The organism is Paenibacillus sp. NPDC058177 (assembly GCF_042883835.1).
GTDB classification, from domain to species: Bacteria; Bacillota; Bacilli; order Paenibacillales; family Paenibacillaceae; genus Paenibacillus_AQ; species Paenibacillus_AQ agri.
In genome coordinates this window covers 680,481-730,817 of sequence record NZ_JBHVVB010000003.1, presented here as the reverse complement: position 1 = coordinate 730,817, position 50,337 = coordinate 680,481, and the positions used below count along the sequence as shown (strand labels likewise).

Below are 50,337 nucleotides of genomic sequence, written 5' to 3'. Positions count from 1 at the left end.
CACGGTGCACTGGGATATCTTTCTCCCGCTCGCTTTGCACAGCAATTTACTAAAAAATCCGTTGCGTGACTGTCCACTTTCTTGACAGAGGTCCACCAAAGACGTTATGAGTAGAAATCCGGTGTGAATTCCACGGTTTGGGCGGAAATAGCGTCCCCTCAGTCCGTTACATGTTCCACATGCTGTTTAATGTGCAAATAACGACGATAGGGTCCGTTAGCCCCCATGCAGGAGTTTCAACCTTGAACCCGGGAGTGTGTCAGGACAACTAAAGAACAACTGTGATTTTCAGCGATTCCTGCTTCACGGCATAGAGAAAGTGACGCATTCGGTCGGAGGGCTTTCGCTTGCGTATAACGTGTTGAAGCAAGTTGTAGTGGACCAACAACGAAGAGCAGTGATTCTCCAATAACGGGAGAATTGCTGCTCTTCTTACTTTTTTTAGTGAAAGAAGGGAGCTGAGTCCGGTTCGTTAGAAAAACGACTTTTGGGACAGCCTCTATTGCCGTTACATACAGCCTGGAGAACCTAGCCTAAGCAGGCTAGGTTTTTGGTGGTGATAAGAAGGGATTTTTTTATCAAAATGGAATTTAATTAAAAAGTTTATTTGCGGTCACATGCTTACTCCTTTGGAACAGGTGATGCCTGATGATGCGGGAAGAGAAATTTTGCTTGTGAGATGTTTCCTTTGGTTAGGTTAGGGATTAAAACTGTCGATTAGAAAGGTTGGTTTTGAATGCCGTTAACGACTGAGGATCAATTAATTGGCGAAATCGATGACTGGCTGAAAAAGTATTTGTCGACTGAAATTCTATCCGCCGGGCGTGTAAGGCGCGGGCTAATGAACGAGAAGTGGATCATCGAGACATGCAAAGGGTGGCTGTTCGTCAAAAGCTATCATCCCGGGCGGTTTAAGATCCATGATCCGGAGTTTCGCGGCAAGATTGAAAATGCGCTGCAGCTGCAGCTTCTTTTTTATCAATCTGGAGGACTGTGTCCTGAGCCACTAATGCTGGAAGGGCGCTGCATGCACATTCTGCCGTGCGGAAGGTACATAACCGTCATGACGCGTTGTCCGGGCACTATGGTGCCTGCTGGCATAATCGGTGAGCGTAAAATGTATTCACTCGGAAGAGCTGCTGCGGATATGCATGCTTTCTGGGATTCCGCGGCGACATTAGGGTTCGAAGTGGCAGTGCCGCCGGAGGAGCCGATTTGGCGGTTGTCTCGCGAGGAGATCGAGCGCACCTGGGAGGTAAGTTGGGATGCTGCTCGTAACTCGTCTGATCGTGTCCGGAACGCAATGCAATTACAGAAAGCAATTCTTGATTCACTTGGAGATGAAGACTTTGCGCCACTGACTGCGGGCTGGGCACACCTTGATCTGTGGGCAGACAACCTGCTTTTCGAAGGAGACGCTCTGGCAGCCATCGTTGATTTCGACCGAGCACGCTATTCGTTTCCTGAGATGGACCTCGGGCGGGCTATCCTGTCCGGTACGCTCAGCGGGCGCGGGTTCCATAAGGATGCGGTGATCGCTTTCGCTGAAGGCTACCGCAAGGTGCGGCCGTTGCCACCGGGCTCGCTTTTAAGGGCAATCAAGTATGTCTGGTGTATCGAATCGTTCTGGTGGATTCAGCCGTCGCTCGAATCGTCCAGCGTAGTTCCTGTCCGTTTTGCCGAAGAAATGATCTATACTGCGGAGCATTGGGAGCAGCTCGACGCTCTACTTGGAGGGATATGAGAATTGAATTTCAAAAAAGTGAGCGATTTTAATCGAGGCATCCTCTTTGAAATATTGACAGATGCGTATTCATTTGTTTGCAGATACAAACAAAGCAGTAATGCTGATTGGCGAGATTTTGAAAGGCAAGGGGAAGAGCCAAGATATCGCGGGTGCTGCCGGTGAACACATAGATTATGTATATTACACTACGAGCGAGTGATCTTTAAGGATGATCTAATGGTATAGAGAAAGGGTGAGCTATAACCAATAGAGGAGGTAAGCTTTTGTATAACCATCTAGAACTAATGAGTATACAAGCAGATGTACTTTATCTGCATAATCAGGCTGGACGGATGACAACGATTAATGAGCCAATGAATCAGCCTGCTCCGAGATTTTTTTGGGGACAGACTATTGCGGGCCGTATTGTGCGATTCCGCAGTGATGTACCTGACCATTTAGTCCATGACATTCTACAGCTTATAGACCAGGGCGATTCAACTGTCCAGCTTGCCAAGGTTATTCGTGCGCTTGAGAAAGATAAAGAAATCAGGAGCTTATGGCTAGGTCCGGCTTTTACATTCCAAAAAAACGGAAAAGGAGCATACAGCTGCTACCTTGGTTACGGAAGACCGTTATATAGTACCTCATGGGATAATTATGCTTCGTTGTCTATTGCCAAGCGTCTTGATCTTCATCTTTACGGAACGGATATTTCAATCTATTGAGGAGAGTGTAGAACATGGAGATGAAAAGTGAAAAAGGAGATGTGCTGGCAATCTTAAATATTGACACCTTTCAAGAGGAGCATGATCTGGATAGCGTTATTCGGTCATTAGAACCTGGCATGGGTAAGGGAATCTATCTAGCTAAGGAGAAGAAGATCACGCAGCAAACAAATTACGAAGCGTTAAAATGGCTTAAAGGTCTGGATGAATTAAAGGCAAAAATGCCTTTATGGGAACCTGTATTTCCTGCCGATGCTGAGGTTATGGATATTCATGTCTACTATGGATTTGATAATTTGACCCAAGAAGAGATTGATGAAATGTCCGCTGAGAGTGAAGCGACTGGTAAAAATGCTGTACGTGACCTAAAGCCTAACGACACGCTGGTAGGTTTGAGCATGATTTTTCGTAAGGGAGAAACAAGATTTGAATTTCGGATTTTTGGAACTACAAAAAGCAGGGTTCATGTATCCGATATAGAGCAACACACGATCGATAACTTAATGATTCGTGCAAATGAAGCTGTTTATATTGGGGATAGTGACAAGCAGCAATTGATTTGGGCGGAATTAGGTCCGAAACTGGGGAAGGCGCTGCAGTATGAAATATTGGCGGAACATAGCAGTCGTGAATTTCTAATATCTATAGCTGAATCTCTTCAGGGATAGTGACGGGTTTGAAAGAGTTCGATGAATTAGAATTAGTTGACGGGAAGTGTTGTGAATATTATAATTTAGCTTTTTTATAATAAACACTTTTTAATTATGGGAGGGGTATTTATGAGTAAGATTGGATTAATTGGTGACTTCGACGCAGAAGTTGTGGCTCATATCGCTATACCTCAAGCTATTCAATTGGCTTCGCAAGATCTTGGTTGTCAGATAGAGATCGAATGGATCCCAACTACTTCATTAGAGCAGGGTTACGAACAAAAACTAGCAACATTTCAAGCACTTTGGACAGTTCCAGCTAGTCCTTATAAGAGTATGCAAGGAGCGTTAAATGGTATCCGATTTGCAAGAGAACATAATATACCATTTCTAGGGACATGCGGCGGTTTTCAGCATATGATTATTGAGTTTGCCAGGAATGTTCTGGAGATTTCAGAGGCGGATCATGCTGAGGAGAATCCTAACTCTTCATTCATCCTGGTTGCTCCTCTAACTTGTTTCGTAAGCGAGCAAACGCATACTTTTAAACTTACACCTGGCTTAAAAGTAGCTGAAATTTATGGTGAGCATGAGATTGTTGAGCAGTATGGAGTTTGTAATTATGGCTTAAACCCTGAGTTTGCTCCTCTGTTAGAGAAAGCAGGTATGCGGATTGCAGGAGTTGATACAGATGGAGAAGTTCGTGTTATGGAACTAATGGATCATCCTTTCTTTATTGGGACGCTATTTCAGCCTGAACGCTCAGCATTAAAAAATATGGTTCACCCGCTAATTAGGGCATTTCTTCAAAAAGCTATACAATAACATGGTTTTTTATAACATTTATTGGTATGATTTTTCCTAAGCAGTCCCGTTAGATGAGAATAGTTGAGAAGAGGACAGGTGAGATGAGATGAGTAGAGTAGAGGTTAAATTAGATTTAAGTCGGATTGTTTTTATTGGAAGAACATTTGATGAGTACATGTTGATGTTTGGTTTGTCTGAAGAGGAGTTAAAAGGACGGAAAATTCTTGATTGCCCGGCGGGTGCATGTTCGTTCACTGCAATTGCCAACCAACTAGGGGCAGATGTTACTGCCACTGATATTGCTTATGATCATCCTTTTGAACAGCTTGCTGAAAAAGGGGCTGAAGATATTGAGCATGCTATGCTTAACATGGAACAGGCACAGGGGAATTACAAATGGGATTATTTTAAGTCTGTAGAAGGTTTAAGCGCCCACAGAGTACAAGCGTTAACTGATTGTGCCAATGATATGAAAGAATTCCCTAATCGTTATGTTCCTGCTGTTTTACCTGTATTGCCTTTTGGCGATAAGGAATTTGATTTAACGCTATCTGCCCATTTCTTATTTATGTACGCTGATCGGTTGAACTATGACTTCCACTTGCAAGCTATACAGGAGTTAATGCGTGTTACCAAGGAAGAGATACGCATATTCCCTTTGGTGGACCTAACCTGCAATCGATATGAGCATCTGGATAAGATAATTGATTTTATACAAAGCCAAGGTTACATTGCAGAAGAAATTAAAGTTGGTTATGAGTTTCAAAAGGGTGCTGACAGTATGTTAAGGATTAAGAAAGTTTAATACGATTTTAAAATAATGAAACCACTCCAATATTAGCAGGAGTGGTTTTGTTATTTATAGAGTGATGTTTCATACGGTATTATCATTTTCCCAGCGTATTAGGGTTAGAGAAGCTAAAGGAATTCCCTAGCATACGCTCGACGATTCGATTGAATGCTAATTTTTTTTGGTCTAATGTATTTTCCTGCCACGAGAAAATCCCTGTATCAAACATAATGTTAACTCCAACGAGTATGAATTCAGCGGTTTCCTGCAGGTCTTGAATTTGAAAAATCTCTTCGGATACCCCTTGCTCCAGAATTTGTATCACATAAGGGACGCTTTCCTGGACGATTTGTACGAGGACTTTCTGGTGAATCGATGCATTATATTCGTGGTGAAGAAATTCGATAATGCTCTCATCATCATAGGATTGTCTCCACAAGATGGCATAGAGTTTGGCCTCAGCACTCATTTCTTCGGTGTCAGCTAGCGCTTTGATCTTGGTGATTTTTTCATCGACCAAGCGCTCCACTATGGCGATCATAATATCTTTTTTAGTTTTGAAATGATAAAAAAACGTACCTTGAGCGATGCCCATTTTTTTTACAATATCGCTTACAGCAGTTTGATCGTAACCCTTCTCTCTAAAGAGTTCCAATGAGGTCTCTATGATTTCATGGCGCCGTATCTCTGGTTTTTTGTTGACTCTTTTCAAGGTATTTATCCTCCCTTTTGTATTTTTTATTTTATTGACTATTAGTCAGTTAGTCAATATAATGAGCTGGACATCATAAAACTGACTACTAGTCAGTTAAGACGAAAGGGAGAAAGTTATTATGAATCTACGCCTTATTTTATATCTTGTTGGCTTCAGTGCCTTTACAGGATCCTTAGGACAAAACTTATATACACCTCTGTTGTCCGACATGCAAAATGAGCTGAATACAACAAGTTATTTAATGAGTTTGACGGTCTCATTATTTTTGATTGCCTTAGCTGTTATGCAGATCGTGTTCGGACCACTGGCGGACACTAAAGGAAGAAGAAAAGTGCTTATACCCGCGCTTGTCTTATATTGTGTGGCATCTTTAGGCTGCGCATTTTCTCATTCCATTGGTTTATTCCTGGTGTTTCGCGTCTTGCAGGGTATAGGTTCAGCAGCAGTTCCTGTTATAGGGGCAGCCGTAATTGGGGACTTGTTCCGTGGAAAAGAGTTGGCAAAGGGAATGGCAACTTATCAGCTTATGCTTTTACTTGCGCCCGCTATAGGGCCACTTCTGGGTGGAGTGATTGGAGAGAAGTTCGGATACCAAGGTGTGTTTATCTTTTTAACACTCATCATACTGCTGCTTCTGTTCGCTAACATGAAGTTCCTGCCCGAGACCAAGTCACAGACAGGATCTGCGCAAGGCTTTAGTCTAAAGTCACTAACAATTATTTTTCGCAATCATCTTGGTGCTGTCGTCGTATTGTATGGATTCATCCAGTTTGTCATTTATTTGGTATACATCGTGTTCGTGCCCCAAATCCTAAGTACGTTTTACAACATGTCTTCAGGAAAAGTTGGTACTGTACTCCTCCTGATGTCTGTCTGTACGATTGTGAGTATTAGAATGGGTAGTTGGATGCGTAATGTTATGGGAAGTGGAAAAGGTTTATTATATGCCTTTCTCTTTCAATCGTTTAGTGTCGTTCTGTTTGCATTAACCGCCCAGCTATCGCTACCGTTCTTGATTGTGGACGTCTGTCTATTCGGCTTTACGATGGGATTGACTACGTCCATGCCAACGACTATTCTGGCGGAACAATTTCCAGAGGAACGTGCTACTGTCATCGGCGTGTTTAACTTGGTCCGGTATATAGGCAGTGCGCTTGGCCCGATGGTTGGCTCATTGCTTTATGTTGAGAGTGACTTGAAGCCTTTGTTCTTAACCTGTGGCGTAATCTACGTGGTTACTGTCTTGGTTGGGGGCTGGTGGATGCGTATGAAGGGACTGAAGGTTGTTACAACTTGAGGAGTTGGAGCAAGAATAGGGGAGCTTTGATGTACAACTCAAATCAAGTATGCAAAAATCACCAGTGATATGATCAAAACGAAAGGAGGGAGGACTTCCATGTACGAATGGAATGAAATGGTCCAGCTAATGGTAGACTGGGTGGAGAGCAATATTACGGAGAGCGCATCTCTTATTCAGATGTCCGAACAGCTAGGCTATTCACCCTATTATTGTTCTAGACAGTTCAATCAATTAACCGGGATGACTTTACGGGATTACATCTGGACTCGAAGGATCAGCCGTGCCGCCCTGGAGCTCCGCGATAGTGATCAGCGGGTTTTAGACGTTGCCGTAAAGTATGGATTCTCATCACAAGAAGCGTTTACACGAGCATTCAACAAGGCTTTTCGGCTCACCCCTGCAGCATACCAAAAAGCTCCCCGGCCTATTCCGTTGGCTATTCGTCAGGAGGTATTCTCACCTTATCATTATTTGATCAAGGAGCGGGATAAGATGAGTAAAGTACATTTGCAACCAGCGGAGATCAAAGTCGAGTTCATTCCAACGCACAAATTTATCGGGATCTGGGACATTTCCGTAACAAACTATGGAGACTTCTGGGGAAACGGACACTCTTGTGATGAGGTTAGCGGTACGTTGGAGAGTATGTCTAATCATACCCTACCGGGACAACTTGGTCAGACGGCAGGATGGTTTTACCAGAATGGGCAGAAGGGGTACTTGTATGGAATCCCCGTTTCACTGGAGTATGATGGGCCTATTCCGGAAGGGATGGAATGCAGGGAGATCCCAGAATCGGAATATTTGGCCTTTTTCCACCCTACTTTCGACTATCTAAAAGATAATAGCGCTGTTATGAGTACAGTTGAAGAAGTAGCATGGAACTTCGACCCCAAAGGTATGGGATACGTATGGGATGAAGGAACCAAGCAGGACTACCAACGGCATTTCCCAGAGGGATATGGTTATGCGGTGTTGCGGCCAGTAAAAAAGATATAGCTGTTTAAGGAATGATTTGAGCATAGATAATACTTGTAATAGCGAAAAGGCCATCCCTCAAGGATGGCCTAAAAACTTACCGCCTATTGTTTAACCTTGTTGTCGTTTTCTCATATACAATGATTTGCTGAATCCGATGAACGGAAGGAATGTGAAAATAAAGCACACCATAAATAGCATCAGTCCTGTCCGAATAAAAGCGTCCCATTCAATCTGATTTGCTACAATAATGCAGACTATCATTAAACTCATAAATACCAAGGACCACTTGCCATATTGCTGTCTTTTCCTGCTAAGAAGCTCTATTTCGGAATCCGAATCGCTGAATATGGGAGATGAGCCTGCTTCTGCCCTGAAAATCTGATAGCCGTTCTCGGCTACAATGGGTATCCATCCGCTGGCTTCGTAAAAAGTCATCATTTCAGGATTAATGCGCTCTTCCAAGTTCAGAGAATAATCAAAGTCATGCCGCGCTCCTTTTTCGAAGCGGTAGAAAAAGCCCCTCATCCCGGTAACATGCCAACCTTTTTGACTCATTTCTTTAAGCAAATTCATATCGCTCTCAGGTGTCATTGCCAATCCACCGCTCATACGATATTTAGCCATTTATTTACCCTCCTTAGCGAGATGTTTTTTTGCAATTTCCACCAAACGTATTCTTTTATTGAAATTTTCAAGGAGTATTATTTTACCTTCGTCTGTGATTTGATATGAAATTTTTAAATCTTCTTCATTTGCTTCTGCAATCCAACCGGCATTCTTTAATTTTCTAAGTGTTGTATACATCGTTGCTGGGCCGATTTCGACATCGCCCTCAGTCATATCTTGGATGACTTGCATAATTCTATAGCCATGTATCGGCTCAAGTGTTGCTAATAAAATCAGAAAGATACTGTCTGTAAGCTCACCAGACTCATAGGGGCTTGTTCTAGCCACCGTACCACCTCCTATATCAATGATGGATATACCTGAATTATATCCATCATTGATATATCCGTCAAGTGAATAATGGATAGGAAGATCAGATGTTTTATGGCGGGGATATCGTAACTTAACACATTGTTTTAATTGCGGAGCATTGCCATGATTATCATGGAAGTAATCATTCAGGGATGGAAGGAACCTCTCAAAAGCATTAGGCATAAGCTGAGTTATATCGATGTTGAGAGGATGTTTTAGCATGTATCCTTATTACCCGCAGGTTCCTCAATTTCCCTATCCCAATTGCCATTTAATGCTTCCAAGCTTTTATAACTCCCCATATCCTGCAAACGGATGGTTTGGGCAATATGATGCCCGTGAAACATTTGAAAGTCACCGGTTGCCACCGGAGCAAAAACTGACCTTTGTGCTTGTACATGGTTCTTGGGCCGACGCGCACTTCTGGGACGGTATAGCAGCCGAGCTGCGCAAGAGAGGGCATACCGTCTACACGCCAGAGTACGCAGGACACGGTAAAGACCCAAACAAGGCGGTAACGCATGACATGATTACGAAGTCTGTTGTCGACTATGTAACAAGGCTGAACCTGCATGACATCATTCTCGTCGGGCATAGCTTCGGAGGAAGCGTTATTCAGAAAGTTGCGGAACAGATACCGGACCGCCTCAAGCGGCTTGTCTTCTGGGACGCATTTGTATTAAAAGACGGGGAGTCTGTTGCCGACGAGTTGCCACCGCAAACGAGGCAAGGGTTCGAGCAGCTCAGAGGCGCATCGCATGACGATACAATTATGCTTCCGTTTTCGCTTTTCCGGGCTCTATTCGTTAATACAGCGACTTTGGAGCAAGCCAAGTGGATATACGCAGGCGTTGCTCCAGAGCCGGCAAAACCACTCTTTGAGAAGCTGGATCTTAAGGCGTTCTATGCTCTGCCTACGCCCAAAAGCTATTTGTTTTTTTACCAAGACAACGTTTTTACAGGAGCAGAGGGCTTCGGCTGGTATCCGCATATGGCTTCGCGGCTCGGCATGTTCCGCCTGATTGTTGGTGACGGTGACCACATGACAGATGCATTCGTAAGGCCGTCCATGGTAGCGCAGAAGCTGTACGAGGCGGGCCGGGACTGATTAACTGAGCAAATTTGCACACCTGGCTCAAGTAACTCATGATCAGCAATAATATACTATATGTCACTCATTATAAGATGTAGGATGTGAGAACCGCTTGAAAGGAGCCTTCTCATGGACACTACATCTTTTTTGATTTACTGTATGATAGCCACGTTTACACCAGGACCTACGAATATCGTCATCTTGTCTACTGTTAATCATTACGGGGCAAACCAAGCTTTAAAATATTCGTATGGGGCCACGGTTGGTTTTGGTTTATTACTTGTTATTTCCGCTGTTCTGAATAATTTGTTACTAACGATTCTACCGAAAGTATTAATGATTATGCAGGTCATCGGGAGCCTTTATATGCTCTATCTGGCTTATCTAATTTGCAAAAAGGATTCGTCAAATCCATCTGAAAACCAAGCAGCCACCTTTTGGTCTGGCTTCATGATGCAGTTTTTAAATCCCAAATTAGTATTATTCACATTGACTGTAATTCCAACATTTGTCCTGCCCTATTACAGTGGAGCCCCTGCTATAATGCTAAGTGTCATTGTGATAACATTGATCGGCTTTTTAGCTTTTATAACATGGGTGCTGTTCGGCACGATCTTTAAAGAGTTCTTACAGAAGCACAATAAGATTGTTAGTGTTATGATGGCCATTTTATTAGTTTATGCTGGCATCATGATCTGGGTTTAGATAAGTTCATGTAGAGGTGCTATAATGGAGAAATTTCTCTATAAAAAATCGGCAGGTATTACCGCATTGTCGGCAAGTATGACGGAATTCAAGTATAAGAAGCACGCTCACAAGGAGTATGCAATAGGCGTAACTTTGCGCGGCATTCAACATTATCACATAGATGGCAGCTTGCAATTATCTCATCAAAATGGTGTGATGTTCTTCAATCCAGAACAGGTACATGACGGTATGGCACATGATAAGTCAGGTCTAGATTATGTAATGTTATATATTGATACGCAAATGCTTCTAGAGGGTATAGGAAAAAAGGATATTGTACGCTTTTCAACACCTATTGTGTACGACGATAGACTTGGACAACGAGTTGTAAGCCTGTCACAAGCAATATTAGGTGAAAAAGATGAGGCGTTATGCTGTGAGTTGTTCCTATCTCTGACGGATAGTCTTGTACAGATCAATCTTTCTTTGGAGGACAAGAAGGATAGCGCGATCATAAGAAAAGCAAAGGATATGATTTATGGAAACCTGGAGCATGTCCTCAAGCTTGATGAGATCTGTACAGAGCTTAATTTATCAAAATATCAATTTATCCGTATATTTAAGGCTCACACTGGAATTTCACCCTACCAGTACTTCCTTAATTGCAAAGTCGAACGGGCAAAGCAGTTAATCGAAAAAAATAGAGATATCTATTCAGCGGTAGCTGCATGCGGTTTCTTTGATCTGACCCACTTAAATAAACACTTTAAAAGTGTATATGGAACAACCGCCCTTGAATATATCTCACATTTTTAGTCGATAGATCCATTAAGCCTGAAAAATTTGAATAATTAACCTAATCGTAAGGATGATTCACATATGAAAATATTACTAGTCGAAGATGATAAGACGATCGCCTCAGGTCTCGAATATTCGCTGCAGCAAGATCAGTATTCAACGGTTCTATGCCATGATATCGCTTCAGCCAAAAAGGTACTCGAAGAAGATATCGATCAGTTCGCTTTGTGCCTGTTCGATTTACAGCTTCCGGACGGAAGCGGCTATGAATTGTGCAGGATGGTGAAAGAGCGGCGGGACATTCCGGTCATTTTCCTAACGGTGATTGATGATGAGGTCAATGTTGTGATGGGTCTTGATATGGGGGCTGATGATTACATTACAAAGCCTTTTCGGGTTCGTGAGCTTCTCTCCCGGATCAAGACTGTTTTGCGAAGATACCAGAAGTCGCCCCACACAGGAGCAGTCATAGATATCGACAATGTCCGTATCCATACGCTGGAAGGAAAAGTGTATAAAAACGGCGTCGAGGTTTCGCTGACTGCCTTAGAATATCGCTTATTGCTGATCTTCGGCAACCACCTTGGACAGGTTCTCACAAGAAATCAGCTTTTAGAGCAAATCTGGGATGTGGCCGGCGAGTTCGTGAACGACAATACCTTAACAGTTTATATTAAAAGACTAAGGGAAAAGCTGGAGGATGACCCAGGGAACCCGGCTTTGATTAGAACAGTACGTGGTTTAGGCTATAAGGTTGGTGATTAGATGCTGCGTAATAGGGAAATTCAAATGTTATTGCTCATCATGGGCTCCATTAGCGTAACGGCAATCATTGTGTCTGTGTTCATTTCGTTTGTCACAGCAGCGTTTGTTTGTATTCTATCCATTGTGCTTATTGTCAGCAGTTTGTTATTCACGAGATGGAGATATCGCGAGCTAGAGAAGCTGTCGATCTATTTGCGGGAAATTAGCAACGGCAATGATACGCTTGACGTTCGCGATAATCAAGAAGGCGAGCTTAGCATTTTAAAAAATGATATTTATAAGGTGACGCTCATGCTATCGGAACACCGGTCGCTCCTACAGCAGGACAAAATTCAGCTAACGGATGCCATATCCGATATTTCGCATCAGCTCAAAACGCCGCTCACTTCCATGACGGTAATGGCGGATTTGTTAAGCGCCCCTGACTTGCCTCCTGCCAAAAGAACAGAGTTCACCCATCATATTCGCATTCAGCTTGAACGCATCGATTGGCTTGTCTCCTCTTTATTAAAACTATCGAAAATGGACGCGAAAACCATCCCATTCAAAAAAGATGTAATTCCCATGAAAAAGCTTATTCAAAAGGCATTAGAGCCGGTGATGATCCCGATGGATATTAAGGGACAAAATCTTTCCATTACGGGAGATGACGAAGTCACTTTTATTGGCGATTTCAATTGGACTGTCGAAGCAGTCCTCAATATTTTGAAAAACGGTGTAGAACACACACAGGAAGGCGGAACCATTTCGATCACATTTTCCGAAAATGCTTTATTTACGGAAATCATTATTGCCGACAATGGACAAGGCATTCCAAAAGAAGATTTACCTTATATTTTCAAACGTTTTTACAAAGGGAAAAATGCTAGCGAAGGGAGTATCGGGATAGGGCTTGCGATGGCTCACAGCATTATTGCCAGCCAGAACGGAGTGATCGATGTGACGAGCGATAGCGGGCAAGGCACGCAGTTTCGAATTAAATTTTATAAGCAAGTCATTTAGGACACTCCGTAAGTGACTGAATTGTCACCTTCATCGTCACCGGAAAGTCATGTTGGACAGATAGAATGATATCCATCAGATAAGCGATGGAGGTACCACAATGCAATTGAAACAACAACGTAAGATTCTTTTGTTCCTGACCATATCCTACTCTATTTTAGTTCTTTATTTTATGTTTTTCGCTTTCGGTAGAGCAGGTAAAGCAGGGCACGCTACGGAGCACACCTTTATGTTTTTACCAGACAGTTTTTTTAAGATGCCAAGTCTACCTGATTTTCTGCACCCAACGTTGATGGATTTTGTGGGTATTGGAAACTTCATAGCCTTCACCCCTTTTGGGATCTTCATTCCGTTGTTATACCGGACTAGCTTTGTCCGATTTATTACAGTATTCATCTTGTCCATATTCGTACTGGAGACCATTCAGGGAATAACGATGCTTGGCAGCTTCGATACGAACGACGTCATTCAGAACGCAATAGGCGCAGCAGTTGGATTCGGGGCGTATAAACTTGGATTTCGTACAACAAACGTCTGGAGAAATATAGCGGCTACAGGTATTTCCATAGTTGTCCTTATGAGCGGGATATGGGGGTGCTTTGTAGTGGTTGATAAAGTGTTCACCAAAGAAATGGGTCCTTTTATAGCTATAGATGAATTGAAAGGCAGCGCCGGAAATCCAGCAGCGGGAACTAAAACGTCCAGTCTCATCATTGGCGGTCACAACGTGAAACCCCAATATAATGTGTATAGTACCGCAGGAAAAATGAAGGAAACGTATACGTACACGTTAGGCATTGAGGAGGAGATGTATCTCTTCATAAATTATGGCATATCTGACCAAAAGGGTAATTATGGAAGTGTCAGTGTTTCCGTCGATGGGAATGAGTACCTTAGCATATCTGCAGGAGATCAAGGCCATGAGATAGGTGAGTCTGAAATGTATCTCCCGCAGGCAAATGAAATTAGGATAACCATTGAGGGGAATGTAACCCTATGGGATGTTGGATATAGCAAGATGAAGTATTTCTGGGAATGAGTATCGAGGAAAGGAGGGATACCTTTGGAGATTTTAAGAATGGAGCATCTTTCTAAAGTGTACGGCACAGGTGAATCTGTGGTAAAGGCGCTTGACGATGTTTCTTTTTCTGTTCAAAAAGGCGAATTCGTCGCGATCATCGGCCCGTCCGGCTCGGGGAAATCGACGCTTCTCCATATGCTGGGCGGCGTGGATCGGCCGACTAGCGGTAAAGTTTTTGTCGAGGATACGGACCTGTATGCTTTGAACGAAACACAGCTGGCCATCTTTCGGCGCAGGCAAATCGGCTTGATCTACCAGTTCTTCAACCTGATTCCTGTCCTGACGGTGGAGGAGAATATTACGCTGCCGCTCCTGCTGGATAAGCAGAAAGTAGATAAAAAGCATCTGGATAGTCTTGTCAGTACGCTGAATTTACAGCATCGGCTAAACCATCTGCCGAATCAATTATCTGGTGGACAGCAGCAACGGGTCTCGATTGGCAGAGCAATTATTGGCAATCCTGCGATCATGCTGGCAGACGAGCCAACGGGGAATTTGGATAGCAAGAATAGCAGCGAGATCGTCGAGCTTTTGAAAATGCTGAATAAAACCTATCATCAAACGCTGATCGTTATTACGCATGACGAACAAATCGCCTTACAAGCCGATCGGATCATCTCGATTGAAGACGGAAGAATTGCCAAAGACGAGGTGATCCGGCGATGAATATTGTCAATACGCTCACCCTCCGGCATTTGAAGCAAAACAAGCGAAGAACGCTCGTAACCATCATCGGCGTAATCATTTCGGTGGCCATGGTGACAGCGGTTGCAACATTTGTTTTTTCCTTTTCCAATTTAATGATTAGGCAGACCATTGCGGAAAGAGGGGAGTGGCATGTCCAATATCAAGATGTAACCAAAGAACAACTCGCGGCGATACGCGCCGATGATGCAACCAAAACGGTTGCGGTCACAAAAGATCTTGGATATGCCTTATTAGAAAGGGGGCAGGATCCCAATAAGCCGTATTTGATCATCAAGGAATATGATGCACAAGCTTTCACGCAACTTCCAATTGGATTAAGCAAAGGGCGTCTGCCGAAAAGTGACAAGGAAGTCGTTATTTCCGAAGCCGTTGCAACGAATGCTAAAGTGAAATACGAACTTGGCGATCACTTAACCCTTCGCGTTGGCGAACGATTTCAGCAAGGGGGCGATCATCCCCTGAATGATAGAGATCCGCTTCGTAGGGTCAACGATACTTTGGCCGAAACGCTACAGCATATGAAAACAAAGGATTATACGGTGGTGGGGTTCATCAAACGTCCCGTGTGGGAAACGGCTTGGGCTCCAGGATATACAGTTATTAGCTATCTCGATGACAAGCTTATCGGGGCAAACGATGGAGTCAATGCGGCCGTAGTCCTTCAGAGTATTAATCCCAACTTGTTCACGCATGCGGAGAACTTGGCTGAAAGAAACCACATCAAGAGGGTCCAATTTAATAACGATTTACTTCATTATTATGGCTTGTCCAAAAATAAAGCCTCATACAGCACCATATACTCCTTATCGGTGATCCTGATAGCCGTTATTATGATCGGCTCGGTTTCGCTTATCTATAATGCTTTCGCAATATCCGTTTCGGAACGTTCCCGCCATTTAGGGATGCTCGCAAGCGTAGGGGCTACGAAAAGGCAGAAGCGAAACTCTGTGCTTTTTGAAGGGGTCGTCATTGGTGCGATCAGCATTCCTCTTGGAATTTTATGCGGTCTTGCCGGGATGGGAATTATCTTTTGGTTCATGAATGCCATGATTCAAGGCGCGTTATGGACCACTGAAAAGCTGACGCTCATCGTCACGCCGTTAACGCTTCTGATCATCTGTGTTGTCTCGATACTGACGATTTTCATTTCGACGTATTTCCCGGCGATCAAAGCATCCAAAGTATCCGCCATGGACGCCATTCGTCAAACAAGCGACTTAAAGCTCACAGTCAAAGCCGTGATAACATCGAAATTCATTCGCAAGCTCTTCGGCATCGAAGCGGAAATCGGATTGAAAAATCTAAAACGGAACAAACGAAGATATCATGCCATCGTATTTTCGCTCGTGATCAGCATTGTTCTGTTTTTGACAGTATCCTTTTTTACTGCCGGGGTGAAACAATCCCTGAATATGTCGCAAGAAGGCGTCAATTTCGATATTGAAGTATCGTATAGCAATGGAAAAAGAATAGACGATTCCTTGGTACAAGACATTGTATCCCTGGATGGAGTAACGGAATACAACGTGATGTATGATTTGTATAAGAACGCTTGGATCGATGAAGCGTTCATCGCCGATGAACTGCAAGAGAAGGTTAAGAAAGATAAGAGTTTGCTGCAAGACGGAAAATATCCTTACGATATTAAGATCCATGCCTTGAATGATTTCAGTCTGCAGGCCTATGCCAAAGCGGTCGGCGTAGATTACGAACGGCTCACGAATCTGGATCATCCTGCCGCGATCGTGAGGGATACGATCCATTACAATGATATGGACACAGGAAAATATGTGCAGACGAAGGCCGTTTATGCGAAGGTCGGTCAAGTCATCGAATTAACGAATATCTATGAAGAAAATGTGAGAGAAACGAAGATAAACAAAGTAACCATTGCCGCATTGACGGATCAAGCACCTATGGGGATGAACGCGATAGGTATAGGCGGGTTAGATATTATCGTTTCGGAACGGATTTTGAATACATTGACAGTCGACGAGGACATAATTAACATTCACACATCCCTCCATTTGAAAAGTACGGAACCGATGAAGACGCAGCAGGAAATCGAAGAGATGCATGAAACCAATCTGAATGTCAGTAATTTATATCAATCCAGAAAAAGTGAAGAGCAACAGATTCTATTGATGTCCGTCTTTTCTTATGGTTTTATCGTATTGATCTCAGCGATTTCCATTGCGAACATATTTAATACGATCTCTACGGGTATATTCCTTAGAAAACGAGAGTTCGCGATGCTTAAATCCGTTGGCATGACGCCAAAAAGCTTTGCGAAAATGATGAACTATGAAAGTATTTTTTATGGGGTCAAGTCGCTGCTCTTCGGGCTCCCCGTCAGTTTCGTCGTGATGTATGTGATCTATAGGGCGTTTGCGTATAGATTTAGCTACGGGTTCACCATACCATGGATAAGCATTGCGTCTGTCATTGTCGCCGTATTTGTCATTGTCGGTTCCGCCATGCTATATTCCAGCGCAAAAGTAAAAAAGGAGAACATTATTGATGCGTTAAAGCAAGAGAATATATGATAGTTCACGTAGATGGGTTGGCAAATCCAATTGATTTGACGCGTCTGGAGGTTACTCTACGAAACAAACTAAATCAATTCTCTTGGAAGGTCTTCCGTCTACAGGAAAATCAACAAATTCAGGATTTCTTTTGGATCATAAAAATGCTCCCCATACAGTAGACAGGTGAATTAATAATACCTGTTACTGTATGGGGAGCATCAGTCGTAGAAAAGCTACTTTTGGGATAGCTTCTTCTAGTAGGATTCCTTAAATGATAGCTGAATGATAAGAGCTGATAGATGTAATTACTACTTGATCAGCTTCAATACCTTGGTCACCATTGTGGAGAATTCTGCTCTAGTGATGTCATTAGCAGGTCTGAACGTGCCGTCTGTATAACCCGTGATGATCTGGTTAGCTGTTAGTGCTGCAATATAGTTGTATGACCAGGAGTTTGCTGGAATGTCTGAGAACGAGACGGTAGTGCCGTCACTCAGTTTGAATGCTCTTACCAGCAAAGCGGCCATTTCTTCACGGCTTATCGGAGCATCTGCTTTAAACGTACCGTTCGTGTATCCAGTCATAAGGCCAGCATGTTGTGCGGCTCCGATGAATCCAGCAGCCCAGTGGCTGGCGGTAACATCTGTAAAGCTGTTCGTCTGTGGCGTCAATCCGAGCTCGGTTGTCAGAACCTTCACGGCTTCTGCTCTAGTGATGCCCAGATTAGGTCTGAAGCTGCCATCTGGATAACCGTTGATCAGTCCTTTTTGAATCAGGAAGTCAATGCTTTCTTTTGCCCAATGTCCATTTGTATCAGTGAATGAAATGGTTACTGGTGTTTTTTCGGTCTGTGCGTCATCTTTTCCAGTGGAGCCTTTTGGAGGCTCAGTTGGTCCAACAGATCCGGTTGTTCCGGTAGGGCCAGGAGTGGGAGTGGGTCCAGTAGGTCCGGTAGGTCCGCTAGGTTCAGTAGGTCCAGGGCCAGTGGGACCAGTAGGGCTAGTAGGCTCAGTAGGCCCAGGTTCAGTAGGTTCTGTCGGTTCAGTAGGTTTCGTTCCTGGTTCGCCCGTGCCGCCCTGAGGATCAGTTGTGTCGTTCGGCAGGTAAGTTAGCTTAGGTGCAAAGCTTGTAAGCACGCGAGCTTTCGTCTGCTGCTCTAGCGCGTAGCCCATGCCGAGAATGTTGGCATCATCCCAAGCCTTGCCCACCAGTTGCATAGACAATGAGTAGCCATTTGGACTAGTGCCTACAGGTACTACAACGGTTGGTAGACCAACGTTGGATGTCAAGACACCAGTGGCTCTATCTGAGCTCAGCTGACTAGCTGCGCTGTCATTGTTGTATACGTCACTGATGAACCCAGGATACACCACGCTGTCAACACCGCTTTGATCCATCCAATTTGCGATGATACTCTTATAGTTGGTTCTGTAATTGATATAGGCTTGTACTTGAGCTTCAGTCATACGTGGGCGAACTTGCAGGTTTCTTTGGTTGTACAGCAGTACAAGTGGTGAAGCGAGTAGATGATCACCGGTCTCATAAGGGAAATCCTTGTGCAGCTCGATGTAACGTGCCCAGCCTTCGCTACCCACGTTGCCCCCGGGATTTGATCCGCCGCTAGGTGGAGAACTCATTTCGACCATTGTGGCGCCTGCTGCAATCAGATCAGCAAAATGCGCTTTAACCGCCTCGCCTGTACCATCATCTGCGTACGAAGAAACAAATGACGAAGGGATATAGCCGATACGCTTGCCTTGTAGGGAATTAGCATTCAGCGCCTTAGTCCAATCCTCCGGTTTTAATCGATCCGCATCCTTGGTTAGGATATCTTCTGGATCAGTTCCTGTTGTAGCATTAAGCAATATAGCCAGGTCAGTCACGGTGCGAGCAATTGGGCCTGCATAATCCTGACCCCATGTCAGTGGCATAACGCCGCGCGTGCTGGACATGCCGTCTGTACCGCGGAATGTAGTTAAGCTTGCGCCTACGGAAGGGGCGTACAGAGAAACGCCTGTTTGTGTACCCATAGCTGCTGCGGCGAAGTCTGCTGCTATAGATACTGCTGAACCGCCACTTGAACCAAACGATGTTTTGGACGGATTAATTGCATTCCATGTCTGCATCCAACCGCTTTCGCTCATGCTGCCGCTATTGGCAAATTCCGATGTATTTGTCTTACCAATGATGATAGCGCCTGCTTCTCTTAGCTTCTGTATTTGATAAGCGTCTGATCCAGGCTGCCAGCCTTCAAGCGCTTTGGACCCGCCTGTCGTTGGCATGTCCTTCGTGTCATAGATATCCTTGACTGCAATTGGAATACCTAGCAATGGTCCTGTCTGACCATTCGCCCGAGCTGCATCTGCTGCCTTAGCCTGCTCGAGGGCTGTTTCTCCAACATGCAGGAAAGAGTGGAAGCCAAGCTGACCCAAGTCATAGGCATTAATACGATCTAGATAGGCTTGTGTGATAGCTGCTGAGGTAGTAACACCATTCTCCATATCAGCTTGCATTTCTGCAATGGTCTTGTTCACTACATCATATTTGGAGGTTGTAACCATTGGTGGTACTGCTGGAGCTGGTGGGATAGGTAAGGTGGTAACTGTGGAGCAAGCACTAGGGTCATAGCCTGGTAGTTTAGTTAGATCCCAGTTGCTTATTGTGCACACCTGTTCTGCTGTTAGGTGGGTGAAATCGGGTTCAAGCACTAGTTGATTCATCGAATCGGCAGCTGTGGTCAACTTATTAGCGTCCGTATCGCCTACTACTACATATCTAGCAAGTGACTTGGTTTGATTAGGCTCGAGGGATAGGCTATGAATGAAGCCGTAAAAGTTGGAATCATTGCCCGAAGCGGCCATTGGCGTTGTGAATGGATTTTTTTGTTGGTTACCAGTCCCCTTAAGAGCACCTTCGAAGGGACCTGGGGTACCAAGAACAATACCAATCGGTCGGTCTGCAGGTCTGGCGTTATCTACTAGCACCCATGAGTCTTCATTGTTGATGATGGTGTCACCACTGGACGTCTGTTGAATGGAGGCGTGGTATGGACCTGTTCCATAGCCTAGTGATCCACCAAATGATACATCAACTGTCACCGGCGAAGAGGTTGTGTTGGTGAACGTATCGAAGAAACGAGTTCTGTTATTTGTGCTATCAAAGTAGACATCTCGTGTAACGTGTACATCGCCGAGATTAACGGAGCGAGTGCTAACAAATGTATCTGTGCCATCGTATACCAGTCCAAAGTCACGCATCATTTGGCCATTCATGCGAGGTTCTGGCTGGGTTGATATTTGTACGAAAATATTACCGAAGCCTTGCATCGGTGTAGAAGTCGCACTGCGAACACTACCTGTATCAAGGTTTGGTGCGAAGGAATCGTGGAAATCCCATCTTGTGCCGCTATCCGCTGTAAGTCTCGTTAGTGCATGCGCGCTATTAATAGGTAGCAGGCCGGTGATAGCGATGGATAGTGAAAGTGAAGCTGCAAAAATAGATTTCTTACTCAAACGGTGGCTTGCTGTTGGGGAGGCTTTGATGTGGTCTCTGTGCGCTTGATTTCTTGTCTCTCTCTGTTTGTTCTTGGATTTAATCAATATGTATCATCTCCCTTATGTAATCTAGTGGAATTCTAGCATTGTGTAAAATAACAAGTCAAGTATAATATCATATTGAGTTATATAAAATGACACAATTAATCACGTAGTCAAAGGTTTTTCTTTGTTGTTTATAGCTGGAAAAACCTTTTTAAATGAATTGACGGGATATTTTTCGTATTATTTAGCTTTCAGGCAATAAAATCTTATTTTATTGATGGATTCATAGAGTGTGTTATATAATATAACATTAATTTATGGGAATCACTCTTAACTAAGCGTTCATTTGGTTAATGACAAGTAAGCTGATGTCACCTTTTCGAATGAATTAAAACATAAATAGGCTAAGATAGATCAGTGATGATCATTATCTTAGCCTGTTTATATGGGTTCACCGTTTAATTTCTAAGTGTTGGAATTAGACGATGATGATTGATTAACAAGTCTAATCCATCAATTATATCTGTTACGGTGATATCGCTAGACATTAACGTCACCGTTGCACAGCCTTCTTTTCCAATGACTGCAATGGAGAGATCTGCTTCCCGAAACATTAGCTCATCGTTCACGCCGTTGCCCATAACAGCAACACCATGTTCAAGCTGGCTAATAAACTTTCGCTTTTCTTCCCGCTGATTATCCTTACCGATAACATGCAGTTCTACAGGTAAACCTTCACATTCTCTAGCCGCACTACCGTTGCTATCGGCAGTTAATACATGGATTTTAATTAAAGAGTGTAGTTCTGTAAGCTTCTCTTGGACATTCGGTAGAACCTGTCCGTCTAGAGCAATTGTTCCATTAAAATCTAGAACGAGATGGGAGAGAATAAGCTTCTCCCGCCCAGGAATATGTACTTGCATTGTGTTGCTCCCTTCAATTTACATGTTGTAAATTGTACCACTGAAAGAATATAGAATCCGTATTCTATGCTAGATTTTCTTCTTATCCAATATAATCTTTAAAAGTTTATTTACAATTTCATGTACTGGCAGAGAACCGTCAACAATGAAATCCGAATTGGGTTTAACAGTGTTCAACATCTCTAGATAAGCGACTCTGCCGCGAGAAAGATAGTTACTAGCGTCTTCTAGTACAGATTGTATGGGACGATCACTATAATCTCTGAGGATTCGACGTGCCATAGCAACATCTAGGGGAGTATCAATAAAAATAGTAAAATCAATAAAAATAGTAAAATCAATAAGACCAATCATCTCGTTGTGCAGATAGGCAAAAGGGTAGTCGAGCAGTATATACTCAACAGGTTGTCGATGTTCTGATAATAAAATCTTTAGATCACTTACTAGAGGTGTTAGTATCCAGTCATTAACATTAGCCCCATTCTCAATCCATTCGCAGATATCATCAGGACCATCAAAGTCCTCCGCCTGATATGACCAAAGGCTTTTTGTTACTCCTCATCTTACTCCTCCTTCTGGTGTTACTTTTCTTTTAGTCTATCGGTAACATATATATTTCTTTGTGTGAAATCCATTCAAATCCTATGTTTGAGTAAAGTGTGCGAGCAGGGATGTTATCTGTATCTGTTTCTAATTGCAGACGCTGGGCACCGGACTTACTAGCAAGCTCAATTGTAAGATTTAAAAGGGTCTTTGCAACGCCAAGTTTGCGATATTTGGGCAAAGTAAAAACATCTTGAATCTTTAATATAGGTAGTCCCTTTGTTGTTGAGAATCCCCAATGAAAGGTGACAAAACCTAAGCATTCATCTTCATGTAGGGCAAGTAAGCAGAAAGCATTATTGAACTCCAACAAGCGTAATAATGCTGCTTTACATTCTTCCTGGTTCTGAGCATCCCAGCCGCTTTCAAGTCTGTAAGCGGCTAATAGTAAACTAGCTTCATCGACTAAAGAATCATTCAATTCAACAACTTCAATCTCCATAACTCACTCTCCTATGTTAAAAGATAATGAGATCTTCACACATATTTCCCAAAAAATATAGACTTATACTTTTCGTTTTGTTACGATGTTGAATAAGGTTTATTTAAAAATTCAGACTCTTTTTAGTGATTATTAGAATGTTCAGCTTGAATTTCATAGCTTATAAATAAACAGAGGGCCGCAGGAGTTACACTGCGATCCTCTGTTTTTTGTCCAGCACATGTTTTTTGTGTTTTTAAAACTCTTAAACGAGCGTCTCGGCAGAAGCACGGATATAATCCTCGTACCTGCGTGCCTCCAAGTTCAACTGCTCATCTGTAATTTCCATTGAATCGTACATAACGAAAGAAGGCAAATAGATTCCGTCAACGTATTTGATGGACGCTTCCAGCGGTCTAAGGAACTCGTTAACTGTGATTTCGTGATAATCTTGTTCGCTAGCGCCTACTGTGATCGCCAGGATAAACTCTTTTCCATTCAGATGGTCGCCTCCAGTTCCAAAGGCCCATCCGTATGTCAGCACGTCGTCGAACCATTTTTTAAGCAGTGGTGGTGTGCTATACCAATAAAAAGGGAACTGAAAAACAATTCGATCATACTTGAGCAATAGCTGTTGTTCCCGCTCTATGTCGATAGTCCAATTCGGATACTCTTTGTACAAGTCGTGGATATGAATGTTGTCATGCGGACTCAACTCCTGAATTAGAGCACGGTTGGCCCGGGATTCCTCCAAGGATGGATGTGCAACAATAACCAAAATGTTCATGTGTTTCTTCCTCTCTCCTAAGTGATATCATCAAGGCTTCTTACACCTGACAACCACATTATTCAAGAGAACTAGAACATTGTAAAGTACGCTGTTTTATCATACTAGGTCAGGTTTAACGTACCTTTAGACAGCATGTGGGCTCTTGTTAAGTATGGTAAACCGTACTTAGTATGTTTTTTCGGTGTATTGGTTAAGCCTGCAACCTTTGATACAATAACAGAAGTTGCAGAGAACGGTCAGGAAGTGAGGAGCACATGTATGTCCGAAGATTTAAGCAAGTCTCCCATATCACAGGGAATCGTGGCTATCCTTCAAGCAATTGGAGGTAAGTGGAAGCCATTTATCTTATATATCCTGTTGAATGATGGCACCAAGCGGTTCGGAGAGCTGAGACGGATCATTCCAAGCATCACCCAAGGCATGCTGACCAACCAGCTTCGTGAGCTGGAGCAGGACGGACTCATTGTCCGCCGGGTGTATCAGGAAATCCCGCCCAAAGTGGAATACACCATCTCTGAGCACGGAAAAACACTTCATTCGGTGCTTAATGATATGTGTGACTGGGGATTTTATCATATCGAGCATAGCAAGAATGTGAAGGAGCAAAACGAGATGCCAGGTTCATGACACAAGCCAGGGTACGTTAACCAGAAATCAGTAGTAGATTTACTTAAAGTCCCCCTCGAAGATCCTCACGAGAACTGCTGACGGTACTTCCGCGGCGACATTCCTTCGATTTTGGCGAAGCTGGAGCTGAAATAGGGAACATGATTGAAGCCAACTTCTTCAGCAATGCGGGCCACCGGATAATCGGTCTGCATCAGGAGGAGCTTGCTTTGCTGAATCCGGTAATGCAGCAGATATTCCATCGGCGAGCAGCCGTATTCCTTGCCCATGCACCGTGCGATATAGACAGGATGGAAATTCAGATGCTCACCTAGCCGCTTGGCGGTAATGTCTTCACGATAATGGGTGCGCAGGTAGGAGGCGGTCTGTTCGGCGCATGCCCGGGAGGGCGTGCTTCGTTCGCTATTCAGGGAAGCCGTCAGATGCTGAATGACCTCCTGGAACAAAAGCTGCTGACGCAGCGGTGTAGCGCTCAGATGGGCGCTGGGTCCGAGCTGAATGAGCTGGTCCAGCAGGCTCTGAACGGTCTGCGGCTGCCGCAGTGCAGCGTACTGCGGCAAGCTGAGTGTGAACGGGCGGACCTCGAATAGCTGCGAGTTTTGAAGCTCACTGCCCATAGGGCTACCACCCTTCAGAGGCTCGTACTCATCCGACACACTCCAGCAGCCTCCTGTATGAAAGTGCAGCCAATAATACGTAGTTCGTTCTGTACAATCCATTGTGCCGAAATGATGGTTGCCCGGACGAAGGATCAGCATCTCCCCCGCCTGCACCTCAAAGCGCAACTCCTCTTCTCCCATGTATAGACAGCCGCTTTTCACGACTAAGAGATCGAATACACCGATGTGATGGCGCCCGATATGGCGGTGGCCTGCTTCGAAATAATGCAGCCCGCTTACAATATAATGCAGCATCGGCGGGACGGTGAAATGCAGAATAGTCACCCGGACAACTCCCTTCGTTCAGGTTGGAATATTGAAAGTTTTGGTTGATTATGTGTACTTAAATCTGATCGTTTTCCTCTATAATCATATACTAGCCACAGAGATAAATCATGTCAATGTAGACAGAACATCAGGGTTGGTATACTTGCAAGGAGGGTTTGTTTTGTGAAAAAGAATACTGGGGGATTTGGACTGTGGATGCTGGCCTGGCCTATATTCCTGGAGATTTTTCTCCAGACTTTGCTGGGGACGGTGGATACGCTGATGGTCAGCCGGATCTCGGATGATGCCGTTGCGGTTGTCGGGATCTCGAACCAATTATTCGGTGCTTTAACCACGTTATTTACGACATTTGCCGGAGGCGCGGGTATTCTGATCGCCCAACGGATGGGCTCGAGGAAGATCAAGGAGGCACGTACCCTGGCGATTATGGGGGTGTCAGCGAGCTTTGTTCTCGGTATTGCCGTTAGCATCTTTCTATTGTTCTTTGCTGCTCCGATCGGAGGACTGCTGAATATTTCGGACGATCTTCTTCCGCTTTCCAATATATATATTTCGCACGTGGGCGGCGGCTTGTTCATGGTCGGCCTGATCGCTTCACTTGGAACAGCGATTCGTAATACCGGGAACACCCGGGGGCCGATGTATATGGGGATATTGGTGAATGTCGTTCATATTATTTTGAATTATCTATTTATTTTTGGTGTAATGGGCATGCCGAAGCTGGGACTTGCGGGAGTGGCGATCTCCACGATTATAAGCCGGGCAATCGGGCTGATCATGTTGTTCGTGATGTTCAGGCGCGCATTTGAGATCCGAATCGGGCTGAAGGATTTTCTTATTTTTGACAAGCGATTGTTCAGGGAAATCCTGAAGATTGGCTGGCCGCTTGGCGTCAATTCATCCTGCTGGGTGTTCTCACAGCTAATCGTATACTCTTTCCTGGCGGTGCTTGGCTCAGAAGCTCTGGCTGCACGCACCTATCTGAATACGCTAGAATCCTACTGTTTCACCTTGGGTTACGCTGTCGCCTTAGCGGCACAGATTCAAATCGCCCACTTGTACGGAGGAGGAAAGACGAGGGAAGCCTACAAACTGGCCTATCGCACCCTGCTCATTGGGCTTGCAGTTGTGATGGGCAACATGCTGCTGCTCTTCCTGTTCGGACGACAAATATTAGGGCTCTTTACTCAAGACCCGGGAATCCTTGCACTTGGTGTGTCGCTGCTGGCAATCAATCTGATCTTGCAGCCGTCCAAAATGCTCAACATGGGCATGGGCAACGCCCTAAGTGCCATTGGCGATACCCGGTATATGATGTATACGTCAATTGCTTCTATGTCGTTGATTGGCGTTGGTTGTTCCTACGTATTCGGGATTTGGGCAGGATGGGGATTGATTGGCATTTATTGCTGCATGATTGCCGATGAACTGGTTAGAGGACTGTGCGTCCTGCTGCGCTGGCGCGGTCAGAAAGTGCTCCGGAAGGCCGAAGCCGAACGGCTTGAACCTGCCGGCACTCCGCTACCGGGGAATGGTGCAACAACCTCATATTCCACTTGAAAATGCAGAGGAGAGGGTCCGGTACGGGCGCTCTCTTTTTTTAAAAAAATAATGATTTCATTGTGCGACTTGCGTGAGAATTATCTCTATAGTCATCGGCGTCCTTGAATGTCTTGCCAATCGTATAAAAGGATTTTCCAGCACGTTCATGGAATAGATAGGGATCAATAATGCTAAGGGGTGAGATCAATGGAACATTACTTATTTTATCAATCGGCTTATGTACGGACGCAACTGTTAAAGAGTGTGGAAGGACTGGAGGAGGAGACCGCCTTACACATTCCGCAGGGCTTCCGTAATCACATTCTGTGGCATTTGGGACATGTATACACATTGAATGAACGTTTTGCTTTCAAAAATATCGGGCTGCCGATGCATTTGCCGGATGGCTTTCTGGAATTGTTTGAGAACGGCACATCGCCGCTTACCGCTCCTGCTTCTCTAGTGCTTCCGAGTCTCGAAGAACTGAAGATCCTTCTGCGGGAGCAGCCGCAGCGCATTCAGCGTAGTTTGGCAGATCGCCTTGAAGAACCTATCGTGCCGCCGTATACTACGTCGGGCGGAATGAAGCTAGGAACGGTTGCGGAATTCCTCAGCCTCAATCTGTACCATGAAGGCCAGCACCTGACTGCTATTAAATTGTACAAAGCACTGCTCGCGGCATTACCTTCCTAATATAAAATGGTATAATTTTCATATATGAAGGGAATGAGAACAATGTAGTTCACAATCAGAAATATAGATCCTCGTGCAAGATCTCCACCTCTTTTTGCGAGGGACGGGAGATTTTCAATTTACTTCAGGAGGGTTTATATGATTAACAACATTTGGACTGGCGATAAAGTTAGATTACGAGTGATTGTACCTACCGACTGGGACAAGTTCCACAATAATGATCTCGATTCTGAGAGTGCCAGGCTTTGCGATATGATCTATTTTCCAAGATCAGAAGAAGGTACGAAGAATTGGGCGGAGCATCAAGCATCCAAAGGGCCAGATGGTGATAATATCATGCTGGCGATTGAGACACTTGACGGTAATCTTGTTGGTAGTATTAATGCGCATAACTGCGACACGCGGCATGGGACGTTTAAATATGGTGTAGCCATTTTTCGAGAACACTGGCGCAAAGGATACGCTGCTGAGGCAGTAATGATCTTGTTACGCTATTATTTCGAGGAGCTGCGCTATCAGAAAGTGAACGCACATGTCTATGCTTTTAACGAAGGGTCGATTGCCCTCCAAGAGAGTCTTGGATTCGTACAAGAGGGCAGACTAAGGAATATGATTTATTCCAAAGGGCAACACTTCGATGAATATGTATTTGGCTTAACGAAGAGCGAATACGAAAGCTAAAGAGGTTAAGGGAACAGAGTGGCTGCCGATTTATTGGTAGCCACTCTGTTCCTCTTATTTTTTGTGGGTATGAATGGAGATTTAATTTAATCATCCTAAGCGGTGAACAAATCCCTCTTCCACTTCTTGTAAATGAGCCGCCAATCCTTTATGCTTATAATAGAACGATCGTTCAAAAGGAATGAGAATCATGAAAAGGCATTATGATAGTGAGCAGACAAGGAAGATCATTGCGGAGAAAGCGGCGCAACTTTTTTCGCAAAAGGGCTTTGCTGGAACATCGATTTCGGATATCTCCAAGGAATCAGGTTTTAGCAAAGGGCATGTGTATTATCATTTTGAGAATAAAGAGAAGCTGTTCATTACTATAGCTGAGGATGCCATGCGGGTGTGGGGTGAGAAGTGGAATGCTCTCTCGCCAAATTACCCCACAGCAACAGAAAAATTGTACACAGTAGCTATCTTTGTGTTGGATAATTACAAAACCCCGCTGCTTAAGGTCCACCAGGAATTAATGGGGAATCCGGCTTCATCGCCGGAAACGGTCAAGCAACTGTACGACCTGGTATCAACACCTATGCGCGCGTACGAGGCTATTTTTCAATATGGAATCGAAAGCAATGAATTTGTTATCGAAGATGTGCAGGCTGCCACATTTCTGTTCGGGAACTGGTTAGGCGCATTATGTCAGCATATCTATACGATGGATTATGATACGTTGCGGGGGATGTTCCAACAATGCGTTACGATCTTTTTAAAGGGAATTCTGAAATAGTAAGATTTCTCTTTGTTAAGAATAGAACGATTGTACTAATCTTTTCAACTACATTCAATAGGGATGTGATGGTAGTGAAAGCATTGAACCAAGTAGCGATTGTAACGGGCGGTGCTTCGGGTATTGGGAAGGCTATTGCCGAGCAATTAGTGGGCAACCATGTATTTGTCGTCATTGCTGATATTGATGAGTATGGTGGTAAGCAAGTGGTTAGCCAGATTGAAAAAGAGGGTGGCAGTGCACAATTTGTAAGGCTGGATGTTACGGATGCTGATCAGATAGAAGCGCTAGTGCTCAGCGTGCACAGGGAACATGGGAGATTGGATTATATGTTTAACAATGCAGGGATTGCAATGTATGGGGAACTGTATGATATGTCGCGAGAGCATTGGGAGAGAATCATAAGTGTTAATCTCTGGAGCGTGATCCATGGTACACAAGCAGCGTATTCTCTAATGAAAAAGCAAGGCTTCGGACATATTGCTAATACCGCATCCGTGGCAGGACTAGGCCCTTCACCAACGGCTGCCGCTTACGCTACAACCAAGCATGCCATCGTAGGCTTGACGACATCTCTCCACTATGAGGCGGAAACGTTCGGTGTAAAGGTGAGCACATTATGTCCGACATTCGTTAATACATCCATCTTTTCAACGGCTGAAGGTATCAACATCGACAAAGTGAAAATGAATGAGCAAATGAAAAAAAGGAAAATGATGAGTCCCGAGCAGTTTGCACGGATCGCTTTAAGAGCTCTTGAGCGAAATGAGCCATTGGTTTGTCCAATGCCTTTTCGGCGGACTAGCGATATATTCTTTATCCTTTTTCCGGGGATTCACCGCAAGCTCATCCGTTTCTTCTGTAATGAAGCCCGCAAAGCAAATATAAATACAGTCCATTAATTTAAATGTTTTCCCAACGTTCGCAGAAATGCCTCCATATTTTTCATATTTGCAGCGCAAAAAAACAACAGGCAACTTATTAACGCCTGTTGTTTTTACATTACTCATAGATGCCAACCACTTACATCGCATTGGCCATATTCATTATCCCCCACAGCAACTACCGTGCCGTCCGATTTAAGGCCGAGTGTATGAGCGCAACCAGCCGCCACCGCCACAATATCGCACCAGTTGCTCACATCACATTGGCCATATTTATTATCGCCCACAGCCATGACTGTTCCATCTGATTTAAGCCCGAGGGTATGATAACTACCCGCCGCTATCGCCACAATATCATGCCAACCGCTAACATCGCATTGGTCATGCTTGTTCCGACCCACAGCCGCCACCGAGCCGTCCGCTTTAAGCCCCACCGTATGAAGGTAACCCGCAGCGACCGCCACAATATCACGCCAGTCACTAACGTTGCATTGGCCCCACTGGTTATTACCTACAATCGTCACTGTGCCATCCGATTTAAGTCCGGCAGTATGCCAGTCACCCGCCGCCACCGCCACAATATCACGCCAGTCACTAACATTGCATTGGCCTTCATTATTTCGACCCACAGCAACCACCGAGCCATCCGATCTAAGCCCGACGCTACGACGCCAACCCGCCGCAACCGCGACAATATCGCGCCAATCACTAACATTGCATTGATCATGCTTATTCCAACCCACAGCAACCACCGAGCCATCTGATCTAAGACCGATTGTATGAGCATTACCCGTGTTCGTCGCCATATGAACATTACCTGCCGCAACCGCGACAATATCGCGCCAGCCGCTTACATCACATTGACCACATTTGTTATCACCCACGGCAGCTACCGTTCCGTCCGCTTTAAGCCCAGCGGTATGACGGCGACCCGCCGCAATTACAACGTTCATCAGTCTCACTCCGTTTCTTTTTCACATGCGCGATCACTTGGCGAAGGGCTTCACCCTATAAGACAAGCGTACTATGCTGTGTGAAAAGAATCCAATTCTAAAAGTATGTAAAGTTCATTTAAGATGTTCATTGCCTATCTCCTAGTTGTTTCCAATGTTAAGATTTCAATATCAGATGCGCAGCTGATGCTTAGATAATTTGAGCATAGAGAGGAAGATGAAAGATGAGTAAGGACAACATCATTAAATTGATGCTTTCTGAAAAGGTAAGTATGACACCTGCCGGTTTTATAGCAGATCAGTTAAGCCCGCAGCAGTTTGCGGATCACTACGAATTGTTTTTTGACAAGATATTTGACATCAGCTCATCCGATATTTCGGGTATAGAGGGTTATGGGGAGTTCGACGAGGAATGCAAAGTGGGCTACGGAACTTGCAGGGATTATCTAATCGATAACTTTGCAGACGACCGTGAGGGGTATTGGCTGAACTGGAGAGAGATGTTCGAAACAACGGTTTTGGAACGCGAATTCTTCGAAATGTACTTTAAGGAAATGGAGAAAAGAATTTCTTACTGTGAAGGCCAGCGGTTTTTGGTCAATAATAATACGTTTTTTGAAAATATGATCACAGATGGGCAGACCACAGTGGGATTCCCTGACTGGAGCCGGTCCGGCATTTGCGATTTCCTATTGGATGTTGCCATTATGGATTTGAATAAGCCATACTTAAGAATTCCAGAATTGTTGGCCGAATATAGTAAGAAAAGGGGAATCGTTATCCCGGATTACAAGGAAAGATTCCTGTGTATGGCGTATTATAAAGGAATCGATGTCCTGCGCTGGCATGCATCTATTGATGACACGGAATCCTGCAGCTCGATTGTGAAGTCGATCAGTGAATTGAAAGACCGAATGGATGCTATCTCTATATAGATGGTGATGAGATGAAATATGAAAATGCTGGCGATGTACTGCCGGCGGAGCTACTCAAAGAACTGCAGAAATATGCGGCAGGCAAGCTGCTGTATATTCCCTCCGGGGAGGAAAAAAGAGCCTGGGGCGAAACGTCAGGTTACCGGGAGACCTTGCAGAAGCGCAATCTCATGATTCGCAACAAGTATGGTCATGGAGTGACAGTGTCGGAGCTTGCGGATGAATACTTTTTATCCTTGGATTCCATTAAAAAAATCATCTATTCTAAGAAAAATGACCTACACATCACGTACGCTCCCACTTTAGAATCGGCAGTACAGTATTCGAATGCCGGGATGCTGGAAGAATGGATTCACTGTTATCTGCTGCTTACCCGAAACGCTGCTTCTATCTTGCATGACTTCGAGGAGGAAAAACCCCGGTATTACGGTGTTGTCAAGTTTCCACTGCGGCTCATTCAGCGGGACGGGGTGGAGAGTGGGGGAGACGATCATATCATCGATGATGCAGTGACTCATCCCCCTCTGCTAATTCGATATGAAGCAGGTAAATTTTATTGCATTGCACAGAAAGAGTTGTTGGCCCTATTGAAGCAGCGCAAAGTAAATGCTTATCCAACCATTATTGTGTTAAACGGGAATGCCGATTATAAAAGTTTTATGAAGCACTATGGAACTGCATTGTTTTTTTGCAAATAAAAAAGAGCGACACGAAGTGGGAGGCACTCGTGTTGCTCCTTTTTTTCTAAGAGACGGGCTTCTTAACGATAGGAATCCATATTTCCATTTCATACATGTTATTTCCACGATCATAGGTCATTTCAAACTCGGGAGCGTTCGTGTTTTCGTAATTGGAATTCGGAAACCATTCTGAAAAAATACGCTTCCAGAGGTCGTGGATATTACTTTGCCCATCTGGATAGACGCCGGTTGAGAAAATAGCATAGGTTTGTGTAGGGATTTGCAGCTTTTCGAACCCTTCCGGCAAGTCACCTTGAGGTGAAAAGTAACCGATCATGTAGGAGAAGTCTTCTCCTAGCTTGTTGTATAATATCCCATGAATCTGGCTGTTTTCTCCCAATCCTGCGGAAGCGCGAATACGATCAACGCTCCCATCAGATACACACTTAGACCAAAAAGCAGGGATTTCAATGTACGGATTCTCTCCATCGGCATTAATCACAGTCGAAACACCGAACATTTCAAAGTCCTGTTTGTCTTCAATCTTGTAATTCATCTCCACATCTCCTCGTATCGAAATATGAAAGGATAATCGTGGAAAGGCTTTTAAAGAAACGCATTTGTCACGCGCAGACACTGGCATCACGCTATGCATTTTTTTGAACGCTCGGGAAAAGGCTTCAGGCGACTCATAACCATACTTTAAAGCGACGTCGATCACCTTCGTACCGCTTTGTTGCAGTTCGAATGCGGCAAGGGTCAGCCGTCTGCGTCTGATGTATTCTGACAGCGTCACATTGGTTATGAACGGAAACATCCGCTGGAAATGATAAGTGGAGCAACAAGCGATTTTCGCCAATTGATCGTAATCAATTTCTTCAGACAGGTGTGTTTCGATATATTCCATTGCGCTGTTCATGCGGTCCATCCAATCCATTCAGATCCTCCTTTCAAGTTTGATTATAGGGTGCGGGAAGAAGAGGAGCCTTGCATTCCTTGCACAAAAATATCATGTTCGATCACCGTTGAGCTCCTGATGTATTTCCAACAGCATATATTCGGCAAACTCCGAAAGTTGGGATGGAGCTATACTCTTATTTGCTCTCACTCCTGCATACTCCTCTAAATAATTTTGAACCAGGTGCTGGTACTTGCTTGGCAAGTTCTCAGTTCCCCAGGCCCCCCCTTCTTTCTTTGAGGAGATCTTGCCTTCCTTAATAAAATAAAGCACTCTACATAAATTTAACGTTACATACATTGGTTTATCCAAAATCTCTTCGGATGCACATTCAATGTCGTACAGGATGGAGGCAAGATAGTGTTGTCTATCAATCGGTGGATAATTTTCTGCAAGTGGCCTGCCGTATAAAGTCCTGCCTCTGTGGTAGGCTACGGCTATTTGAGAGGCTAAGTCCTTATCCTCATACCCTCCACACAAATAATGTTCGTTATTCCGATACTGCTCTCTATGGAAATCCGAGAAATGATACTCGCAGGGTGTTGGATACACAAACTCAATTAAATATTTCTCCAGAATGATGCTGCATTCAACACTATTTTCGATTTCCTCATGGAGGAATAGAAGTCTTTGTGAGAGCTGTTTTGCGGAGAAGAGGGATACTGTTTCTTTTACTACAATCAATACATCAATATCGCTCCTTGAAGGATTAAAACAACCCATCGCCAAAGAACCATGCAAATAGACCCCAACTAAATTGTCACCCAACTCTTCTGCAAATAATGACTGTATTCTGTCTAAAACCACTTGCACCTGTATAGCCTCCCCCTATTCTAATAACCAGTATAATTGTAAAAGAATAGTTGAGTCTGAAGTAGGCAAAAAATAAACATAATTAATATTGGTACAACAAGAAGGGTTAAAGTGTAGGCATTCTCTATTTACGGTTCGATTGAGGATTTTATCAATTTATGTTAAAAATGTTGTACTGACCCATAGGGAGGGCACTAAAGATGAGAAAGATTTATATTATTCAGCATTGCCAGTCAGAGCATCACATCAACAATATGTCGGGCGGTTGGACCGATACGCCTCTGACTGAACTAGGGGAGAAGCAGGCTGAGCGGATTGGACTAAAATTAAAGAGTGAACTAGCTAGAGATGAGTACGTTTTGTATGCTTCAGATTTAATGCGGGCCAAGCAAACGGCAGATATTATTGGAAAGCATCTAGAACTAAATGTGACTGAAGAGGCGGGCTTACGGGAAATCAATACTGGAGCTGCCATTGGCAAAACAAAGGAATGGGCAAAAGCGAATAGAAACCCTATGGGGGAACGCGGCTTCCACGTCGATTATCAGGAGTTTCAGGACGGGGAGACCTGGAGGGAATTTTATTTGCGCGTCTGTGATTGTATGGAGCGAATCATTCATTCGGAACAGAAAAATTTAATTATAGCGACGCATGGCGGAACATTAGGCTATATCATTGCTTGGTGGATGGGCTTTAACATCGATATGTTGGAGAAAGCACACTTTAAGGCTTCGGTGGGCAGTATTTCACTTTTGCAGACAAATGGCTATCAACAACATGAACTGCATATTTTTAATGATACTTCACATTTATTTGAGTTGAAGAGTTAGTTTGATAGGTCGCATTAAAAGCAATCCTTGCCTGAGTTGAAAAGGAGTTTCTACTAATCCCTTCCAAAGAGTAAATAGCGGCATTTTTGTACCTTAAATCGGTTGCAGCTAAGAATATTTCCTAATTAAGTGCAATTTTGTATGTTAATTCTTCCATATTATCTTCTTCAGTGGATTTTTCGGAAATTAAGATACATAAATGCTCTTATATTCCTATTTTGGGTGGATTGAGGGGAATTAAGGTACGAAAATGCTCTTAGTTGGGGATACGAGTTTTTTTCGTCGTGAAGAAAGTTGGAACATGGGCAATTGCGACCTAAAGCCTCAGACTTCACCGGGGAGACACCAAATCTTGTGTTTGGATCATAATTTCACTTCGTATAGATAGATTTATTTGCCCTGACCACAATATATCTCAAATCAATGAAGGCGTGACTTTGATTGTGGTAGCTTAGTTGTTCTTTTACCTCTCCGCAATCAATGATCTGGAAATGAACAAAATGCTCTCTTAAATCTTGCTCGGTAAAAAAGTGAGCGATCTTGTCTTGTTTATATTCGTATGTACCTGGCTCCACTTCAAGTCCTTGTTTATTACTATGATCCTTATCTGAAAAAACGGTGAAGAAGGCAATGCCGTTGTCTTTCAGCGCTTTTTTACAGTTATCTACTATGAGGTGTCGCTCCTCTTGCATAAATAAGTGAAGGAGATTATAGCAGTATATCCCTTCATATTGCTCATCTAATTTGAGGTCTAACACAGAGTCATGAATGAACGTTGTTGTGCTATCAAATTCTTGAGCAAGTCTAATCGCGTGCGAGGAGATTTCAATCCCGTCCACATGAAAATGTTTGGATAACTCTTTTGTATTTCTGCCATACCCGGCTCCGGAAACTAAAATTCTATTAAGATGATTTTGATTGAATAATGAAATAGCTTTGTAGACGCTGTTACTTGGTTTATCGCCCCAAATGTTTTCTTCACTCTCAAATCTTTTTTCCCAGTAAGCCTGCATTAGGTAGTACCTCCTTAATATTTAAATTGGAATCCGTTTACAATATACCATGTCTTGTTGAGGTTAAATGTTAGAATAATTACAGCAGAGGCTGGGCAGGCAAAAGAAAAGGACAAAAGAGCTTGTAAGAGCGCCTTTTGTCCTTTTGTTCATTATAGCAAAGTTCAGTTACAACGATATCAAATCGCGCGACAGCTTGTTGAGCCGCTCACAGCCGTTGTCTGTCACCAGCACCATATCCTCGATCATGATTGAGCCGATGCCGTAGCCGTAGTAAGGGGTCTCCAGACAGATGGCCATACCCGGGCGGAAGACAGTTTCTTCCGATGGGCTGAGGAAGGGGGCTTCCTCGGCGGCAAGGCTTAATCCTGCGCTGTGTCCCAGATGCCCACGATTATAATTCGGGATTCCGGAACGGCGGATTAGTGGCATCACTTCATCAAAAGCATTTTTCATCGGCAGGCCGGGTTCGATGATCTCCAGCAGCCGGTCGTGTCCGGCCCGTAGTGCGCCATAGATGCGCGTGACTGTATCCGATGGGGAGCCAAGCACAAAGGTGCGTGCAATGTCTGAGCCATACCCGGCCACGTCGACACCGACATCGAATTTGATGAGATCACCTGGCTTGCTCGGACGGGTATCGAAAACATGTGCAGGCGCAAAGTGATCTCCGACCGAAATCATATGAAAACGGGATTCGAAGCCGTCCGCATGGGTCAGCAAAGCGAGCCGGAACGCATCAGCAATTTCTTTTGCCGAATGACCAGCTCGAATCCCCTTAATCGTCTGAGTGATGCCGATCTCTGCGTATTCGCAGCTCTTACGCAATTGCGCGATTTCCCAAGGTGTCTTGAGCGACCGCAGCCCGGTAAGAATCGGGCCTGCTTCGGCCAGTTGTAGACCGGGAATGGCTTCGCGTAGCGCAGTTACAGCAGGATAGCGCATGGCGCTCAGCTCTACAGCAATACTGCCACTGTCTACACCATATTCCGCCAGCACTTGCCCGAGCAGTCCGAACATCTCCTGCACTTGGTGGTTCACCGGCCGTCGCCCTTCATACTTGGCACCGCGCAGTCCGAGCGGATCGTCGACGTCGACCCAGGTCGGGTACGTACGCAGCTCACATTGTGGTAAGTCAGCCGGAACACCGGCCGCTTCGAATTCGTTCATGATGATGACCGTAGGCCGGTTCGGATCACGGAACATGACAGCCAGCGCGACTTCGCTCATACGCAGCGTATACATGAACGTGCTGGGGTGTCCGGACAAGTAGTAGAAATTTTCACAGCTTGTCGCCACGAGCGCTTCTACATTTTCTTTTTCCATGATTGCCCGCGCCCGTTCCGCGACGTCTTTCAAATGCTCTGCTTTGCTGGGCATCCCATTGTTCACTCCCTTGAATCAAACTTGATACTCTATGTCTGGCACGCCTTCGATCTGACGCAAGAATTTGCGTGCCCGTTCTGTCTTTGGCTGTTTGAAAAATTGCTCTGGCGTACTTTCTTCCTGAATCACACCATCGCTCATAAAAATAACCCGGTTCGCCACTTCCCGTGCGAACTTCATCTCATGAGTGACGACGATCATGGTCATGCCTTCCTCTGCTAACTGCTTCATAACGGCCAGCACTTCGCCCGTTAGTTCCGGGTCCAGTGCGGATGTCGGCTCGTCGAACAGCATGATTTCTGGCTGCATAGCGAGTGCCCGGGCAATCGCAACCCGCTGCTGCTGTCCGCCGGACAGACGGGAAGGGTACTCATCCTTTTTGTTCAGAAGCCCTACTTTGGCCAGCAGCGCTTCTCCGATTTCGACGGCCTCTGTGCGGCTCATTTTTTTGACAATCGTCGGAGCCATAATGACGTTCTCCAGGACAGTCATATGGGGGAACAGGTTGAACGACTGGAACACCATACCTGTGGAAGTGCGAATTTTCCGGATCGCTTGCTTCTTGCTGCCCACATCCATCGAGAAGTCCCATGACGCATCTCCGATCACAACCGATCCCGCGTCCGGTTCCTCCAGTCCGTTCAGACAGCGCAGCAGTGTGCTTTTGCCGGAGCCGCTGGGACCGACCAGCACCACGATTTCGCGGGGATGAATATGTAGATGGATATCGCGGAATACGACGAGATCGCCGAAGCTTTTGCCGAGTTGCTTAACCTCGATCATGAACATCACACGCCCTTAATAAGCTTTTGATAAACGATTTTCGATACGGTTCAAAATGAATGAAAAGAACACACTCATCACCCAATACATAATAGCAATAGCGATATAAAATGGCATAGCAACATAATACTGTGCAATTAGCAGCTGAGCGGAGCGCAGAAGCTCGGTTACCGTCACGACGGACACCAGCGATGTCTCCTTGAGCATCCCGATAAACGTGTTGCCCATCGGCGGAATCGCCACCCGGGCTGCCTGTGGCAGTATAACCCGCCGCATCGTTTGCCAAGACGTTAAGCCTAGTGACTGCGCAGCTTCCGTCTGTCCCTTAGGTACAGATAGAATCGCACCACGGAAGGTCTCGGACAAGTAAGCACCGATGTTGATGCTGAGCGAAATAAAGGCCGCAGTGAGCGGCCCGAGTGTAATCCCGTAGTCGGGGAGTCCGAAATAGATAATGAAAATCTGAACCAGAATCGGAGTGCCGCGAACGATGGACACGTAACCTTTGGCCAGACCGCTAAGCAGCCAATTTCCTTTGAGACGGGCTAGGGCGAGGAGCAACCCAATAATCAAGCCGAAGAACATTGAGACAATTGTGATCAGCAGCGTATAATACGCGCCTGTCAATAGAAATTGGAAGTTCTGTAACACCAGTTCCATGCCGTACATCCTCCACGTTCACACTAATTAGATGTTAGGATCGACTTTAAACCATTTTTGGAAAATCTCTTTGAATGTCCCATCCGTCTTCATTTCATCCAGCGCTTTATTAATGGCATCCAGCAGCTCCGGATTGTTCTTGCGAATCGCGATACCCGCAAAGTCCTCTTTAATCGGCTCACCGACCGCCTTGACGTTGAAGTGATTTTTCTCAACCAGTGGCTGGATGGCAAAAGTGTTATTGATTGTAGCGTCGATGCGGCCAACGTTCAGATCCTTGAGCGAGGTGATCACATCGTTGTACGTAGCAATTTCAAACTTGCCGACTTTCGGCATGGCTTCATCGCGCAAATATTTCTCATCGTTCGTGCCGAGTCCGACACCGATCTTTTTACCTTTGAAGTCTTCAAGACTTTTGATGGTTGTGTTGTCGCTTTTGACGATTACGTTGACGGCATTCTTGATGTAAGGGGTAGAGAAGTCCATCGTCTTTTTGCGGTCATCTGTGATGGTGACTTGGCTGACGAGCGCGTCGTATTTGTCCTTTTGTAATCCTTCGATCAGCCCGGAAAATTCGCCAGTGATGAATTCAGCTTCAACGCCGATGCGTTTGGCTACAGCTTTGGCAACGTCCGCATCGAAGCCGTCGATCTCATGCTTGTCATTGAGGAAGTTGTATGGGGCATAGGTGCCCATGAGTCCGATTCTGATTTTGCCTGCTTTCTTGATCTGCTCAAGTGAGTTGTCGGCGGTTGCTGTTTCAGCTGGTTTGTTGCCGGCATTGGCATCTGTAGCAGCTGGCGTCGCTGTGTTGTTGGTTCCGCAGCCTGCAAGTGCGATCACAAGCACGCTCAGCAGTGAAGCAGATTTTAAAAACTTGTTTAGTTTGATTGTCATTACAATGGCCTCCTTGGCACTCTTTGATGTTGTTATACACGATCTTGCTATAAGTTATCCGAGCAAACCCCGGAATTCGAATTTAGCGGTTTCTTCGGCTATGGCAGCGGGGGAGTAGGGTGATTGGTAATCAACGTCGTGCATTGGCCCGAACAGCCACTTGGATAGCACCCCGGTAATTAAACAGACAAGAATGTTAGCTCGCAGTGCCAGGTTGTTTGTTTCAGGCAACATACCCAGCTCTACGGCCCGCTCGATATTACTCTTGAACGCTGCTTCAAAGGCAACCCAGGTCTGCGAGACGGCTTCCCGGATCGGTTGATCAGCGCCCTGGCCTTTCATTAGCAACAGCGCCATCAAATCCCGGTTCTGGTGTGCAAAAGTGAACAAATCTGTAAGCAGTCGTGCAGATGAGCCCACCATGTCGTCTACCGTACCCGCATGCTTACGGTAACCTTGCTGGATGACCTGAATCAGCTTTTCTTTGCCATCTTCAATTAGCTCTAGCGTGAGCTGTTCCTTACTTTTAAAATGCCAGTAAAACGTGCCTTGCGACACTCCGGTGGCCTTAACCACATCAGAAATTTTGGTTCCGTGATATCCCTTACGGGCAAATAAGTCTAGTGCCGCGGCCATCAGTTGCTGGCGGCGATCCTGATCTTGTTCCTCTATAGCAGGCAGATTCCATCGCTCCTCTCAACCCGACTGATTAGTCAGTTGGTTAATTCCGATGGGCTTACTATATTTAAATTTTAGATTTCTGTCAAGCATAAAATGCGGATTTTGTCGAACTGTGAAAGTGGTTATGGATTAGCTTGTCCTGTGGGAAGAAAAGTTATCCAGATAGGAAAGAGGGGATGAAGCCCGATGGGGGAGTAGTACTAACCTTTTTTCTAAAATGAAAGTGAAAAGCCGGCCTGGCGAATTAGGTCGTCGGTCGACTTTCTCATGTGTTTTATTTTAAAAATGCTCCAGCACAATCTTGCCGATAGCTCCTCTTGCTTCCATTTTGGCATGCGCGAGCTTGAGATTCGCGGCATTGATCGGGGACAGTCGCTCGGTGACTGTAGTCCGGATTTTTCCTTCGTCGACCAACTCTGCCATCTGATTTAATAAATGATGCTGTTCGGTAATATCTTTCGTTTGAAAAGTCGAGCGAGTGAACATATTCTCCCAAACCACTGTAACGCTTTTGCCTAAAAATTGACCCAGTTCAACAGGCGGATCATTATCAATGATGAAACAGATTTTTCCCTGCGGAACAATGACCTGAGTTAAACGGTTCCAGTCTACTTTGTTCAGGCAAAAGATATAGTCAACGGTATCCAATCCGTGCTGCTGCAATTGGGGCAGGAAGTCCTCGTAATGATTAATCACAATCTCGGCTCCAAGCTCTTTGACCCACTCTGCGGATTCTGGACGTGATGCTGTGCCGATGACAGTGAGTCCTGCCAGCTTGGCAAGTTGAACTGTGATAGAGCCCACGCCTCCGGCAGCTCCGATGATAAGAATGGATTTATTTCGGTTGATTTCGGGATTATGTGGAATCCCCAGACGATCAAACAAACTCTCCCAAGCGGTAATCGTCGTTAGTGGCAATGAAGCAGCTTCTGCGAAGCCGAGCGTCTTTGGCTTTCGTCCTACAATTCGTTCGTCCACCAAATGAAATTCACTATTGTTTCCAGGTCTAATCACACTACCCGCATAGAAGACTTCATCTCCTGGCTTGAAGAGTGTACATTCAGGACCCACTTCAACGACGACGCCTGACGCGTCCCATCCGAGAATATAAGGACCTTCAGTCGCTGGGTTGTATTGACGTACGACTGTATCGGCAGGATTGACAGCGATGGCTTCGATTCGGATAAGCAAATCATGGCCTTGTGGTGTAGGGACAGGAATTTCGAGGTCTAACAGACTATCTGGATGTGTAATTGGTAAATACTCATAATATCCGACGGCTCGCATGGATTTTGAGTTTTGCATATGGGATCAATCCTTTCTTTTTTTATGGAATTGCGCTGTACTGTTTTAGTATAGTTTAATAAGTTATATACAAAAAGTACGCAAAAATAGCATACCAAGTATCCAGTTAGATACTATAGAAGGGATGAATACTGTGATAAGCTCCTCAAGTACACGCTGTCCGGTTGAAACCACCCTAGGTGTAATTGGTGGTAAATGGAAAGGCGTCATTATATATTCTCTGCTTGGCGGGACCAAGCGGTTCAATGAGATTCGCAAGATTTATCCGCAAGTAACTCACCATACACTTACTTTGCAATTAAGGGAGCTGGAGCGGGAAGGTCTCATATCAAGAAAGGTCTATAATCAGGTGCCGCCTAAGGTAGAATATTCGTTAACGGAGTTCGGACGGACGCTAGAGCCAATGCTCCTTATGATGAAAGAATGGGGATACTTGTACGAAGAGCGGGTGAGGGCGAATAATGAAGTAGTGGAAGAAGAGCCTGAATTGTATTGAGGTGGGCGGTTAGTTTTACTCGATAACATAGGGGCGATTATCATAAAAATCCATATTATCGGCGGTTCAGGAAGCGGGAAATCCTATATAGCCTCGCTATTAAGTCAAAAGCTCCATATTCCGCACTATGATTTGGACGATTTGTTTTGGGATAACGAATCCGCAGATTATGGGGTAAAAGCTTCAGAGGTTGAACGAGATCACAGGCTAAGAGAAATTGTCAGCCAAGACTCATGGATTATTGAGGGCGTATACAGATCATGGGTAGAGCCAAGTTTGTCCGCTGCAGACCAGATCGTTGTTCTGATGCCTCCCTTGTCTGTTCAAGAATCGAGAATTTGGAAGAGATATGAGGAGCGGATTTTTGGGAGTGTTCCTGGTAAGAAACGCGAGACGCTAGAGGATGTTCAGAGGCTTATAGCGTGGAACAGAGAATACAATCTGAAGAAGCTGCCTCACTTTATTGCTCAGTCTAATTATAGGGATAAGATCATTCAGGTGAATGATAATCTAGAATTAATCGAGCAGTTCTGTAAAAGAGAGTAGGGTAGTAATCCAAAGTGAAGGTTGCAAAACAACCTGTTCCACTGGCTCTGAAGTACCTTTAAGGGTGTCTGTATCTTAGGGGCTATTCGAAAGTGAACGGTCCCTTCAAGTAGATAGTATGCAACAAAAATCCATGAAACGGCATTGATCTTAAACGGAGAGCTCTCCTTACGGTACAGGTGCAACACCAGCAAAGGCAAAGAGGGCTTTTTCATGCTATTTAGAACACATTAAAAAAACAAAACATAGCCAAGCGATAAGAGAGCTTATATAAGAAGGTAGGATCGAAGAGTAATTAACGGCATTTTCGTACCTTAAATCCTCTGCAGCTAAGGGTTATTGGAGATTAAGTGCAATATTGTACCTTAAATCTTCCAGAATACCCCGTACAGCGTGCTTTTCGGAAAATAAGATACAATAATGCCCTTATTCACCTAATTTACCTATAATAATGAAAAATAAGGTGCAAAAATGCTCTTAGTTGGAGAGGTGGCCTCTCTTTTTCACTGTTAAGACGACTGGTGAAGGAGAATATACCGCTTCTAGTAGTTGAAATCTGTCGACAATCTATGTTCCGGTGCTAGCTTTCCTATGGAAAGCTTTCAAGCGAGCGTTTTGTGCCTACAAGTCCAACCTTACCCGTTCACTCATCTTCGGTTTTTGTTAATTTCTTTTGTTCGTCTTATATAGTTAAAAATATGTTGCGGTGCGTGATTTAGCTGGAAAATATACCGTTAACGCTGTCTCTTTAAGTGTTTTTCTCGGATTAAAGGGAATTTTTCCAGTTAATCCTTCCATTTCGGTGAAAATAGAGTCCAAACCAAGTGAATAACAGGAGTTTTTCCAGTTATTTTTGCGAAATGTGCGATTTCTGAACAATTAACGGTAGTATTTCCAGTTATTCAGTCACTATAGTATTTCCACCCGGCCTTCAATCGCTTCTACACGTCTGAAGGCCGGGCGGTTATCGCTTGCTCATCATTTGTTCAAGAAGGCGATCATGGACGAAAAATAAGAAATGGCGGGTTCAGGAATACTCCTGAGCACCGCCATTTTCTGTTTTTTTGCATGATTTTTCAACAGCTGGGGCCATATCAAGGCTCATGCCTTGTTATGGGACAGCCCCTTAAGCTGTATGCTGCTGCCTAGACTGGCAGAGCGGAGGAACGGCTGAGATGGTTATTAACCTTTCAATGGTTGAACCACCGGCTTCGAGCTGTCCAGCTCTACGGACTGTCCGTACAGATTCAGCGACAGCGCTTCGCCTTCGAGCAGTTCCAACTCCACGTTTCCGGTGGTGATTGTTACCGCAATCAGACGTCCGCGGAAGGTCAGGCGGAATGCGTATTTTTCCCATCCGGACGGGATGGAAGGCGCAAGCGACAATCCGCTTTCTTTTAAGCGGGTGCCGGCAAAGCCATAGACTATCGCCATCCAGGTGCCGCCCATGTTGGCCAGATGCAGACCGTCTTTGGTATTGCCGTGTGTATTGTCGAGATCCAGACGGGCAGTCTCGATGAAATACTCATAGGCTTTCTCGTGATAGCCGATCTTGGAGGCCATGATGCTGAAAATACAGGATGACAACGAGGAATCATGGGTTGTGATTTTCTCGTAGTAATCATAAGAACGACGGATCGTTTCGTCGCTTTGCTCATCTTCCAGTAAGAAGTGGGCTAACACGGTATCGGCCTGCTTGCACACTTGGTAGCGATACAGTGTGAGCGGATGGTAGTGCAGCAGCAGAGGATGCTTCTCTTTTGGAGTATTTTCGAAGTCCCAAACAGCTTTACGCAAGAAAGTGTCGTCCTGCGGGTTGATCCCCAGCTTCTCATCGAACGGCAGCAGCATGGCTTCGGCAGCTTGACTCCATTCTGCAACTTCTTCAGCTGTCACACCAAGACGTTCAATCAGCGCGTGGAAGCCTTGCTCGTCGTAGGATTTCAGGGTCTCGAAGCTGGTCGCCGCCCATTTCAGGTTATGCTTAGCCATTACGTTCGTATAATAGTTGTTATTCACGAGGCAAGTGTATTCATCCGGTCCAGTAACTTCGTCAAGGTGGAATTTGCCTTCATGGTAATGGCCAATTTCCATCCACAAGCGGGCGGTTTCGAACAATACTTCAGCGCCGTATTCCAGCAGGAAGGCGTTATCCTGTTCAGCCAGATAATACTGAATGTAGCTATAGGCAACATCGGCGCTGATATGATATTGAGCGGTACCGGACGGGAAGAACGACGAGCATTCTGTTCCGGAAATCGTCCGCCACGGGAATAATGCGCCCTTGGAGTGTCCCATTTCCTTAGCACGATCACGAGCTTGCTCCAGCTTGGAATAACGGTATAGCAGCAGTTGACGAGCCAGGTCAGGAGAGGTCATTAAGAAGACAGGCAACATGTAAATTTCCGTATCCCAGAAATAGTGGCCCTCGTATCCTTCACCGGATAGACCTTTGGCAGAAATATTGCTGTGCGGATCGCGTCCCGCGGATTGCAGAAGCTGATACAGGTTGAAGCGAATGCCCTCCTGAAGCTGGGCGTCGTTCTCAATCACAATATCAGAAGTCTTCCAGAAGTCTTGCAGATATTGATGCTGTTGTTCCAGCAAATTCGTAAACGTGAGAGCTTTAAGGCCTTCTTGCAGAGCGATTCCAGTCTCAACAAGAGCGTCCGAATGACGAAGGGTATCGGTATATACATTCCATTTGGTCAGTTGCAGTGGACCCGTGAGCTGAGCCGTGGCTGTTACTTCGCCTGCCAGATCGTTGCTCTGTGCCTTAACTGTCCAAGCTCCGTCCCATTCGTGCCGGGTAACGCAGGCAGTGCGCAGACCAGAAGTCATAGTGGCGTTCTCGACATGCACATACTCACCCTGAATACCGCAGCCGACTACAGACAACCGTTTGCTGTGTCCGGCAGCGACCCGCGGATCATTAGGGTTACTGTAATTGCTGACATCCCCGTTTACTCGGGATACAATCTTGATTGCCCCTGTAAAGTTTACTGGTTCCAGCGTGAGGTTAATCGCGAACAGTTCCTTGTGCGTGAAGGAGACCAGTCTGCGGAAATGAAGCTTCAGTTCTTTGCCGGAAAGTGTTCTGAAGTGGACTTTGCGCTCTGAATAGCCTTTGTCCATATGCAGGCTGCGCTCATAACTCACAATGCTGCCTTCGGTCAGTGAGAAAGGTTCTTCCTCGTCACCGATATATATGTTGATGCCCTGTGCATCGATAATGTTCACCAGCTTCTGCTGCGTGCCCGGGAAAGCGTACAGCTTCTCGCCATATGGAATGTCAATAACATCATGGAAGGCGTTCAGGTATGTGCCACGAATGCTCTGAATTCCAGTGTCGGCATACCCTTCCTCAAAATTCCCGCGAACCCCCAGATACCCGTTGCCCAGCGCGAAAATACTTTCTAAATTAAGCAGTGTCTCTGCGGTTAATCCCTGATTGGAAATGTTCCAGCTCATGCTTTTTAAGTCCTCCCTTGGTGGTTATGGATTGAATTTTAAGGCGGGAAAGTCTAAGATTATACTAATATATTTAACTTTTTATCAAAATTTTAAGGTAGGGGTAGAAGTATGACAAGACAGGAGAAAGCAACCCCTTTGCCGTCCTATTTATCCACCCGTTCCGAGAACCTAAACCAAGGTTTTGTTCATCCTCCGCTGGATTATGAGCATGAGCTGCTGGAAGCTATCCGTGTAGGGAATGAGAACGGGGCCCTGGAGGCACTGCGAAAAATTAATGCGCTGGAAGCGGCCAAGCTGGCCCGTTATCCGCTGCGTTCGAAGAAGAATGCCATGATCGCTTCATGTACGTTGTTCACGAGAGCGATTATCCGTGGTGGTGTGGACCCGGAGACCGCTTTTCAATTAAGTGATACGCTAATCCGCGACATTGAGATGGCAACGGAAATCGAATGGCTGCTGCGTTTTGAATACGAGATGGTATTGCAGTTTATTGCCGTTATGAAAAGAGAAAAAGAGACCCTTCACTATTCCCATATTGTGAATCTGTCCGTGTATTTCATCCGTGAACATCTGTTTCAGGACCTGACTCTAGGGATGATCGCTCGTCATGTGAATGTGCACCCAAGCTACTTGTCAGACCGCTTCAAGCGGGAGACAGGGATGGGGATCACGGAGTTTATCAACCGTCGTAAGATCGAAGAGTCCAAGTCCATTTTAGCCCACAGCAATCAGTCAATTTCCGAGATCTCATTCATGTTCAAATTCTGTAGCCAAAGCTATTATACCCAGCTGTTCCGGAAGTACACCGGCATGACCCCCAAGGCATTCCGTAGAAGCGGGGAATTCCACAAGCTGCATGGGGATCATAAGTAAGAGATGAACCTGCCTGCCTTCTCCTATAATAGGGGACTGCAGGTTTTTTGCAGATATAAATGCTTAAAACCGTTAATATTGTATAGCTTTCGTTATTTTGTGTAATGGAATCCTATGGCAGTATACGCTAGCATAGAATTATTCAGCCGCTTGGATCGGGCGCAGCAGTGCGAGACGACAGCGCGGAGGAAAGAATCTGTGCAGTCCAGTTTAGAAGACATTGAAAGCGGTATCATTCAAAGACAAAAGGAGGCTTACAGGAATTGCGTAAAAAAGGGATCTCACTGGTGTTATGTTTCCTGATGGTTTTCAGCAATCTTCCGGCTGCTTTTGCGGCCAAAAACGAAACCGCTTCCGTAGCTCATTGGGCCGAAGGAACGCTGGCTTCATGGGTAGAAAAAGGGTTGATTCATGGATACCCGGATGGAATCCTGCGACCGGATGAAGCTTTAACCCGGGCAGAGGCTGCGTCACTCGTCAACAAGCTGTTTGGTTTTAAGGTTTCTTCGTCCGGGAGCTTTAGTGATGTGAAAGACAATGCCTGGTATGCGGATACGATATCCGCAGCCAAAGCGGCAGGCTATATCACAGGTTATCCGGACGGAAGCTTCAAGCCGGAGCAGAAGGTGAACCGGGAGCAATTTGCCCGGATGCTGGCTGGAGTATTTAAGCTTCCACACAGCGGCGATTCTGTATTGGCCGGATTTGGAGATGGCACAGCAGTTAGCGCTTATGCACGCGAAGCCGTGAGTGGACTCCTAGCCGGTGGTTATGTAAGCGGATACGGTGATCATACACTGCGGCCCCAGAATGTTATTACCCGTGCTGAGGCTGTGACGCTGCTGGACCGCTTGGCGGGTCAGATCGTTAATAAGCAGAATGCCAAGGTACCCGGAATCAAGAGCTCTGGGAATGTAGTGGTAAATGTGCCGGGTGTGACTCTAACCGGAGCCGACATCGCCGGGGATCTGTATGTAGCTCCTGGCGTAGGGGAAGGCGATCTGATCCTGGAACATTCCACTGTTAAGGGCAGTGTGCATATTAATGGTGGAGGGCAGTTCAGTGTCTATCTGAAGGATTCCAAGCTCGGGAAAGTATCCATCGAGAAAAAGAGTCCTGTACGCGTTGTTATTTCCGAAGGCAGCCAGGTAGAGGACGTAGACATTCTTACGCCTGGCAATCGACTTGAAGTAGGGCAAGACGCCGTCATCCAGTCACTAAATATTGCTGCTGATGCGGCTAACAACGAGATCGATGCAGAAGGCACGATCCTGGAGATCAGGAATGCCGCGCAAGCGGTTACCCTTAATAATACTGCGCTGCCAACTGAGAGCAGCGTAAAAGTGGAGAAAGGCGTGTTAGGAGCAGCAGCCCAGAGCAGTAGCGCTCCTTCGCAGCCTCCTGTTATTCACGGCAATGTCGTACCGAGTACGTCGCCGACCAGCCAACCGACCTCGGGACCGGTAAGTACGCCGGCACCGTCCCCGACAAGTCAGCCAACGACGGCGCCGACAAGTCAGCCGACGGCAGCGCCGACAAGTCAACCGACGACAGCGCCGACAAGTCAACCGACGACAGCGCCAACAAGTCAGCCGACGACAGCGCCAACAAGTCAGCCGACGGCAGCGCCGACAAGTCAGCCGACGACAGCACCGACAAGTCAGCCGACGGCAGCGCCAACAAGTCAGCCGACGGCAACACCGACAAGTCAGCCGACGACGGCGCCAACAAGTCAGCCGACGGCAACACCGACAAGTCAGCCGACGACGGAGCCAACAAGTCAGCCGACGACGGAGCCACCTGTACTGGCACCGGATACGACGTTTAATTTCGTAAGCCAAACTATTGAATTGAGCTTTGCAGATTCAGCGGCATGGCGTAGTGCGATCAGCGGAATCACTGTTAATGGCGTGTCCCTGGATGCCGGACACTACAAAGTAGGAGCAGGCAGCATCGCATTTAAGGCCGATACCTTTAGTGTTGGGGAGAACAGGATTGTTGTATCAGCCGCCGGATACAGCGACAGCAGCGTTGTGCAGGAAGTGTTGAAGAATCCTTCCGAGGAGAAGGATTGGACACTCGCCTGGAGTGACGAATTTGACGGCAAGGGTAACAATCTGGATACCAACGGAGTGAATCTGGATAAATGGGCATACCAGCTTGGCACAGGTTCGCAATATGGGTTGACGGATTGGGGCAATAACGAGCAGCAATATTATCGTAAAGAGAATGTCAAAGTAACAGATGGCAAGCTGGTAATTCAGGCCAAGAAGGAAAGCTTCGAGGGCAAGCCTTATACTTCAGCCAGACTGTATACTGAGCCCACCTTCAATAAAACTTATGGCAAATTTGAAGCCAGAATCAAGCTTCCGAAAGGTCAAGGTCTGTGGCCGGCATTCTGGATGGTACCGACCGAGAGCAAATACGGGACGTGGGCTTCCTCCGGTGAGCTGGATATCATGGAAGTGAGAGGACGCCTGCCGGGCGAGGTTGACGGTACGATCCACTTCGGTGAGGGCTGGCCGAACAACCGCGCAACAGGAACCGCCTATCATTTTGCCGAAGGAACCGATATCACGGATTTCCACACGTATTCCGTTGAATGGGAGCCGGGTGAGATCCGTTGGTATGTGGACGGGGAGATCTACCAGATCCTCAACAATTGGGATAGCTGGGGAAAGAATATGCCAGCCAAATACGCCTTCCCAGCCCCGTTTGATCAGGATTTCTATATGATTATGAACCTCGCTGTAGGCGGAACATATGACGGCAATCGGGAGCCGGATGCTTCTCAGCTTCCTGCGGAAATGGTAGTCGATTATGTTCGCGCGTACGATTTGACCGGAAGACCGTATAAGACTCCGGTTGAACCGAGCGTTGCCCTGGAGCCGCTGCCGGAAGGTACGAAGTCTGCTATAAATGGAAGCTACGTGTATGACCCCGGTTATGAGCAAGGGTTTACGAATGTACCGGATTCTTCGGTAGAACTGGATACCCGGTATTGGAATTTCGTCCATATGGATACCTTTGGTGGTGACGGTGCCATAAGCGCCGATACTGTAAATGGCAGCAAGTTTGCCAAGATCGAGATTTCTAAACCTGGTAATGCTGTGCATGCAGTTCAGCTCATTCAGAATGTCACCCTGGGCAAAGGAAGATGGTATAAGCTGAGTTTTGATGCCAAAGCCGCTTCCAGCCGTGCTCTGAGCGCCAAGCTTAGCGGTGGGGCAGACAGAGGCTGGAGCAGTTACTCCAGAGTGCTGGAGGCTCAGTTAGGCACAGATGTACAGCC

Annotated in this window: 47 protein-coding genes (1 of these 47 cut by a window edge); 28 read left to right on the top strand and 19 right to left on the bottom strand. The window is 45.4% G+C overall.

Annotation, left to right across the window (positions count from 1 at the left end; translation table 11 throughout):
• Positions 1-736 precede the first annotated feature (736 nt).
• The 5 genes from ACFVU8_RS17225 to ACFVU8_RS17205 all read left to right on the top strand — a co-directional run bounded on the left by ACFVU8_RS17225 (position 737) and on the right by ACFVU8_RS17205 (position 4,716).
• Complete coding sequence (locus ACFVU8_RS17225) at positions 737-1,744, top strand: phosphotransferase (protein ID WP_387428756.1); 1,008 nt, start codon at positions 737-739, stop codon at positions 1,742-1,744.
• 266 nt (positions 1,745-2,010) lie between these two features.
• Positions 2,011-2,454 carry a hypothetical protein gene (locus tag ACFVU8_RS17220; RefSeq protein WP_387428754.1) on the top strand — a complete coding sequence of 148 codons (444 nt, stop codon included), beginning with the start codon at positions 2,011-2,013 and terminating at the stop codon, positions 2,452-2,454.
• Between the two features lie 14 nt (positions 2,455-2,468).
• Positions 2,469-3,122 carry a hypothetical protein gene (locus tag ACFVU8_RS17215; RefSeq protein ID WP_387428752.1) on the top strand — a complete coding sequence of 218 codons (654 nt, stop codon included), beginning with the start codon at positions 2,469-2,471 and terminating at the stop codon, positions 3,120-3,122.
• A 111-nt stretch (positions 3,123-3,233) separates the two neighbouring features.
• Positions 3,234-3,929: a CTP synthase C-terminal region-related (seleno)protein gene (locus tag ACFVU8_RS17210; protein WP_387428750.1), complete on the top strand. Its 696-nt coding sequence runs from the start codon at positions 3,234-3,236 to the stop codon at positions 3,927-3,929.
• Positions 3,930-4,017: 88 nt separating this feature from the next.
• Complete coding sequence (locus ACFVU8_RS17205) at positions 4,018-4,716, top strand: class I SAM-dependent methyltransferase (RefSeq protein ID WP_387428748.1); 699 nt, start codon at positions 4,018-4,020, stop codon at positions 4,714-4,716.
• A gap of 82 nt (positions 4,717-4,798) precedes the next feature.
• On the opposite strand, the gene ACFVU8_RS17200 is transcribed toward ACFVU8_RS17205, so the two are convergent.
• Positions 4,799-5,413, bottom strand: coding sequence for a TetR/AcrR family transcriptional regulator (locus ACFVU8_RS17200; RefSeq protein WP_387428745.1), 615 nt, complete (start codon positions 5,411-5,413; stop codon positions 4,799-4,801).
• 121 nt (positions 5,414-5,534) lie between these two features.
• On the opposite strand from ACFVU8_RS17200, the gene ACFVU8_RS17195 reads away from it, so the two are divergent.
• On the top strand, positions 5,535-6,713 hold the full coding sequence (locus ACFVU8_RS17195) for an MFS transporter (protein ID WP_387428743.1): 1,179 nt from the start codon (positions 5,535-5,537) through the stop codon (positions 6,711-6,713).
• A 99-nt stretch (positions 6,714-6,812) separates the two neighbouring features.
• Positions 6,813-7,715, top strand: a complete 903-nt coding sequence (locus ACFVU8_RS17190) for a helix-turn-helix domain-containing protein (protein WP_387428741.1) — start codon at positions 6,813-6,815, stop codon at positions 7,713-7,715.
• Between the two features lie 90 nt (positions 7,716-7,805).
• Here ACFVU8_RS17190 and ACFVU8_RS17185 read toward each other — a convergent pair whose 3' ends face one another.
• Together ACFVU8_RS17185 and ACFVU8_RS17180 are read right to left on the bottom strand one after the other, a co-directional pair.
• Positions 7,806-8,321: a DUF2812 domain-containing protein gene (locus ACFVU8_RS17185; RefSeq protein ID WP_379469689.1), complete on the bottom strand. Its 516-nt coding sequence runs from the start codon at positions 8,319-8,321 to the stop codon at positions 7,806-7,808.
• Positions 8,322-8,897: a PadR family transcriptional regulator gene (locus ACFVU8_RS17180; RefSeq protein WP_387428738.1), complete on the bottom strand. Its 576-nt coding sequence runs from the start codon at positions 8,895-8,897 to the stop codon at positions 8,322-8,324. It abuts the gene before it with no gap.
• Between ACFVU8_RS17180 and ACFVU8_RS17175 the strand changes: the two genes are divergently transcribed.
• From ACFVU8_RS17175 to ACFVU8_RS17140, 8 genes are all read left to right on the top strand, one after another.
• The gene (locus ACFVU8_RS17175) at positions 8,896-9,783 is read left to right on the top strand and encodes an alpha/beta fold hydrolase (RefSeq protein ID WP_379469693.1); all 888 of its coding nucleotides are present in this window, start codon (positions 8,896-8,898) and stop codon (positions 9,781-9,783) included. The two genes, ACFVU8_RS17180 and ACFVU8_RS17175, sit on opposite strands and share 2 nt — an antisense overlap.
• Before the next feature lie 114 nt (positions 9,784-9,897).
• Positions 9,898-10,473: a LysE family translocator gene (locus ACFVU8_RS17170; protein WP_387428735.1), complete on the top strand. Its 576-nt coding sequence runs from the start codon at positions 9,898-9,900 to the stop codon at positions 10,471-10,473.
• Positions 10,474-10,497: 24 nt separating this feature from the next.
• Complete coding sequence (locus ACFVU8_RS17165) at positions 10,498-11,271, top strand: helix-turn-helix domain-containing protein (RefSeq protein ID WP_379469697.1); 774 nt, start codon at positions 10,498-10,500, stop codon at positions 11,269-11,271.
• A 63-nt stretch (positions 11,272-11,334) separates the two neighbouring features.
• Positions 11,335-12,018 carry a response regulator transcription factor gene (locus ACFVU8_RS17160; RefSeq protein ID WP_387428733.1) on the top strand — a complete coding sequence of 228 codons (684 nt, stop codon included), beginning with the start codon at positions 11,335-11,337 and terminating at the stop codon, positions 12,016-12,018.
• Positions 12,019-13,020: a sensor histidine kinase gene (locus ACFVU8_RS17155; protein ID WP_387428731.1), complete on the top strand. Its 1,002-nt coding sequence runs from the start codon at positions 12,019-12,021 to the stop codon at positions 13,018-13,020.
• A gap of 100 nt (positions 13,021-13,120) precedes the next feature.
• Positions 13,121-14,059, top strand: coding sequence for a VanZ family protein (locus ACFVU8_RS17150; RefSeq protein ID WP_387428729.1), 939 nt, complete (start codon positions 13,121-13,123; stop codon positions 14,057-14,059).
• A 24-nt stretch (positions 14,060-14,083) separates the two neighbouring features.
• Positions 14,084-14,767: an ABC transporter ATP-binding protein gene (locus tag ACFVU8_RS17145; protein WP_066377620.1), complete on the top strand. Its 684-nt coding sequence runs from the start codon at positions 14,084-14,086 to the stop codon at positions 14,765-14,767.
• A complete protein-coding gene (locus ACFVU8_RS17140; RefSeq protein WP_387428726.1) occupies positions 14,764-17,355 on the top strand; it encodes an ABC transporter permease in 2,592 nt (863 codons plus the stop codon). Before ACFVU8_RS17145 ends, ACFVU8_RS17140 begins: the two co-directional genes overlap by 4 nt.
• A 290-nt stretch (positions 17,356-17,645) precedes the next feature.
• Here the strand turns inward: ACFVU8_RS17140 and ACFVU8_RS17135 are convergent, their stop codons facing one another.
• The 4 genes from ACFVU8_RS17135 to ACFVU8_RS17120 form a co-directional block, all read right to left on the bottom strand.
• Positions 17,646-20,936: an amidase family protein gene (locus tag ACFVU8_RS17135; RefSeq protein ID WP_387428724.1), complete on the bottom strand. Its 3,291-nt coding sequence runs from the start codon at positions 20,934-20,936 to the stop codon at positions 17,646-17,648.
• A 398-nt stretch (positions 20,937-21,334) separates the two neighbouring features.
• Positions 21,335-21,799, bottom strand: a complete 465-nt coding sequence (locus ACFVU8_RS17130) for an HAD family hydrolase (RefSeq protein ID WP_387428722.1) — start codon at positions 21,797-21,799, stop codon at positions 21,335-21,337.
• A 592-nt stretch (positions 21,800-22,391) separates the two neighbouring features.
• Positions 22,392-22,844 (bottom strand): GNAT family N-acetyltransferase, encoded by a 453-nt coding sequence (locus ACFVU8_RS17125; protein WP_387428720.1) that lies wholly within the window; start codon positions 22,842-22,844, stop codon positions 22,392-22,394.
• A 244-nt stretch (positions 22,845-23,088) separates the two neighbouring features.
• The gene (locus tag ACFVU8_RS17120) at positions 23,089-23,610 is read right to left on the bottom strand and encodes an NAD(P)H-dependent oxidoreductase (protein WP_387428718.1); all 522 of its coding nucleotides are present in this window, start codon (positions 23,608-23,610) and stop codon (positions 23,089-23,091) included.
• 261 nt (positions 23,611-23,871) lie between these two features.
• Here ACFVU8_RS17120 and ACFVU8_RS17115 point away from each other — a divergent pair, with 261 nt between their 5' ends.
• Positions 23,872-24,240, top strand: coding sequence for a winged helix-turn-helix transcriptional regulator (locus ACFVU8_RS17115; protein ID WP_066377628.1), 369 nt, complete (start codon positions 23,872-23,874; stop codon positions 24,238-24,240).
• 65 nt (positions 24,241-24,305) lie between these two features.
• Here ACFVU8_RS17115 and ACFVU8_RS17110 read toward each other — a convergent pair whose 3' ends face one another.
• Positions 24,306-25,184, bottom strand: coding sequence for a helix-turn-helix transcriptional regulator (locus ACFVU8_RS17110; RefSeq protein WP_387428716.1), 879 nt, complete (start codon positions 25,182-25,184; stop codon positions 24,306-24,308).
• 198 nt (positions 25,185-25,382) lie between these two features.
• Between ACFVU8_RS17110 and ACFVU8_RS17105 the strand changes: the two genes are divergently transcribed.
• From ACFVU8_RS17105 to ACFVU8_RS17085, 5 genes are all read left to right on the top strand, one after another.
• Positions 25,383-26,747 (top strand): MATE family efflux transporter, encoded by a 1,365-nt coding sequence (locus ACFVU8_RS17105; protein ID WP_387428798.1) that lies wholly within the window; start codon positions 25,383-25,385, stop codon positions 26,745-26,747.
• A 189-nt stretch (positions 26,748-26,936) separates the two neighbouring features.
• Positions 26,937-27,422: a DinB family protein gene (locus ACFVU8_RS17100; protein WP_387428713.1), complete on the top strand. Its 486-nt coding sequence runs from the start codon at positions 26,937-26,939 to the stop codon at positions 27,420-27,422.
• A 138-nt stretch (positions 27,423-27,560) separates the two neighbouring features.
• Complete coding sequence (locus ACFVU8_RS17095) at positions 27,561-28,103, top strand: GNAT family N-acetyltransferase (RefSeq protein WP_387428710.1); 543 nt, start codon at positions 27,561-27,563, stop codon at positions 28,101-28,103.
• 190 nt (positions 28,104-28,293) lie between these two features.
• Positions 28,294-28,878 (top strand): TetR family transcriptional regulator C-terminal domain-containing protein, encoded by a 585-nt coding sequence (locus ACFVU8_RS17090; protein WP_387428707.1) that lies wholly within the window; start codon positions 28,294-28,296, stop codon positions 28,876-28,878.
• Positions 28,879-28,952: 74 nt separating this feature from the next.
• On the top strand, positions 28,953-29,780 hold the full coding sequence (locus ACFVU8_RS17085; protein WP_387428704.1) for an SDR family NAD(P)-dependent oxidoreductase: 828 nt from the start codon (positions 28,953-28,955) through the stop codon (positions 29,778-29,780).
• A 104-nt stretch (positions 29,781-29,884) separates the two neighbouring features.
• On the opposite strand, the gene ACFVU8_RS17080 is transcribed toward ACFVU8_RS17085, so the two are convergent.
• Entirely contained in the window at positions 29,885-30,715 is an 831-nt protein-coding gene (locus ACFVU8_RS17080) for an RCC1 domain-containing protein (RefSeq protein ID WP_387428701.1), read from the bottom strand.
• Between the two features lie 224 nt (positions 30,716-30,939).
• Here ACFVU8_RS17080 and ACFVU8_RS17075 point away from each other — a divergent pair, with 224 nt between their 5' ends.
• Positions 30,940-31,650: a hypothetical protein gene (locus ACFVU8_RS17075; protein WP_387428699.1), complete on the top strand. Its 711-nt coding sequence runs from the start codon at positions 30,940-30,942 to the stop codon at positions 31,648-31,650.
• An 11-nt stretch (positions 31,651-31,661) separates the two neighbouring features.
• Positions 31,662-32,348 carry a CD3324 family protein gene (locus ACFVU8_RS17070; RefSeq protein ID WP_387428697.1) on the top strand — a complete coding sequence of 229 codons (687 nt, stop codon included), beginning with the start codon at positions 31,662-31,664 and terminating at the stop codon, positions 32,346-32,348.
• A 46-nt stretch (positions 32,349-32,394) separates the two neighbouring features.
• On the opposite strand, the gene ACFVU8_RS17065 is transcribed toward ACFVU8_RS17070, so the two are convergent.
• Together ACFVU8_RS17065 and ACFVU8_RS17060 are read right to left on the bottom strand one after the other, a co-directional pair.
• On the bottom strand, positions 32,395-33,267 hold the full coding sequence (locus ACFVU8_RS17065; protein ID WP_387428694.1) for an effector binding domain-containing protein: 873 nt from the start codon (positions 33,265-33,267) through the stop codon (positions 32,395-32,397).
• A gap of 72 nt (positions 33,268-33,339) precedes the next feature.
• The gene (locus ACFVU8_RS17060; RefSeq protein ID WP_387428692.1) at positions 33,340-34,101 is read right to left on the bottom strand and encodes an aminoglycoside adenylyltransferase domain-containing protein; all 762 of its coding nucleotides are present in this window, start codon (positions 34,099-34,101) and stop codon (positions 33,340-33,342) included.
• 200 nt (positions 34,102-34,301) lie between these two features.
• On the opposite strand from ACFVU8_RS17060, the gene ACFVU8_RS17055 reads away from it, so the two are divergent.
• A complete protein-coding gene (locus ACFVU8_RS17055) occupies positions 34,302-34,931 on the top strand; it encodes a histidine phosphatase family protein (protein ID WP_387428689.1) in 630 nt (209 codons plus the stop codon).
• A gap of 371 nt (positions 34,932-35,302) precedes the next feature.
• Here ACFVU8_RS17055 and ACFVU8_RS17050 read toward each other — a convergent pair whose 3' ends face one another.
• The 7 genes from ACFVU8_RS17050 to ACFVU8_RS17020 form a co-directional block, all read right to left on the bottom strand.
• Positions 35,303-35,944: a class I SAM-dependent methyltransferase gene (locus tag ACFVU8_RS17050; protein ID WP_387428687.1), complete on the bottom strand. Its 642-nt coding sequence runs from the start codon at positions 35,942-35,944 to the stop codon at positions 35,303-35,305.
• A gap of 168 nt (positions 35,945-36,112) precedes the next feature.
• The gene (locus ACFVU8_RS17045; RefSeq protein WP_387428685.1) at positions 36,113-37,324 is read right to left on the bottom strand and encodes a M24 family metallopeptidase; all 1,212 of its coding nucleotides are present in this window, start codon (positions 37,322-37,324) and stop codon (positions 36,113-36,115) included.
• A gap of 21 nt (positions 37,325-37,345) precedes the next feature.
• Positions 37,346-38,113, bottom strand: coding sequence for an amino acid ABC transporter ATP-binding protein (locus ACFVU8_RS17040; RefSeq protein WP_387428682.1), 768 nt, complete (start codon positions 38,111-38,113; stop codon positions 37,346-37,348).
• A 15-nt stretch (positions 38,114-38,128) separates the two neighbouring features.
• The gene (locus ACFVU8_RS17035; protein WP_175374025.1) at positions 38,129-38,773 is read right to left on the bottom strand and encodes an amino acid ABC transporter permease; all 645 of its coding nucleotides are present in this window, start codon (positions 38,771-38,773) and stop codon (positions 38,129-38,131) included.
• Between the two features lie 27 nt (positions 38,774-38,800).
• The gene (locus ACFVU8_RS17030) at positions 38,801-39,670 is read right to left on the bottom strand and encodes a transporter substrate-binding domain-containing protein (RefSeq protein WP_175374026.1); all 870 of its coding nucleotides are present in this window, start codon (positions 39,668-39,670) and stop codon (positions 38,801-38,803) included.
• Between the two features lie 54 nt (positions 39,671-39,724).
• On the bottom strand, positions 39,725-40,306 hold the full coding sequence (locus ACFVU8_RS17025; protein WP_175374027.1) for a TetR/AcrR family transcriptional regulator: 582 nt from the start codon (positions 40,304-40,306) through the stop codon (positions 39,725-39,727).
• Positions 40,307-40,630: 324 nt separating this feature from the next.
• The gene (locus ACFVU8_RS17020) at positions 40,631-41,656 is read right to left on the bottom strand and encodes a zinc-binding alcohol dehydrogenase family protein (protein ID WP_387428680.1); all 1,026 of its coding nucleotides are present in this window, start codon (positions 41,654-41,656) and stop codon (positions 40,631-40,633) included.
• Positions 41,657-41,780: 124 nt separating this feature from the next.
• On the opposite strand from ACFVU8_RS17020, the gene ACFVU8_RS17015 reads away from it, so the two are divergent.
• Both ACFVU8_RS17015 and ACFVU8_RS17010 read left to right on the top strand, forming a co-directional pair.
• Complete coding sequence (locus ACFVU8_RS17015) at positions 41,781-42,152, top strand: winged helix-turn-helix transcriptional regulator (protein WP_387428678.1); 372 nt, start codon at positions 41,781-41,783, stop codon at positions 42,150-42,152.
• Between the two features lie 141 nt (positions 42,153-42,293).
• Positions 42,294-42,698 (top strand): P-loop NTPase family protein, encoded by a 405-nt coding sequence (locus ACFVU8_RS17010; protein WP_387428676.1) that lies wholly within the window; start codon positions 42,294-42,296, stop codon positions 42,696-42,698.
• Positions 42,699-43,880: 1,182 nt separating this feature from the next.
• On the opposite strand, the gene ACFVU8_RS17005 is transcribed toward ACFVU8_RS17010, so the two are convergent.
• Positions 43,881-46,169, bottom strand: coding sequence for a glycoside hydrolase family 65 protein (locus tag ACFVU8_RS17005; RefSeq protein ID WP_387428673.1), 2,289 nt, complete (start codon positions 46,167-46,169; stop codon positions 43,881-43,883).
• Between the two features lie 111 nt (positions 46,170-46,280).
• Between ACFVU8_RS17005 and ACFVU8_RS17000 the strand changes: the two genes are divergently transcribed.
• Both ACFVU8_RS17000 and ACFVU8_RS16995 read left to right on the top strand, forming a co-directional pair.
• On the top strand, positions 46,281-47,045 hold the full coding sequence (locus tag ACFVU8_RS17000) for a helix-turn-helix transcriptional regulator (RefSeq protein WP_379469764.1): 765 nt from the start codon (positions 46,281-46,283) through the stop codon (positions 47,043-47,045).
• A gap of 263 nt (positions 47,046-47,308) precedes the next feature.
• Positions 47,309-50,337, top strand: the 5' end (the start) of a protein-coding gene (locus ACFVU8_RS16995; RefSeq protein ID WP_387428670.1) for a hemoblobin-interacting domain-containing protein. 6,298 nt of this gene lie beyond the right edge of the window; 3,029 of the gene's 9,327 nt are visible here — the first part of the coding sequence; the start codon lies at positions 47,309-47,311; its stop codon lies beyond the right edge, outside the window.

Bases quoted from the DNA above. Each gene is read 5' to 3' on its own strand.
- ACFVU8_RS17225 (WP_387428756.1), top strand. From the start codon at position 737: ATGCCGTTAACGACTGAGGATCAATTAATTGGCGAAATCGATGACTGG.
- ACFVU8_RS17215 (WP_387428752.1), top strand. From the start codon at position 2,469: ATGGAGATGAAAAGTGAAAAAGGAGATGTGCTGGCAATCTTAAATATT.
- ACFVU8_RS17210 (WP_387428750.1), top strand. From the start codon at position 3,234: ATGAGTAAGATTGGATTAATTGGTGACTTCGACGCAGAAGTTGTGGCT.
- ACFVU8_RS17205 (WP_387428748.1), top strand. From the start codon at position 4,018: ATGAGTAGAGTAGAGGTTAAATTAGATTTAAGTCGGATTGTTTTTATT.
- ACFVU8_RS17195 (WP_387428743.1), top strand. From the start codon at position 5,535: ATGAATCTACGCCTTATTTTATATCTTGTTGGCTTCAGTGCCTTTACA.
- ACFVU8_RS17190 (WP_387428741.1), top strand. From the start codon at position 6,813: ATGTACGAATGGAATGAAATGGTCCAGCTAATGGTAGACTGGGTGGAG.
- ACFVU8_RS17185 (WP_379469689.1), bottom strand. From the start codon at position 8,321: ATGGCTAAATATCGTATGAGCGGTGGATTGGCAATGACACCTGAGAGC.
- ACFVU8_RS17175 (WP_379469693.1), top strand. From the start codon at position 8,896: ATGTATCCTTATTACCCGCAGGTTCCTCAATTTCCCTATCCCAATTGC.
- ACFVU8_RS17180 (WP_387428738.1), bottom strand. From the start codon at position 8,897: ATGCTAAAACATCCTCTCAACATCGATATAACTCAGCTTATGCCTAAT.
- ACFVU8_RS17170 (WP_387428735.1), top strand. From the start codon at position 9,898: ATGGACACTACATCTTTTTTGATTTACTGTATGATAGCCACGTTTACA.
- ACFVU8_RS17165 (WP_379469697.1), top strand. From the start codon at position 10,498: ATGGAGAAATTTCTCTATAAAAAATCGGCAGGTATTACCGCATTGTCG.
- ACFVU8_RS17160 (WP_387428733.1), top strand. From the start codon at position 11,335: ATGAAAATATTACTAGTCGAAGATGATAAGACGATCGCCTCAGGTCTC.
- ACFVU8_RS17155 (WP_387428731.1), top strand. From the start codon at position 12,019: ATGCTGCGTAATAGGGAAATTCAAATGTTATTGCTCATCATGGGCTCC.
- ACFVU8_RS17150 (WP_387428729.1), top strand. From the start codon at position 13,121: ATGCAATTGAAACAACAACGTAAGATTCTTTTGTTCCTGACCATATCC.
- ACFVU8_RS17140 (WP_387428726.1), top strand. From the start codon at position 14,764: ATGAATATTGTCAATACGCTCACCCTCCGGCATTTGAAGCAAAACAAG.
- ACFVU8_RS17130 (WP_387428722.1), bottom strand. From the start codon at position 21,799: ATGCAAGTACATATTCCTGGGCGGGAGAAGCTTATTCTCTCCCATCTC.
- ACFVU8_RS17125 (WP_387428720.1), bottom strand. From the start codon at position 22,844: ATGGAGATTGAAGTTGTTGAATTGAATGATTCTTTAGTCGATGAAGCT.
- ACFVU8_RS17120 (WP_387428718.1), bottom strand. From the start codon at position 23,610: ATGAACATTTTGGTTATTGTTGCACATCCATCCTTGGAGGAATCCCGG.
- ACFVU8_RS17115 (WP_066377628.1), top strand. From the start codon at position 23,872: ATGTCCGAAGATTTAAGCAAGTCTCCCATATCACAGGGAATCGTGGCT.
- ACFVU8_RS17105 (WP_387428798.1), top strand. From the start codon at position 25,383: ATGCTGGCCTGGCCTATATTCCTGGAGATTTTTCTCCAGACTTTGCTG.
- ACFVU8_RS17100 (WP_387428713.1), top strand. From the start codon at position 26,937: ATGGAACATTACTTATTTTATCAATCGGCTTATGTACGGACGCAACTG.
- ACFVU8_RS17095 (WP_387428710.1), top strand. From the start codon at position 27,561: ATGATTAACAACATTTGGACTGGCGATAAAGTTAGATTACGAGTGATT.
- ACFVU8_RS17090 (WP_387428707.1), top strand. From the start codon at position 28,294: ATGAAAAGGCATTATGATAGTGAGCAGACAAGGAAGATCATTGCGGAG.
- ACFVU8_RS17080 (WP_387428701.1), bottom strand. From the start codon at position 30,715: ATGAACGTTGTAATTGCGGCGGGTCGCCGTCATACCGCTGGGCTTAAA.
- ACFVU8_RS17075 (WP_387428699.1), top strand. From the start codon at position 30,940: ATGAGTAAGGACAACATCATTAAATTGATGCTTTCTGAAAAGGTAAGT.
- ACFVU8_RS17070 (WP_387428697.1), top strand. From the start codon at position 31,662: ATGAAATATGAAAATGCTGGCGATGTACTGCCGGCGGAGCTACTCAAA.
- ACFVU8_RS17065 (WP_387428694.1), bottom strand. From the start codon at position 33,267: ATGGATTGGATGGACCGCATGAACAGCGCAATGGAATATATCGAAACA.
- ACFVU8_RS17055 (WP_387428689.1), top strand. From the start codon at position 34,302: ATGAGAAAGATTTATATTATTCAGCATTGCCAGTCAGAGCATCACATC.
- ACFVU8_RS17050 (WP_387428687.1), bottom strand. From the start codon at position 35,944: ATGCAGGCTTACTGGGAAAAAAGATTTGAGAGTGAAGAAAACATTTGG.
- ACFVU8_RS17045 (WP_387428685.1), bottom strand. From the start codon at position 37,324: ATGCCCAGCAAAGCAGAGCATTTGAAAGACGTCGCGGAACGGGCGCGG.
- ACFVU8_RS17040 (WP_387428682.1), bottom strand. From the start codon at position 38,113: ATGATCGAGGTTAAGCAACTCGGCAAAAGCTTCGGCGATCTCGTCGTA.
- ACFVU8_RS17035 (WP_175374025.1), bottom strand. From the start codon at position 38,773: ATGGAACTGGTGTTACAGAACTTCCAATTTCTATTGACAGGCGCGTAT.
- ACFVU8_RS17030 (WP_175374026.1), bottom strand. From the start codon at position 39,670: ATGACAATCAAACTAAACAAGTTTTTAAAATCTGCTTCACTGCTGAGC.
- ACFVU8_RS17025 (WP_175374027.1), bottom strand. From the start codon at position 40,306: ATGGCCGCGGCACTAGACTTATTTGCCCGTAAGGGATATCACGGAACC.
- ACFVU8_RS17020 (WP_387428680.1), bottom strand. From the start codon at position 41,656: ATGCAAAACTCAAAATCCATGCGAGCCGTCGGATATTATGAGTATTTA.
- ACFVU8_RS17015 (WP_387428678.1), top strand. From the start codon at position 41,781: ATGAATACTGTGATAAGCTCCTCAAGTACACGCTGTCCGGTTGAAACC.
- ACFVU8_RS17005 (WP_387428673.1), bottom strand. From the start codon at position 46,169: ATGAGCTGGAACATTTCCAATCAGGGATTAACCGCAGAGACACTGCTT.
- ACFVU8_RS17000 (WP_379469764.1), top strand. From the start codon at position 46,281: ATGACAAGACAGGAGAAAGCAACCCCTTTGCCGTCCTATTTATCCACC.